This window comes from Luteibacter sp. TLI7-4A (genome assembly GCF_056754745.1).
In genome coordinates this window covers 3642088-3687500 of sequence record NZ_JBPGWO010000001.1, presented here as the reverse complement: position 1 = coordinate 3687500, position 45413 = coordinate 3642088, and the positions used below count along the sequence as shown (strand labels likewise).

42 protein-coding genes (2 of these 42 only partly in view) are annotated in these 45413 nt (G+C 65.8%); 23 read left to right on the top strand and 19 right to left on the bottom strand.

Annotated elements, in window-relative coordinates; translation table 11 throughout:
• Both ACR9Y6_RS16180 and ACR9Y6_RS16175 read left to right on the top strand, forming a co-directional pair.
• A protein-coding gene (locus ACR9Y6_RS16180) for an OapA family protein (RefSeq protein ID WP_481282215.1) crosses the window boundary here: on the top strand, window positions 1–1299 show its 3' portion. Its footprint begins 156 nt before the window's first position; 1299 of the gene's 1455 nt are visible here — the last part of the coding sequence; its start codon lies off the left edge, out of view; the stop codon is at window positions 1297–1299.
• Between the two features lie 15 nt (window positions 1300–1314).
• Window positions 1315–2421 carry an anhydro-N-acetylmuramic acid kinase gene (locus tag ACR9Y6_RS16175; protein WP_481282745.1) on the top strand — a complete coding sequence of 369 codons (1107 nt, stop codon included), beginning with the start codon at window positions 1315–1317 and terminating at the stop codon, window positions 2419–2421.
• Window positions 2422–2614: 193 nt separating this feature from the next.
• Here the strand turns inward: ACR9Y6_RS16175 and ACR9Y6_RS16170 are convergent, their stop codons facing one another.
• From ACR9Y6_RS16170 to ACR9Y6_RS16160, 3 genes are all read right to left on the bottom strand, one after another.
• Complete coding sequence (locus tag ACR9Y6_RS16170) at window positions 2615–2923, bottom strand: hypothetical protein (RefSeq protein ID WP_481282214.1); 309 nt, start codon at window positions 2921–2923, stop codon at window positions 2615–2617.
• A gap of 80 nt (window positions 2924–3003) precedes the next feature.
• Window positions 3004–4308 (bottom strand): AmpG family muropeptide MFS transporter, encoded by a 1305-nt coding sequence (locus tag ACR9Y6_RS16165; protein ID WP_481282213.1) that lies wholly within the window; start codon window positions 4306–4308, stop codon window positions 3004–3006.
• The gene (locus ACR9Y6_RS16160) at window positions 4305–5075 is read right to left on the bottom strand and encodes an exodeoxyribonuclease III (protein ID WP_481282212.1); all 771 of its coding nucleotides are present in this window, start codon (window positions 5073–5075) and stop codon (window positions 4305–4307) included. Before ACR9Y6_RS16160 ends, ACR9Y6_RS16165 begins: the two co-directional genes overlap by 4 nt.
• Before the next feature lie 45 nt (window positions 5076–5120).
• Between ACR9Y6_RS16160 and ACR9Y6_RS16155 the strand changes: the two genes are divergently transcribed.
• From ACR9Y6_RS16155 to ACR9Y6_RS16145, 3 genes are all read left to right on the top strand, one after another.
• Complete coding sequence (locus ACR9Y6_RS16155; RefSeq protein ID WP_481282211.1) at window positions 5121–5621, top strand: GNAT family N-acetyltransferase; 501 nt, start codon at window positions 5121–5123, stop codon at window positions 5619–5621.
• A gap of 9 nt (window positions 5622–5630) precedes the next feature.
• A complete protein-coding gene (gene pyrE, locus ACR9Y6_RS16150) occupies window positions 5631–6278 on the top strand; it encodes an orotate phosphoribosyltransferase (RefSeq protein WP_481282210.1) in 648 nt (215 codons plus the stop codon).
• A gap of 99 nt (window positions 6279–6377) precedes the next feature.
• Window positions 6378–7034 (top strand): DUF4124 domain-containing protein, encoded by a 657-nt coding sequence (locus ACR9Y6_RS16145; protein WP_481282209.1) that lies wholly within the window; start codon window positions 6378–6380, stop codon window positions 7032–7034.
• 16 nt (window positions 7035–7050) lie between these two features.
• On the opposite strand, the gene ACR9Y6_RS16140 is transcribed toward ACR9Y6_RS16145, so the two are convergent.
• From ACR9Y6_RS16140 to coaBC, 3 genes are read right to left on the bottom strand one after another with little or no spacing between them, the layout of a single operon-like run.
• On the bottom strand, window positions 7051–9369 hold the full coding sequence (locus ACR9Y6_RS16140; protein ID WP_481282208.1) for a phosphomannomutase/phosphoglucomutase: 2319 nt from the start codon (window positions 9367–9369) through the stop codon (window positions 7051–7053).
• A 27-nt stretch (window positions 9370–9396) separates the two neighbouring features.
• Window positions 9397–9852 (bottom strand): dUTP diphosphatase, encoded by a 456-nt coding sequence (gene dut, locus ACR9Y6_RS16135; protein WP_306848862.1) that lies wholly within the window; start codon window positions 9850–9852, stop codon window positions 9397–9399.
• Complete coding sequence (gene coaBC, locus ACR9Y6_RS16130) at window positions 9849–11060, bottom strand: bifunctional phosphopantothenoylcysteine decarboxylase/phosphopantothenate--cysteine ligase CoaBC (protein WP_481282207.1); 1212 nt, start codon at window positions 11058–11060, stop codon at window positions 9849–9851. Before coaBC ends, dut begins: the two co-directional genes overlap by 4 nt.
• Window positions 11061–11272: 212 nt before the next feature.
• On the opposite strand from coaBC, the gene radC reads away from it, so the two are divergent.
• The 3 genes from radC (at window position 11273) to ACR9Y6_RS16115 (ending at window position 15812) form a co-directional block, all read left to right on the top strand.
• On the top strand, window positions 11273–11959 hold the full coding sequence (radC, locus tag ACR9Y6_RS16125) for a RadC family protein (RefSeq protein WP_481282206.1): 687 nt from the start codon (window positions 11273–11275) through the stop codon (window positions 11957–11959).
• Window positions 11960–13371: 1412 nt separating this feature from the next.
• A complete protein-coding gene (argS, locus tag ACR9Y6_RS16120) occupies window positions 13372–15060 on the top strand; it encodes an arginine--tRNA ligase (RefSeq protein WP_481282205.1) in 1689 nt (562 codons plus the stop codon).
• Window positions 15060–15812, top strand: a complete 753-nt coding sequence (locus ACR9Y6_RS16115) for an SPOR domain-containing protein (RefSeq protein ID WP_481282204.1) — start codon at window positions 15060–15062, stop codon at window positions 15810–15812. Before argS ends, ACR9Y6_RS16115 begins: the two co-directional genes overlap by 1 nt.
• A 91-nt stretch (window positions 15813–15903) precedes the next feature.
• On the opposite strand, the gene ACR9Y6_RS16110 is transcribed toward ACR9Y6_RS16115, so the two are convergent.
• The 3 genes from ACR9Y6_RS16110 to speA form a co-directional block, all read right to left on the bottom strand.
• The gene (locus ACR9Y6_RS16110; RefSeq protein WP_481282203.1) at window positions 15904–16566 is read right to left on the bottom strand and encodes a hypothetical protein; all 663 of its coding nucleotides are present in this window, start codon (window positions 16564–16566) and stop codon (window positions 15904–15906) included.
• Window positions 16567–16659: 93 nt separating this feature from the next.
• Window positions 16660–17520 carry an NAD(P)-dependent oxidoreductase gene (locus ACR9Y6_RS16105; RefSeq protein WP_481282202.1) on the bottom strand — a complete coding sequence of 287 codons (861 nt, stop codon included), beginning with the start codon at window positions 17518–17520 and terminating at the stop codon, window positions 16660–16662.
• On the bottom strand, window positions 17517–19418 hold the full coding sequence (speA, locus tag ACR9Y6_RS16100; RefSeq protein ID WP_481282201.1) for an arginine decarboxylase: 1902 nt from the start codon (window positions 19416–19418) through the stop codon (window positions 17517–17519). The genes ACR9Y6_RS16105 and speA overlap by 4 nt, the downstream gene beginning before the upstream one ends.
• A 323-nt stretch (window positions 19419–19741) precedes the next feature.
• Between speA and speE the strand changes: the two genes are divergently transcribed.
• Window positions 19742–20599, top strand: coding sequence for a polyamine aminopropyltransferase (gene speE, locus ACR9Y6_RS16095; RefSeq protein WP_306848856.1), 858 nt, complete (start codon window positions 19742–19744; stop codon window positions 20597–20599).
• 440 nt (window positions 20600–21039) lie between these two features.
• Here the strand turns inward: speE and ACR9Y6_RS16090 are convergent, their stop codons facing one another.
• Window positions 21040–22074, bottom strand: a complete 1035-nt coding sequence (locus ACR9Y6_RS16090) for a hypothetical protein (protein WP_481282200.1) — start codon at window positions 22072–22074, stop codon at window positions 21040–21042.
• A 176-nt stretch (window positions 22075–22250) separates the two neighbouring features.
• Between ACR9Y6_RS16090 and ACR9Y6_RS16085 the strand changes: the two genes are divergently transcribed.
• From ACR9Y6_RS16085 to ACR9Y6_RS16065, 5 genes are all read left to right on the top strand, one after another.
• The gene (locus ACR9Y6_RS16085; RefSeq protein ID WP_426285972.1) at window positions 22251–22448 is read left to right on the top strand and encodes an antitermination protein NusB; all 198 of its coding nucleotides are present in this window, start codon (window positions 22251–22253) and stop codon (window positions 22446–22448) included.
• Window positions 22449–22522: 74 nt separating this feature from the next.
• Window positions 22523–23155, top strand: coding sequence for a ParA family protein (locus ACR9Y6_RS16080; protein ID WP_306848853.1), 633 nt, complete (start codon window positions 22523–22525; stop codon window positions 23153–23155).
• A 62-nt stretch (window positions 23156–23217) separates the two neighbouring features.
• The gene (locus tag ACR9Y6_RS16075; RefSeq protein ID WP_481282199.1) at window positions 23218–23682 is read left to right on the top strand and encodes a SixA phosphatase family protein; all 465 of its coding nucleotides are present in this window, start codon (window positions 23218–23220) and stop codon (window positions 23680–23682) included.
• Window positions 23683–23691: 9 nt separating this feature from the next.
• Window positions 23692–24246, top strand: coding sequence for a YceI family protein (locus ACR9Y6_RS16070; protein ID WP_481282198.1), 555 nt, complete (start codon window positions 23692–23694; stop codon window positions 24244–24246).
• A gap of 61 nt (window positions 24247–24307) precedes the next feature.
• A complete protein-coding gene (locus tag ACR9Y6_RS16065) occupies window positions 24308–26248 on the top strand; it encodes a phospholipase D family protein (RefSeq protein WP_481282197.1) in 1941 nt (646 codons plus the stop codon).
• A gap of 25 nt (window positions 26249–26273) precedes the next feature.
• Here the strand turns inward: ACR9Y6_RS16065 and ACR9Y6_RS16060 are convergent, their stop codons facing one another.
• Window positions 26274–26828 carry an energy transducer TonB gene (locus ACR9Y6_RS16060; protein WP_481282196.1) on the bottom strand — a complete coding sequence of 185 codons (555 nt, stop codon included), beginning with the start codon at window positions 26826–26828 and terminating at the stop codon, window positions 26274–26276.
• Between the two features lie 19 nt (window positions 26829–26847).
• Window positions 26848–28134 (bottom strand): acetyl-CoA C-acetyltransferase, encoded by a 1287-nt coding sequence (locus tag ACR9Y6_RS16055; protein WP_481282195.1) that lies wholly within the window; start codon window positions 28132–28134, stop codon window positions 26848–26850.
• 191 nt (window positions 28135–28325) lie between these two features.
• Here ACR9Y6_RS16055 and ACR9Y6_RS16050 point away from each other — a divergent pair, with 191 nt between their 5' ends.
• Both ACR9Y6_RS16050 and ACR9Y6_RS16045 read left to right on the top strand, forming a co-directional pair.
• The gene (locus tag ACR9Y6_RS16050; protein ID WP_481282194.1) at window positions 28326–29453 is read left to right on the top strand and encodes a hypothetical protein; all 1128 of its coding nucleotides are present in this window, start codon (window positions 28326–28328) and stop codon (window positions 29451–29453) included.
• 81 nt (window positions 29454–29534) lie between these two features.
• Entirely contained in the window at window positions 29535–32024 is a 2490-nt protein-coding gene (locus tag ACR9Y6_RS16045; RefSeq protein WP_481282193.1) for a sensor domain-containing protein, read from the top strand.
• A gap of 126 nt (window positions 32025–32150) precedes the next feature.
• On the opposite strand, the gene ACR9Y6_RS16040 is transcribed toward ACR9Y6_RS16045, so the two are convergent.
• The 3 genes from ACR9Y6_RS16040 to ACR9Y6_RS16030 are packed head-to-tail and all read right to left on the bottom strand — an operon-like array spanning window position 32151 to window position 35002.
• Window positions 32151–32606 carry an N-acetyltransferase family protein gene (locus ACR9Y6_RS16040; RefSeq protein WP_481282192.1) on the bottom strand — a complete coding sequence of 152 codons (456 nt, stop codon included), beginning with the start codon at window positions 32604–32606 and terminating at the stop codon, window positions 32151–32153.
• Between the two features lie 4 nt (window positions 32607–32610).
• Window positions 32611–33996, bottom strand: a complete 1386-nt coding sequence (gene ntrC, locus ACR9Y6_RS16035; RefSeq protein ID WP_448099212.1) for a nitrogen regulation protein NR(I) — start codon at window positions 33994–33996, stop codon at window positions 32611–32613.
• Window positions 33989–35002: a two-component system sensor histidine kinase NtrB gene (locus ACR9Y6_RS16030; protein WP_481282191.1), complete on the bottom strand. Its 1014-nt coding sequence runs from the start codon at window positions 35000–35002 to the stop codon at window positions 33989–33991. Before ACR9Y6_RS16030 ends, ntrC begins: the two co-directional genes overlap by 8 nt.
• A gap of 594 nt (window positions 35003–35596) precedes the next feature.
• Here ACR9Y6_RS16030 and ACR9Y6_RS16025 point away from each other — a divergent pair.
• Window positions 35597–36661 (top strand): GmrSD restriction endonuclease domain-containing protein, encoded by a 1065-nt coding sequence (locus tag ACR9Y6_RS16025; protein ID WP_481282190.1) that lies wholly within the window; start codon window positions 35597–35599, stop codon window positions 36659–36661.
• A gap of 3 nt (window positions 36662–36664) precedes the next feature.
• Window positions 36665–37348, top strand: coding sequence for an MAE_28990/MAE_18760 family HEPN-like nuclease (locus ACR9Y6_RS16020; protein ID WP_481282189.1), 684 nt, complete (start codon window positions 36665–36667; stop codon window positions 37346–37348).
• Window positions 37349–37498: 150 nt separating this feature from the next.
• Here ACR9Y6_RS16020 and ACR9Y6_RS16015 read toward each other — a convergent pair whose 3' ends face one another.
• Entirely contained in the window at window positions 37499–38185 is a 687-nt protein-coding gene (locus ACR9Y6_RS16015; protein ID WP_481282188.1) for a serine hydrolase domain-containing protein, read from the bottom strand.
• Between the two features lie 19 nt (window positions 38186–38204).
• Window positions 38205–38567, bottom strand: coding sequence for a winged helix-turn-helix transcriptional regulator (locus ACR9Y6_RS16010; protein WP_481282187.1), 363 nt, complete (start codon window positions 38565–38567; stop codon window positions 38205–38207).
• 111 nt (window positions 38568–38678) lie between these two features.
• On the opposite strand from ACR9Y6_RS16010, the gene ACR9Y6_RS16005 reads away from it, so the two are divergent.
• Both ACR9Y6_RS16005 and ACR9Y6_RS16000 read left to right on the top strand, forming a co-directional pair.
• Complete coding sequence (locus ACR9Y6_RS16005; RefSeq protein ID WP_481282186.1) at window positions 38679–39413, top strand: SDR family NAD(P)-dependent oxidoreductase; 735 nt, start codon at window positions 38679–38681, stop codon at window positions 39411–39413.
• A 72-nt stretch (window positions 39414–39485) separates the two neighbouring features.
• Complete coding sequence (locus ACR9Y6_RS16000; protein WP_481282185.1) at window positions 39486–40085, top strand: NADPH-dependent F420 reductase; 600 nt, start codon at window positions 39486–39488, stop codon at window positions 40083–40085.
• Between the two features lie 57 nt (window positions 40086–40142).
• Here the strand turns inward: ACR9Y6_RS16000 and ACR9Y6_RS15995 are convergent, their stop codons facing one another.
• Complete coding sequence (locus ACR9Y6_RS15995) at window positions 40143–40511, bottom strand: hypothetical protein (protein WP_481282184.1); 369 nt, start codon at window positions 40509–40511, stop codon at window positions 40143–40145.
• 179 nt (window positions 40512–40690) lie between these two features.
• Window positions 40691–41548: a LysR family transcriptional regulator gene (locus ACR9Y6_RS15990; protein ID WP_481282183.1), complete on the bottom strand. Its 858-nt coding sequence runs from the start codon at window positions 41546–41548 to the stop codon at window positions 40691–40693.
• Between the two features lie 104 nt (window positions 41549–41652).
• Between ACR9Y6_RS15990 and ACR9Y6_RS15985 the strand changes: the two genes are divergently transcribed.
• The 3 genes from ACR9Y6_RS15985 to ACR9Y6_RS15975 all read left to right on the top strand — a co-directional run.
• Window positions 41653–42165: a lipocalin-like domain-containing protein gene (locus ACR9Y6_RS15985; protein ID WP_481282182.1), complete on the top strand. Its 513-nt coding sequence runs from the start codon at window positions 41653–41655 to the stop codon at window positions 42163–42165.
• 378 nt (window positions 42166–42543) lie between these two features.
• Complete coding sequence (locus tag ACR9Y6_RS15980; protein ID WP_481282181.1) at window positions 42544–44931, top strand: TonB-dependent receptor; 2388 nt, start codon at window positions 42544–42546, stop codon at window positions 44929–44931.
• Between the two features lie 35 nt (window positions 44932–44966).
• A protein-coding gene (locus tag ACR9Y6_RS15975; RefSeq protein ID WP_481282180.1) for a TonB-dependent receptor crosses the window boundary here: on the top strand, window positions 44967–45413 show its start. 2550 nt of this gene lie beyond the right edge of the window; the window shows 447 of its 2997 coding nt (coding positions 1–447); its start codon is at window positions 44967–44969; its stop codon lies beyond the right edge, outside the window.

Sequence of the window (45413 nt, the reverse complement as noted above, 5' to 3'; positions counted from 1 at the left end):
ATCCTTGCCGGCACCGCCTTCCTCCTCGTCATCCTGTCGGCCCTGGTGATCCCTGCCTGGGCGGGCGCCATGAAGAAGCAGTCGCTCACCACCGCCATCCCGGCCGTGCATGCGGTGGTACCGCTCGCCGTGCCGAAGATCGATCCCGCCTCGATCAAGCCGGTCGTTCCCGAGGAAACCTGGCAGACCGTGCAGGTGCAGCCCGGCCAGACCCTCGCCGACATCTTCGTCGCCCAAGGTCTTTCGATGACCGACCTGCAGCACGTCATCGACGGAGCGGGTGGCACGAAGGTGTTTCACCAGATCAAGCCGGGCCAGGAATTCCAGTTCCTCGTCGATGGCGATCATGTCCTCAAGGGCGTGCGCTTCGACCAGGACGAAGCGACCATCGCCACGCTGCGACTGGATGGCGCTTCGCCCCAGCTCACCACGCAGAAGCGTGACGTGCAGCGCCGTGAGCACATCGCGCACGGGCTGATCGACAGCTCGCTGTTCGGTGCGGCGTCGAAGGCCGGCATGAGCAACGCGATGGTGCTCAAGCTCGCCGAGGTGTTCAAGTTCGACATCGACTTCGTGCAGGACCTGCGCGTGGGCGACAACTTCACCGTCATCTACGACGATGTCTACAGTGACGGAGCCTTTCTTCGCGAAGGCGATATCGTCGCGGCGGAATTCGTGAACCAGGGCAAGCGCTACACCGCCTACCGCTTCAAGAACAGCGACGGCAAGGTCAGCTACTTCAGCGAGGAAGGCCGTCCGCTCACTGGCTCCTTCCTGCGCATCCCCGTCGACTTCACCCGTATCTCCTCTCAGTTCAGCGCCGGTCGCATGCATCCGATCCTCGGCAAGATGCGCGCGCACAAGGGCGTGGATTACGCGGCGCCCTCGGGCACGCCCATCCACGCGGCGGGCGATGGCGTCGTGAAGTTCCGCGGCTGGATGAACGGCTACGGCAACTTCGTGGTCATCCAGCACAACGCCACGATCAGCACCGCCTACGGCCATATGTCGCGCTTCGCCAACCTGCGTGTCGGCCAGCGCGTGAGCCAGGGCAGCACCATCGGTTACGTCGGCATGACCGGCCTGGCCACCGGTCCGCACCTGCATTACGAATTCCGCGTCAACAACGTGCAGCGCGATCCGCAGACGGTCACACTGCCGAAGCCCGAGCCGCTGCCGGCGGCTCAGTTGGCGAAGTTCAAGAAGGAAGTGGTCGGCCCGCAGCTCGCCCGCCTCAACCAGGTGGACAGCAACGTGAAGCTCGCGCGTAACGACGCCGACCAGCACAGCGCGGACTGATCCGTGGCATCCACCATGGATGGCCTCTACCTCGGGCTCATCTCGGGCACCAGCGCGGATGGCATCGACGCCGCGCTGGTTCGCTTCACCGACGGCCACCCCAGTCTTCTCGCCGGATTGACCCACCCCTGGAACGATGCGCTGCGCACGCGCATCCTCGCCGTGGCGCAGGATGAACTTCGCCTCGACCTCGATGCCTACGGGCAACTCGATGTCGCCGTGGGCCATGCCTTCGCGGACGCGGCGCAAGCCGTCATCGGCGCGGCGGGCGTCGCCGCCGGCGACGTGCGCGCCATCGGCTCGCATGGCCAGACGATCCGACACCGGCCCGGCGGAGAGTTCCCTTTCACCTTGCAGATCGGTGATCCCTCGGTGATCGCCGAACGCACCGGCATCGACACTGTCGCGGACTTTCGCCGGGCCGACGTGGCCGCCGGTGGCCAGGGCGCACCCCTGGTTCCGGCCTTCCACGCCACCGTGCTGCGCCCGGAGCACGGTGCGCGCGTGGTGCTCAACCTCGGCGGCATCGCCAACGTCACCCGGTTGACCTCGACCGGCGAAGTCACCGGTTTCGACACCGGCCCCGCGAACGGCCTCATGGACGCGTGGACTCTTCGCCACCGCGGCGAATCCTTCGACCGTGGCGGCCTGTTCGCTGCGTCGGGACAGGTGGACGAGTCATTGCTCGCCGAACTTCTCGACGACGCCTATTTCGCCCTGCCGCCGCCCAAGAGCACGGGACGCGAACACTTCCACCTGGCCTGGCTGGACGCGCACCCGCGCGTCACCGAGTTGTCGCCCGAAGATGTTCAGGCCACCCTGCTTGCGCTCAGCGCGGTATCGGTGGCGGAGGCGATCGAACGCCACGCTGCCGACGCGGTGGACGTGGTGGCTTGCGGGGGCGGTGTGCACAACACCGCGTTGATGCACGCCATCGGTGCACGGCTGGAAGGACGGCCCTTGCTGGCGAGTTCGGCGTTCGGTATCGATCCCGACGTCATGGAAGCGATGGCGTTCGCATGGCTGGCATATCGGCGCGTGCGTGGCGAGCCGGGCAACCTGCCGGCCGTGACGGGGGCCCGGGGGCCGCGCCTGCTGGGGGCGTTGTACGCCGCTGCCTGATCGGCCGCCTTGCTGGTGGCTTTCTGTGGAGCCGCTTCTGTCTGTGGAGCCGCTACTGTGGGAGCCGCTTCAGCGGCGATAGGTGCTTGCCTCAGTCTGGCCCGCTGCCGCGGGATCGCCGACAAGGTCGGCTCCCACAAGGAACTCGGCCCAGGAAACCTGGTGGGCTTGCCAGAACGATCTGGAGGGTTTGCTAGAACGATTCGGTCGATTTCACCGAGCGCGACGCAGCGTCGGCCAGGGTCGACGGCGAGGCCTGGGCCAATGCCGAGAGGGCTTCCTGGAAGGCCGCCTGTTCTTCCGCGTCCCACGCGCCGGTCAGGTGCGCGATGTCGCCGGGTTCGAGCAACAGCTCGTTGAACACGTCGCCGGGACTCAAGCCGAGTCCATAGCGCAATGCGTGCAGGATCACCTCATTGATCGACCAGCGTCGTTCGCGCGCGAGCGTTTTGATGCGCTCGGCCATCTGCTCGTCGATGTGCCTCACAACGATATCTGGCACGTGCGTCACCTCCTCGCGCATGCCCCCTGTGGCGGCGATATTACACAGTTTTGCTCGCTTGCGAAGATAGGTCGTCCGGCTTATCCCGCCTCGGCGGGACGCGGCATGCGGCGCCACAAGAGGGCGAGCACGATCAGGGTCGGGACGATGGAAACGGTGCTGACCACGAACAGGGACGCATAGCCGGAGTCCTTCACCAGGAAGCCCGACAGCCCCCCGATCAGCTTGCCTGGGAGATTGGCCAGCGCGCTCAGCAAGGCGTACTGCGTGGCGGTGAAACTGCGGTTGACCAGGCCCGACATGAAGGCGACCAGCACCGGGCCCGCAAAACCTTGCGCGAAATTGTCTCCCGAGAGAGTCGCCACGAAGGCCCATGTCTGGCCCGGGTTGGCCGCCATGATCAGGTAGAGCATGTTCGAGAGCGCCACGCCGATGGCGGAGACGACCAACAGCCGGCGCATCTCGAAGCGCGTCACGGCCCAGCCGCCCAGCAAGGCGCCGACGATGCCCACGATCACCCCGTAGACCTTCGACACCTCCGCGATCTGCGTCTTGCTGAAACCCGCGTCGAGGTAGAACGGATACGCCATCACCCCGAGCATCTGGTCGGGGAGCCGGAACAGCGCGACGAAAAGCAGCAGTCCCAACGCCAGGCCCAGGCCGTAGCGGGAAAGGAAGTCGCGGAACGGCCCGATGAAACCCTCCTGCACGGCCACGCGCAACGGCACGCGCTCGCGCACGCGGTGCTCCGGTTCGCGTGCGACCAGGACCGTGATGAAAGGGATGACCAGCAGGGCGCAGATGGCGACATAGCCGCCTTGCCAGCCGAAGGCATCCGCCACCAACAGGATGCCGGCGCCGCCTGCGATCAGGCCGAAGCGATAGCCGAGGGTATACGTGGCCGCGAGGGCACCCTGCGCCTCCTGTGGCGCGATCTCCACGCGATAGGCATCCACGACGATGTCGATCGTCGCCCCCGCCAGTGCGGCGACGCCGGTCACGACCATGAAGCGCGGAAGCGACACGTCCGGCGGCATCGCCGCCATCCCGAGCAGGCCGGCCGCCAGCAGCAACAGGGCGAACATCAGCCAGCCGCGGCGCAGGCCGAGCCGGCCGAACAGCGGCAGGCGGAACTTGTCCACCAGCGGAGCCCACAGAAACTTGAAGTTGTAGGCGAAGGTGACGTAGCTGGCGATGCCGATGGCACCGTAATCCACGCCCGATTCCTTCAGCCAGGCCGACAACGTGTTACCGACCAGCAGGAACGGCAGCCCGGACGCGAGACCGAAGAACAGCATGGTCACCGCCCCCGGCTGGGCGAACGCGGCGGCTATGCCACGCAATCCCTTGTAACGGACCGCTCCGGTCCCGGCCGCTTCGCTCACTCCGCGTAGTCCACGATGTAGGGGGCATGGTCGGAGAAGCGCTCGTCACGATAGATCGAACAATCGCGCAGGCGTTCGCGCAGGCCCGGCGTAACGATCTGGTAGTCGATACGCCAACCCACGTTGTTCGCGCGGGCCTGTCCGCGGTTGGACCACCAGGTGTATTCCACCGCGTCGGGCTTGATGGCGCGGAAGCTGTCCACCCAGCCGATGTCCTTGAACAGCAGGTCGAGCCAGGCGCGCTCCTCGGGCAGGCAACCGGAATTCTTCTGGTTGGACGTCCAGTTCTTGATGTCGTTCTTCGTGTGCACGATGTTCCAGTCGCCGCACAGCACGTAGTCCCGCCCGCTCGCGGCCCATTCGCGCAGGATCGGCGTCAGCCACTCCATGATCCGGAACTTGTACTGCTGGCGTTCGTCGCCGGAGGACCCGGAGGGGATGTAGAACGAGACCACGCTGAGATTCCCGTAGCGGGCCTCGATATAGCGTCCCTCGCAATCGAAGTCTTCCCTGCCCAGCGAAACGCGCACCTCATCGGGCTCGCGCCGGGAGTAGATCGCCACGCCGCTGTATCCCTTCTTGCTGCGTGCATCGTGATAGAAACAATGATGGCCGTCCGGGCGGAACATCGGATCGGTGAGCTGCGATTCCTGCGCCTTGGTCTCCTGCAGGCAGACGACATCGGCATCCTGTTTGCGCAGCCACTCGAACACGCCCTTGGTGGCGGCGGAGCGGATACCGTTGGCGTTCAGCGAAATAATGCGCATGGGACCTTGATCGGGTGTTCGGCGATCCGTGCATCATAACCTCCTATGAATCCATCCATTCGCGTCCTTCCCGTCGACGAAACCCTGCGTGCCGCCGTGCTCGCGCTCGACGTCCATCCCGACCAGCGGCCCTTCGTCGGCCATACCCGTGACTCGCTCGCCGACGTGGCCGTGTGCCCCGGCAGCGAGGCGCTCGCCTTGCTCCACGGCGACGCGGTGGTCGGCTACGTCCGCATCGACCGGCGGGCCTCCGCGCTGGCGGATCATCCGCTGGCCCCCGGAGCGGTGGCACTGCGCAGCTTCCTCATCGATGCCCCGAGGCAGGGCCAGGGCCTGGGCCGCGCCGCCCTGGATGCGATCCACGCGTACGTCGCCGGTCGCCATCCGGATCGCGAGCGGATCCTCCTCACCGTGAACGTGCGCAATGAAGCGGCGCTACGTGCCTACCAGCGCGCCGGCTATCGCGACAGCGGCGGGTTGTACCATGGAGGCAGCGCGGGACCGCAGTACGTGCTGTGGTATCCGCTTGGCCCTTCGATCGACTGAGAGATTCCCGTGCACGACTACCAGCGCGAATTCATTGAACTCACCCTCGCCCGAGACGTGCTTCGCTTCGGCGACTTCACGCTGAAATCCGGCCGCAGCAGCCCCTACTTCTTCAACATGGGCCGGATCGACAGCGGCGCCGCGCTCGCCCGCCTCGGCCGCGCCTATGCCGCCGCCGCCGTGCGCTCGGGCGTGCCTTTCGACATGCTCTTCGGACCGGCCTACAAGGGCATCGCCCTGGCCGCCGCCACCGCGATCGCCCTGGCCGATACGCAGGACCGCGACCTGCCGTGGGCCTACAACCGCAAGGAAGCCAAGGACCACGGCGAAGGTGGCACGCTGGTCGGCGCCCCCTTGCGGGGACGCGTGCTGATCGTCGACGACGTGATGACCGCCGGCACCGCCGTGCGCGAGTCACTGGAGCTGATCCGGTCCCAGGGCGCCGAACCGGCCGGCGTGCTCATCGCGCTCGACCGGCAGGAGCGCGGCCAGGGCGAACGCTCGGCGGCCCAGGAAGTCGCCGCGCAGTTCGGCATCCCCGTCATCGCCATCGCCACGCTGGCCGATGTCCTCACCTACGCCGACGAGCGGCCGGAGCTGGCGGCGGAACATGGCCGCCTGCTCGCTTATCGGGAGCTCTACGGCGTGAAGGCGTGACCTGAAACAGCGACTGCGTCACGCGATCCGCGCGATGTGCCGGTCCCGCACAACCTGTGGCCGCCCGCTGGCTATACTCCGCGCACAGGAGGGGAACCCATGCGAGCAGCGCGTTACATCCTGGCGGGGGCGGCACTGTGCATCGGCACGGCCGCTTTCGCCCAGAAGAACACCGCCAACAACAACGCCTACCGCTATCGCTGGAAGGACGCCTCCGGGCAGTCGTACTTCAGCGACAGCCTCACGTCCGACGCGATGAAGGCCGGATACGACGTGGTGAACAGCCAGGGCATGGTCGTGCGTCACGTCGACCGCCAGCTCACGGCGGACGAACGCGCGGCGGCCCGCAAGGTCGCCGATGCGCAGGCGGCGGCCCAACAGGCGCAGCAGCAGCGGCAGCGTGAAGACGCGCAGATGCTGAACGCCTACCCGGACGAAGCCGCGTTCGCCGCCGCGAAGAACGCCGAGGTCGACAATTTCGAACAGGCCGCGCGCACCACGCGACTGAACCTGCAGGGCCAGGAGAAGGCCCTGGCCGACCTGCTCACTCGCGCGGGCGACCTGGAGCGGGCCAAGCAGCCGGTGCCGAAGTACCTCAGCGATCGCATCACCGAACAGCGCAACACGGTCGCCTCCCTCCGGGCCACGCTACAGCGCCAGCAGACGGCCAAGGACACCGCCAAGACGAACATGGAAGCGCAGCTTCGCCACTATCGCGAACTGAAGGCGGCGGACGCCGCGAACGGCGGCCGCTGACCGCGGCAGCCTCGCCTCAGAACGGCAGGGCCAGATGACGATCCACCGCCAGCAGTCGCAGGCGGAAAACCTGCTTGATGCGCTCCAGCGCCTTGCCGTTGTCGGCATCGAAGCGGAAGACCAGCGCGGGTGTCGTGTTGGACGCCCGCACGAGGCCCCAGCCATCGGGCCAATCGACACGGATGCCGTCGATCGTCGTCACGCGGGCGTCGTCGAAGGTCGCGGAGGCGCGGAACGCCTCCATGAAGCGGAACGGCGCACCCTCATCCATCGACAGCTTCAGCTCCGGCGTGGAGACGCTCTTGGGCAGGCTGTCGAAGAGCTCGGCGACGCTGCGCTCCTCCAGGTCGCCCGCGACGATTTCGAGCAGGCGTGCCGCCGCATAGATACCGTCGTCGAAACCATACCAGCGGTTGTTGTCGGCGAAGAAGAAGTGGCCACTCATCTCACCGGCCAGCGCCGCGCCGGTCTCGCGCATCTTCGCCTTGATCAGCGAATGCCCCGTGCGCCACATCAGCGGTACGCCCGCGGCCTCCTGGATCACCGGGCGAAGGTGCCCGGTGCATTTCACGTCGTAGATCACCGTGGCGCCCGGGTTTCGCGCCAGCACATCCTGGGCGAACAACATGAGTAACCGGTCGGGGTAGATGATTTCGCCAGCCTGGGTGACCACGCCGAGCCGGTCGCCGTCGCCATCGAAGGCAACGCCGAGATCGGCGCCCACGGTGTGCACCGCGGCGATCAGGTCGCCGAGATTGCGGGGATCGGATGGGTCGGGATGGTGATTCGGGAAGCGGCCGTCGACATCGCAGTACAAGGGAATCACCTCGCAGCCGATGTCCTCCAGGACCCGGGGCGCCACCAGTCCGGCCACCCCGTTCCCGGCATCGACCACGACCTTGAGCCGGCGCTCGGCGGCCACGTCGCCGGCGATGCGCGAAACGTAGGCCTCCACCACCGGTTGCTCGCGCCAGGTTCCGACGCCGTCCGACGGCAGCCGATTCTCCACGATGCGCCGGTGCAGGTCGGCGATGGCGTCCTCGGCGAGTGTCTCGCCGCCGATCACGATCTTGAATCCGTTGTGGTCGGGAGGATTGTGGCTGCCGGTCACGGATACGCCGCAGCCCGTGCCGAAATGATAGGCGGCGAAATAGACCAGGGGCGTCGGCACCATGCCCAGGTCGATCACGTCGATGCCGGCCGCGCGCAGGCCGTCCGACAGCGCACCCGCGAGTTCCGGCCCCGACAGCCTGCCGTCCCGGCCGATCACGATCTCACGCAGGTCGCGTTCGACCATCGACGCGCCGATCGCCTGGCCGATGCGGTGGGCCACACCGGAGGTCAGCGCGCCACCGGCGACGCCACGGATGTCATAGGCACGGAAGATGGAGGCATCCACTTCCTCCAGGGCACTCACCGCCAGGCGTGGCGGTGCCGTCGCGGTCGACGGCGCCGGTGGCAGGCGTGGCTTGCGTGCCACGTCGGCCACCAGCACGGGCTCTTCCGGCTCGGGTTCCTCGGCCACGACCGGCCGACGGCGCAGGGCCCAGAGGAGGAAGGCGCCGCCGCCGAACCCGACCAGGGCCAGCAGGACGGCGAGCGCCTCGGAGTGGGGAATGACGATGAAGGCGCGCGGCATCGCCGCGAACACGTATAGCGACGTACCCGCCACGCGTTGCCCCCCGGCCTCCAACTCGGCGGAACGGGAACCGTGCGAAAGCAGCGACAAGCTGTCGTGCCCGTCGCCCTGGCGCAGTTCGATACGCCCCGCCCCCGGCGAAGCGGCTTCGAACCGCGTCGCCACGTCGTCGAAGGGATATTCGAGCCAGATCCATGCGCGCACACCGCCGTCGGCGGCAACGGGTTCCACCATGGTCAACCGGCGCTCGTTGCCGTGCAGCGAGGTGGAAGCGGGTGGTGTCTCGCTGGCCCCCAGCGCGGCCATCAGCTGGGCGGCCTTGGCATAGCCGAATTCGCGGTAATTGGCGCGCACGACCTCGTCCAGCCCGCCGCTGTACACCTCGACCGCATGGACACCCTTCAGCTGCGCGCGCAGCCGTTCGGCCATCGCCACGCGATCGTCGGTCGCCCCGGCGAGGGCGAGCGAGCGCTGTACCTGCTGGCGCTTGCCGGCGATCAGGTCGTCCAGCGCCTTGACCGTCTGCCGCTGCGCCGCCCGCGTCCGCTCGGCCGCATCGCCTTCGTCGGCGATCAACCAGGCCTGCCATGCGGAGAACGCGCCGGCGACCAGCAATACCGTCGCGCCCACCAGGGGCAGCAGACGTCGCAGATCGATCCGGAGCGCATGCCCCGCCCCTCCCTCTTTCCGAGCCATGGTGCCCCTTGTGTCCGTCTCGACCGATCAGCCGATACCGGTGGAACCGAATCCTCCCTCGCCCCGCTGCGAGGGGGTGAATCCGTCGACGACGCGCAACCGCGCCCGTCCCACCGGTACCAGCAACAATTGCGCAATCCGGTCGCCTGGCGCGATGGTAAGGGTCGCGATCCCGCGGTTCCAGCAGGAAATCATCAGCGGCCCCTGGTAATCGGCGTCGATCACGCCCACCAGGTTGCCCATCACCAGGCCTTGCTTGTGTCCTAGCCCCGAACGCGGAACGATCAGAGCACACCATGCCGGATCGCCGATGTGAATGGCCATGCCGGTGGGCACCAGCAAGCTTTCGCCCGGCGCCAGCGTCACCGGTGCCTCCACCGCCGCACGCAGGTCCATGCCGGCGCTACCCAGCGTGGCGGGTTCGGGGAGGGGGATGGAGTCGCCCAGGCGGGCGTCGAGGATCTTCAGTTCGATGTCGATCAAGGCGGGGTTCCGGAGCCGGAGAGGAATCGTTCCGCGATACGCGCGACCAGGCGGCGGGCCAGTTCGGTCTTGGGCATCTCGGGCAAGGTGTCGTCGCCATCGCGCCAGTAGACGTGCAGGGCGTTGTCGGCCACTTCGAAACCCTTGCCGCCACCCACTTCATTGGCCGCGATCATGTCGATGCCCTTGCGCCGGAGTTTTTCCTGGGCATACGCGGCAAGCGCACTGGTTTCCGCCGCGAAACCAACCAGGAAAGGCCGCTTCGCCCGGGCCGCCAGCGCGGCGATGATGTCCGGGTTTTCGGTGAGTTCGAGCCGCAACGGCGCTCCGTCGGCCTTCTTCAGTTTGTGGGCCGAGGCTTCCAGCGGGCGGTAGTCGCCGACCGCGGCCGCGCCGATGTAGATGTCCGCGGCGGAGGCCTCCGTGAGCACCGCCTCGTGCATCTGCCGGGCACTGCGCACATCGATGCGGTGTACACCGTGCGGCGTCGGCAGGGAGACGGGACCCGCCACGAGGGTCACCGTCGCACCGGCATCGCGCGCGGCGGCGGCCACGGCAAAACCCATGCGACCGGAACTGCGATTGCCGATAAAGCGCACCGGATCGATGTCCTCGTAGGTCGGACCCGCGCTGACCACCACCGTGCGCCCGCGAAGCGGCTGCTCGCCGAACGAGGCGACCAGGATGTCGCGCAACTCGTGCGGTTCCAGCATCCGCCCGGAGCCGATATCGCCGCAGGCCTGGTCGCCGTCCGCCGGACCGAGCACGCCCACGCCACGCACGCGCAGCGTGCCCACGTTCGCCTGCACGGCCAGGTTGGCCCACATCTGCTGGTTCATCGCCGGGGCGACATAGACCGGCGCCGCCGTGGCCAGGACCACGGTGGAAAGGAGGTCGTCGGCGAAACCGTGCGCAAGCCGTGCCAGGGTGTCGGCGCTGGCCGGCGCGATCAGTACGCGCTCGGCCCAGCGCGCCAGTTCGATGTGGCCCATGGCGGCTTCGCCCTGCTCGTCCCACAGGCTCACCCGCACGGGTTGCCCGGAAAGCGCCTGGAAAGTGGTGGGCGTGACGAAATGCGTGGCGCCTTCGGTCATCACCACGCGCACCTCCGCCTCGAGGTCGCGCAGCCGGCGCACGAGTTCGCAGACCTTGTAGGCGGCGATACCGCCGGTAACGCCAATCAGGATGCGACGCTGGCGAAGAGTCATGACGAAACGACGCTGTTCGGAAGACACGTTAGCTTAACGGATTTCCGTCGTACGACCGGCGCACGATTTTTCAGAATCGTTCTATCGTCAGGCACCCGCCGCAACTCTATGTTGTAGGTCTCGCCGCGACTCCGTCGGCAAGACATCAAGGTAGACCGATGAAGCACGGGCCCGACCGTCCCTCCCCCGTCCGAGATGCGCCGATGGCGCCCGTGACCTTCCGGCCCCGGCCCATTCGCCAATGGGCTTCCCACGACCGGCCCCGGGAGCGGTTGCTCAGCCATGGCGCCGCCGCGCTATCCGACGCCGAACTGCTCGCCGTCCTGCTAGGTAACGGAAGCGCGGGCTGCGATGCCGTGGCGACCAGTCGCGCCCTCCTTTCCTCGGCGGGCAGCCTGGGCAAGCTGCTTGCCGATCCCGGCCATGTGGCGCCGGTGACCGGCGTGGGCCCGGTGAAGCGGGCACGCCTGATGGCGACGCTGGAGCTGGCGCGGCGCGCCCTGGGCGAGGGGCTCGTCGACCTGCCCCGCCTGGAAAGCCCGCGCGACAGCGCCCAGTACCTCCGGGCGAAGCTGTGCCACCTGCCGTACGAGGTGTTCGCCTGCCTGTTCCTCGACACCCGGCACCGCGTCCTCGCCTACGAGCAGTTGTTCCGCGGCACCATCGACGGCGCCAGCGTCTACCCCCGCGAGGTGGTCCGCGCGTGCCTCCGGCATCACGCCAGCGCCGTCATCCTGGCCCACAACCACCCTTCAGGCGTCGCCGAGCCCAGCCGGGCCGACCGCGACATCACCCGAACCCTCGTGGATGCGCTCGGCCTGATGGAAATCCGCGTGCTGGACCACATGATCATCGGCCAGGGCGAACCCGTCTCCATGGCCGAGCGCGGCATGCTGTGAGCAAAAAACGCTCGCCACATGCCGCACCCGGGTGGGAAACGGGCTGGCCCGCGAGCCAAAAAAAGTTCTTCACGTATTTCCGGGGTTCGCCTGGTGTGGGCTCGGCTTCGCCCTCGCATTCGCCGTGTGCGTGGCGGGGGAGCTGCCGGGCGCCACCCTCGGCGCGACGGTAGTCGCCGTCCCTTGGGCAAGGATGCCGCTGGCGCGGCCGTGTCTGATGGCTGGCGCCCCTTCGGGCTCGGACGGTCGGGCGGGGGTTTCCGATTCGCCCTCCTGGCTCAGCGGAAACGATCGGCCGTCCTGGCCGATCCCCTACGGGCCTTCTCCGCCCGCCCGTCCTCGGCTCCTAATGTCGCGCCGAGGGTGGCGCCCGGCAGCTCTCTCGACCCTGGGGTGGGTGGGAAGGAAAGAGCACCGCTCGTCGCGTGTCGCTTGCCGCCCCCGGGTGGGAAGCGGGCTGGCCCGCGAGTCCTCGATCCCTCCGCTGGCGAAGGAGGCGTTGCACTGATCGGGCGAGGCTTGTCACCGCTCGATTGGTTGCGATGCACGGCTTCATTCGCTCGAAACAGGGTGGCGCATCGCGGGCCAGCCCGCTTCCCACCCGCGTGAGGGTGTTTCACACGGAGACGGCATTCGTCCGGGAACGGCAGCTCCTCAGGTAAACGGCGTTGCTTTTGTCGCACGCCCCCTCCGTGCCTGGGAGAGCCGTCGGCCGTCACCCTCGTCGCGACGTGTGGAACCGAGGAGCGACGGGCGAAAAGGCCCGTCAGGGGGCCGGCCTGGATGGCCGGCCGTTTCCGCCGAGCCATGGAAGGCGAGTCGGAAACCCCGCCCGGCGCGACGGGCGCGACGGGGCGCCAGCCATAGAACATGGCCGCGCAGCGGCTTCCCTTCCCGAGCGACGGTGCAACCGGAGCGACGAGGGTGGCGGCCGACGGCTCTGCCTACCGCGCTCCCGGACTTCCGTGAAGAACCAAAAAAAACGGCGCGAGTGCCGCTCGCGCCGTTCTGGGTCACCTTTCGAGGGAGGGGTGGGTAACCCGCCGTGCCTTGGGCCGGGGAGACACCGGGCACGAAACGAATTGTGACGGGGGGCGATGACAGCTCCGTGACGCGTCGCTTCAACACCGATGACGGCCTTGCAAATTCCGACTTATGCACATTGGGCCAAATCCTCACTTGGCCGTCACAGCTGCTGCCAGCACGCAAGTGAATGCCTTAACCTCATGAATAACAACGGGATTAGTTATTACGAATCCATGTCATCATCCCTACCTCGCTGGGGGCCACCAAAAACCGTCGTATTGCCCACAGAGTTATCCACAGGCTGTGGATGATGCGAAACCCGCCACGACCGGCCGGCTCGCCCCTTCTGATAGGATTGCCGGTTCCATATCCGCGCCGCGTATTCCGTGAAACAAGAGCTGAAACAACTCGTCCTGCAGGCCATCGGTGCGCTGCGGGAGTCCGGCAAGCTGCCGTCCGACTTCGTCGCGCCCACCTTCGTCATCGAACGTACCCGTAGCCGCGAGCACGGCGACTTCGCGACCAACGCCGCGATGATGATGGCCAAGACCGCCGGGCGTAAGCCGCGGGACATCGCCACCGACCTGGTCGAGGCGATGCCGGCGTCCCCGTGGGTCGGCAAGGTCGAGATCGCCGGGCCCGGTTTCATCAATTTCTTCCTTGCGCCGGCCGCTTTCCACGCCGAGATCGTCCGCGCCCTCGGCGAAGGCGACCGCTATGGCCGCAACCGGGATGGCGCCGGCCGCACGGCGGGCGTCGAATTCGTCTCCGCCAACCCGACGGGCCCGCTGCATGTCGGCCACGGCCGCGCGGCCGCCATCGGCGACAGCCTCGCCCGCTTGCTGGACGCGGCAGGCTGGAAGGTATTCCGCGAGTTCTATTACAACGACGCCGGCGTCCAGATTGCGAACCTGGCCCTCTCGACTCAGGCACGGGCCAAGGGCATCGCCCCGGACGAGCCCGGCTGGCCGGAGTCCGGTTACCGGGGCGATTACATCGCCGAAGTGGCGCGGGCCTTCCTGGCAGGCGAATCCGTCGAGGCCGATGGCGAGACCGTGACCGCCAGCGGTGACGCCGACAACCTGGACGATGTGCGCCGCTTCGCCGTGGCCTACCTGCGCCACGAGCAGGACCTCGATCTCAAGGCCTTCGGCGTCGGCTTCGACGTCTATTACCTGGAGTCGTCGCTCTACACCGAGGGCAAGGTCGAGGAAACCGTGCGGGAGCTGGTCGCCCACGGCCACACTTACGAGGAAGGCGGTGCGCTCTGGCTGCGCTCCACGGATTTCGGTGACGACAAGGACCGCGTCATGCGCAAGTCCGACGGCACCTACACCTATTTCCTGCCGGACGTGGCCTACCACCGCACCAAGTGGCAACGCGGCTACGAGCGTGCGATCACCGAACTGGGCTCCGATCACCACGGCTCCCTGGCGCGCGTGAAGGCCGGCTTGCAGGCGCTCGACACGGGCATTCCGAAGAACTGGCCCGAGTACGTGCTGCACCAGATGGTCACCGTCATGCGCGGTGGCGAGGAGGTGAAGATCTCCAAGCGCGCGGGCTCGTACGTCACCTTGCGTGACCTGATCGACGAAGCCGGACGCGACGCCACGCGTTACTTCCTGATCGCGCGCAAGGCCGATTCGCAACTGGTGTTCGACATCGACCTGGCCCGTTCACAGAGCAACGACAACCCCGTGTACTACATCCAGTACGCCCACGCGCGCGCCTGCCGCGTGTTCCGCGAACTGGCCGACCGTGGCCTGTCCACCGACCGTGGCAACGGCCTGGCGAAGCTCGACCTGCTCGCGACGGAGCACGAATCGGCGTTGATGGTGCAGCTGTCGCGGTATCCGGAAATGGTCGAGGCCGCGGCGGCCAATCTGGAACCGCACCTGATCGCGCAGTACCTGCGTGAACTCGCGGGCGAGCTTCACAGCTACTATCACGAGCACAAGTGGATCGTCGATGACGCCGACCTGCGCGATGCCCGTCTCGCCCTGGTGGCGGCCACGCAGCAGGTGCTCAGGAACGGTCTGGATCTGCTGGGCATTTCCGCCCCGGAGAGCATGTAATGGCAACACGCAAGAAGGGCAAGGGCCGTCAGGCCGTCCGCAATGGTTCGAGCGGCATGCCGGGCTGGAGTTGGGCGCTGATCGGCATCCTCGCCGGCGCCCTGCTCATGGCTTTCGCGATGCGCGGTACCTGGATGCCGATGATGCACCAGCAGGATGGGCCCGCACCGAATCCACAGGCCACGGCGCAGAAGGGTAGCGACCCTGGCGTCGTCGACCAGCAAGCCGCCGAGCCGGAAAAACCGAAGAAGCCGTCCTACGATTTCTATTCGGTGCTGTCCGAGAAGGAAGTTCGGATCCCCGATGCGGAGATCCGCGCGCAGGCCAGCGCCGAGGCACAGCAGAAGCAGCAACAGGCCACGCAGCAGCAACAGCAGCAAGCCGCCGCCGCGCAACAGCAGGCGGCCGCGGCCCAGCAGGCCCAGGTCACTTCGGCGACCTCGAACCTGCCGAAGGCAACCACGCAGACGGTAACCGCGGCACCCCCGCAGCAGGCACCCGCGGCCACTTCCGCAGGTTCTGGTTATCTCCTGCAGGTCGGCGCGTTCCCGAGCGCGGCGGATGCCGAGGCGCTCAAAGCCAAGCTCGCCTTGCAGGGCTTCGTGGCCAACGTGCAGTCGGTCAAGGTCGGTGCGCAGACATACAACCGTGTACGCCTTGGCCCATTCAAGTCGGCGACGGAGCTGGAAGGCACCAAGCAGCGTTTGCAGTCGGCGGGCATCAGCGCCATCGCGCTGAAAGAAGGCGGTTGAACCAACGCCGCGCTTTCGACGAACACGAAAAGCCCGCCTGGCAAGGCGGGCTTCTTTTTTCAGGGTGCCTACCTACCCCCGGCTAGGGGATTCAGGCCTCTGGAACCGCGTTGTCCGGCAAATCCGTATAGGGCATCGAGAACGAACCCTTTCGGATGATGCGATCGCCGAGTTCCTCACCGGCCGCATCGAACTCGAAGGTGGCATCGACGCGGGTTCGATCGGCATTGAACTTGAGGTCGATCCATCCGCTGTCGGCGTTGAATACGGCGAAGCCGACAAAGGGCGGCGGTGCGTCTATGGGCTCGCCAAGGGCCATCTCCGGCTTGGGCCCCCCGGGTGGCGCCGTGGGCAGCCCGAATTCGTAATGACCGTCGCGCACGTGGGTATCCCCGTTTCTCACCGGAATCGAGAGGATCAAGGCGCGGCCCCTCTCCGTCGGGCCATGTTCGATGCCCAGATAACGCCGGCCATCCAGTTGAAAAACGGATTCGTAGGCGAACGCCTTCGTCGCGACGAACGGCGCACCATTGACCCTCGCCGTGATCAGGCCATCGGCAGTCGCTGCGCGGACGGCACGGTCTTCCTGGGCTTGTATGGCCGACAGCGGGACGGTTCCGGTGGAACCCACATGCACTCGTTCGGTCGCCACGGCATGGAGCGAGGCCGTCAAGAGCGACGCCGCAAGAATGGAACGGGTCAGACTGGGTCGATATTTCAAACGGTGGTCCTCACGATTGGGAGGACTCACCATATTTTCTGCTATCGCGAATCACCATCGGACTGCTCTGAAAATGCCGATCCATTTGCAGCAGGGATGGTGGGAGGCGGACTCGATCGCAATCGTTTATGACGGCCGTTTCAAGCGAATCAGCGCCGAGATATCGTCGTCACCGTAGCCCTGGGCCATCAGTTCACCGAAGTCCGCCAGCGACTGCTCGATGATGGTGCGGTCGGTGCCGGCGTCGGTGGCGATGCCGCGAACGATGCCGAGATCCTTGTGCAGCAGGGCCAGCTTGAAGCCCACCGAAAACTCGTTGCGCAACATGGTCGCGCCGCGCTTGTCGAGGAACCAGTTGCCCGCCGCGCCCGCTGCCAGCGTGGGGATGAGGCGATCCGCTTCGAGACCCAGCGCCTCGCCAAGGGCGAGCCCTTCCGTCACCGCATGGGCGATACCCGCCACCAGCACCTGGTTCACCGCCTTCGTCGCCTGGCCGCTGCCGATGGGGCCCATGTGCGTGATGCGCGCGCCATAGGCTTCCAGCACCGCACGCGCACGCTCCAGCACGGCCGCGTCGCCGCCCACCATGACCGAGAGCTTGCCGTTCTTCGCGCCTTCGACGCCACCGGACACCGGCGCATCGAGGAAATCCGCGCCGACGTCCGCGAGCATGCGCGCCGCCTTCGTGGCCGTCGCGGGCGCCACGGTCGAGTGGTCGACCACGATGGCGCCCTTCCTGAGCGACGGCGCCAGCGCTTCGACCACGCCGATGACATCGGCGTCGGCGCTGACGCAGAGCGCGATGACGTCGCAGGAGGCCGCGATATCCGCGAGGCTTGGCGCCTGGACGCCGAGTTCCTCCGCCAGCGCATCGGCCTTCGCCTGGCTGCGGTTGCCGACGGCGGCCAGCAGGCCCTTCGCGTGGAGATGGCCGGCCATGGGCGCGCCCATCGCGCCCAGTCCGATGAAAGCTGCCCTGAGAGTCATGGTCGTGCCTTGTGTCCTGCGGTTTCCGCGAGATACGTGTAGCCGGTGAGGCCCTTGTCGAGCGACGTCGCCAGCGTTTCCGCCTCGGCACCGGCAATGCCTGCCGCGGCGATGCGATCGGCATAGGCCTGGCGAAGCAACTTCAGGTCGTAGCCCACGTAGTCGAGCATCAGGTCGGTCGTGTCGCCATGGCGGATATGCGCGAACTCATAGCCGTCTTTCGTCGCACGCACGTTCACCGCGTCGGTGTCGCCGAACAGGTTGTGGATATCGCCCAGGGTCTCCTGGTACGCGCCCACCATGAAGATGCCGAGGCGATACGACTCGTCGTCCTTCAGCGGGTGCAGCGGCAGGCTCACGTCCACGCCTTCCGCGTCCACGTAGTGGTCGATGCGGCCGTCGGAATCGCAGGTGAGATCGGCGATGACACCGCGTCGCGTCGGCTCTTCATCCAGCCGGGAGATCGGCACGATCGGGAAGATCTGGTCGATCGCCCAGATGTCCGGCACCGATTCGAAGACGGAGAAGTTCACGAAGTACTTGTCGACCAGCTTCTCGTCCAGGTCGTCCAGGGCCTGCCGGTGGGCACGCTCCGCCGGAAGCAGGCGCGGCCGCACCGCGTTCGCGATGGCATAGAACAGGTCGTCGAGCCTCGCACGATCGCGCAGGTCGAGCTGGCCCAGCGCGTAGAGGGTCTGGCCCTCCGCAAAATGGTGTTGCGCCTCGTGGAAGAGCTCCAGCGGTGGCCGGTGGTCGAGTTCGGCGTGGGTCTCGCGCAGGTGTCGAAGCACCATCGGTTCGCCCTCGCGCGCCGCGGGAATGGCGCCCTGCGGGAGCGACTCCACTTCGCTGACGTTCACCACCATCACCGCGTGGTGCGCCGTCATGGCGCGCCCCGACTCGGTGAAGATCACCGGCGCCTTCATGCCGTGCTCGGCCACGGCCTCGGCCAGGGGCTGGACGATGCTGGCCGCGTACTGTTCGAGGCTGTAGTTGATCGAGTTGTAACTGCGCGAGCGCGTGCCTTCATAGTCCACGCCCAATCCACCACCGACGTCGACGATCTCAAGCGGCACGCCCAGTCGATGCAACTCGACGAAATAGCGGACGGCCTCGCGCATGCCCGCGGCGATGTCGCGGACGTTGGAGATCTGCGAGCCCATGTGGAAGTGCTGCAGCTTCAAGGTGTGCTTGAGCCCCGCGGCCTCCAGGCGCTGGATCAACTCCAGCACCTGGCCGGGGCTGAGGCCGAACTTGCCCTTGTCACCGCCCGTGTTCTGCCACTTGCCGGCGCCGATCGAGGACAGGCGCACGCGCACGCCGAGCAGTGGCTCGACATCCAGCGCCCGGGCCTCGGCGAAGACATGGTCCAGTTCGGACAGCTTCTCGATGACGATGTGCACGCGCAGGCCGAGCTTGAGGCCGATGAGCGCGAGGCGGACGTACTCACGGTCCTTGTAGCCGTTACAGACCACCATGCTGCCCGGCCGCGCGTGGGCGAGTACCGCCATCAGCTCCGGCTTCGAGCCGGCTTCGAGGCCGAAGCCCTGCTCGCCGGCGGCGACCAGTTCGCTGACCACGCCGCGCTGCTGGTTCACCTTGATCGGATAGATGGCCGTGTAGGAGCCCGCGTAGCCGGCGTCGTCGATCGCCTTGGCGAAGGCCTGCTGCAAGCGGGTCAGGCGGTCGGCGAGGATGTCGGGAAAACGCACGAGCAAGGGCAGGCGCAGGCCTTCGGCGGTCGCCTTGGCGACGATGGCGGGCAGGTCGAGCGCCGGGCCTTCGTCGCCGCGGGGGCGCATCAGCAGGTGGCCATCGTCGCCTACGTCGACGTAGCCATTGCTCCAGTGGGGGATCGCATAGGTCAGCTTCGCGCGATCGGTGGTCCAGTTCGTCATGGGTGTGACGATCTCCAAGTGATTGTGACGTGTCCCCGGAAGGGGGCGCGGAACAGTCGCAGCGGCGAACCTTGACCTGAAGCGGGCCTGGCGGCCGGGAGCCTCGCACGCCGCGGGGCCGACCAGACTTTCTTGCTGCGCGCGGCCCGGTGCGGGTACGGCAGGCCGCCTATTGTAGCGGCGCCTCGTGACATCCGGGTATCGGCCGGCCCCGTTGTAAGGCTTCGCTCACGTACCAGGCAGGGCAAGGACTTGGCCGCATTCTGGCCCGGAGCCGGTACAATCCGGGGTTTAGTCCCCTTACCCGTTTCCAGGAAAGCGTCATGTCGCAGCAGCAGCTCAGCTGGTTTACCGAGGCCCACCAGGCTTCGGGATCCTCCATCGGTTTCCGCGTCGAGCGCCTGTTGCACGCCGAGAAGACCCCGTTCCAGACGATCGAGATCTACCAGACCACCGACTGGGGCAACCTCATGGTGATCGACGGCTGCGTGATGCTCACCGGCCGCGACAATTTCCTCTACCACGAGATGATGACCCATCCGGCGCTGTTCACCCACGCCCGCGCCAAGCGCGTGGTGATCATCGGCGGCGGTGACTGCGGCACGCTGCGCGAGGTCCTCAAGCACGAGGAAGTCGAGACGGCCACCCAGGTGGAGATCGACGAGCGCGTCACCCGCCTCGCCGAGCAGTACTTCCCGGAACTGTGCGACGCCAACGACGACCCGCGCGCCGAACTCCTGTTCATCGACGGCATCAAGTACATGGCCGAGGCCGACCCGGAATCGATCGACCTCATCATCGTCGACTCCACCGACCCCGTCGGCCCGGCGGAAGGCCTGTTCAACGCCGCCTTCTACTCCAGCTGCTACAAGGCGCTGCGTCACGGCGGCATCCTGGTGCAGCAGTCGGAATCGCCGCTGGCCCACATCGAGTTGATCAAGGCCATGCGTTCGGCCATGCGTACGTCGGGCTTCAAGGCCGTGCGCACCCTTCCGTTCCCGCAGCCGTGCTACCCCACCGGCTGGTGGAGCTGCACCATGGCCCGCAAGGACGGCGACCTCTCGGGCTTCCGCGAGCGCGGCGCCATCAGCAAGAACTTCGCCACGAAGTACTACAACGCCGACATCCACAAGGGCGCCCTGGCCCAGCCGGAATTCATGCGCGAGGCGCTGGGCGAGTAAGCACCGAAGTGATGGTGGGAGCCGACCTTGTCGGCGATCCCGCGGTAGCGGGCCAGGTTGCGGCAAGCACCCATCGCCGCTGAAGCGGCTCCCACAACAGCCAATCGAGTAGACCGGTCAGGAAAGACCTGGTGGGAGATTGGGAACAGACCTGTGGGAGCCGACCTTGTCGGCGATCCCGCGGCAGCGGGCCAGGTTATGGCAAGCACCCATCGCCGCTGAAGCGGCTCCCACAACAGCCAATCGAGTAGACCGGGCAGGAAAGACCTGGTGGGAGCTTGGGAACAGACCTGTGGGAGCCGACCTTGTCGGCGATCCCGCGGCAGCGGGCCGGGTTATGGCAAGCACCCATCGCCGACAGGGTCGGCTCCCACCGACGGTCGGCTCTCACCGAATACGGGGTTGGCCCCCGACCGAAGCAGGGCCGGGTTCGGCCCTGCTTATTTCTCTACCTTGGCCGGCTCCCAGCCGGCGGGCGCCTCCGGCGGCATTCCGTAGGCGCGCAGTGAAGCCAGGATCACGCTCATCTCCGTGCCGCCACTGCGGGCCAGCGCCAGCAGCTTCTGCGCGGTGGCCTTGTCGCCCTGCGCCTGAATGTTGAGTTGGGCGAAACGCTGCATCTGCCAGACCAGGTTGAGCCGGGCGTTCTTCGCCGCCTGCTGGTCGGCCGCGTCGGGCGACAGCGTCTCGCGCAGGTGCAGGCCCAGCGAACGGCCGAGCGGGCTGCTGCCCCACTCCAGCACCTTGGCCAGCTTCAGGCAATCGCCCACCACGCCCGCGTCGGACTTGTTGTCCTCGCAGTACTTGGCCGTCGCCTGGAATCCGGGCAAGGGTTGCGCACTGGCGAGACCGAAGACGATCACCATCTGCACGCCGGCAGCCCCCGCGCCTTGCAGCGGGTTATAGGTATCGGCTGGCGGCGGGAGCTGGCTCACCGAATTGGCCAATGCCTTGAGGCTGGCGCCGAGGTAATCGTCGTAGAGCTTGGCGTTGGCGGCACGGGTGAGGTCGGCGCGCACGGCGTCGCCGGCACCCGCATGTTCATCCATGCCCAGTTTCAACAGCCAAACGGCCGCGTTGTCCGGCGCCTGTTTCTCCAACACGTCCAGCGCGTCGGTATTGGGGCAGGTACCGGCCTTCGCATCGCAGTCGGCCAGGCGGGCCCAGGCCACCTGCGGACCGGCGTCGGCATTGCGCGACGCGCGCTCGAGCAGGGCGTGGTAGGTCAATACCTCGGGGGGATTCGCCAGCGGACGGGCCAGCAGGGCGGCACCCAGCAACGGTTCGGCCTCGGTGCGCAGCGCAAGGACGCTGGCAAGGTCCTTCTGGAACTGCAACAACGCCTTGGTCTGGTCCTTCTGCACGACCGGCCCCTTGGCGGGACCCTTCGTTGCGCCGGGCCACGGCGTGGCCGCCACGACGGGCAGGGAAAGCAGGCCCGCTAGGGCCAGGGTCAGGACGCGGCATCCCCGCATGGGCCCATCTCCGTGAAATAAAACGTCAAGCATACGGCCCCACCATGAACGGAAGCTGCGCCCGGACGATGCCATTCGCGGCAAGGTTGTTACTATCGGAAACCGCGCGGGGGGAACGCCGGCCCTTGGTCCACGTGACTGCGCGACCCAATCCTGCGACAGAACAGGAGTTTAGAATGGATCAATTCGCCCTTTTCGCCAGCGAACGCGCTGGTTTCTTCGTCGGCTGGGGCACCCTGACGCTGATCAACGCCGGCCTTGCCCAGGGCAAGAACCGCAGCGGCTTGCTCTGGTGGGTGCTTTCCCTGTTCCTCGGCCCCCTGGCCACGCTGATCCTCGTGATCCTGCCGAAGGTACGCGCCAAGATGTTCTGAGGCGTACGGCCGCGCCTACCACCGGTGGCCCGGGATGTGTAGGCTAGGAGTCCTCCCAAGGCAGGTGCTCGCGGATGCTTACGACGCTCGTGGCAAGCAGCAAGGGTGGTTGCGGCAAGACGACGCTGGTCACCCAGCTCGCGACACACTGGGCCCAGACCGGAAAGCAGACGGCCGTCATCGACGCGGACCGTCAGCACTCCAGCTTGCGCTGGGTCGGTCGCCGTCCTGAGAACGCGCCAGGCATTACCGCCATCGAAGGCAGCCGCAGGGCTTTCGACCGCCTGCCGGGCGACGTGCAGCGGGTCATCGTGGACACCCCCGCCGGCGTGGGCGAAAAAGACCTCGAACCCTATCTCGAACGCGCCGATGTCATCATCGTGCCCGTCCTGCCCTCCCATTTCGACCTGGATGCGACCCTCGACTTCCTTACGATGCTGCGAGGCATCAACCGGGTGAAGCGTGGGAAATTGCCCGTCGGTCTCGTAGGCAATCGCCTGAAGCCGTGGACAAACGCCAGCCAGGCCGCCATCGCCGAACTGGGCGAACGTGCCCCCTTTCCTGTCGTCGCGGAACTTCGCGACTCCCAAGCGTACGTATTGCTCACGGCGCTCGGTAAGGGCATCTTCGACTACCACTCGGAAAATGTACGCGGGCATCAGGAAGACTGGGCGAAACTGCTACGCTGGATAAAGCGCAGCACCTGAGCCGACCGGGGCCGCGTCATCGATCACGCCACCTTGCGGTGGCACAGCGGAGGACGGTACCCATGCGAGAACTCATCCTGTTGCGTCACGCGGAAGCGGAACCCGGCGAAGGCAAGGACGACCGCGAGCGACGACTGACCGAACACGGCAAGAACGAAGCCCGCGCGGCGGGCGAATGGTTGTCGTCGCACCACATCAGCTACGACCGCATCCTCTGCTCACCCTCCGAGCGCACGAAGGAAACCGCGGCGCTGGCCCTGGGCCAGGTGGAACCCTCCTACGAACCAGCCATCTACGACGCCACCCCAGGCGACCTTTTCGACCTGCTCGACCAACACAAGGATGCGGAGCGGGTGGTCCTGGTCGGCCATAACCCCGGCATCGAACAACTCGTCGCCTTCCTCGTCGAAGGACGTTCCGAGGACTACCGCGGCATGCCGCCCGCCGGCATGGCTCGCCTTCGCTTCGACGGTTCCCTGGAACCGGGCAAGGCCAAGCTCGAGACATTCTGGTCACCTCCGAACTGAGCCTGTCGAATGCGCCACCTGTTGCCGGCGATCGCCATGCTCCTGTCGGCGGCGCCGTTATCCGCCGCCGACCTGCGCATCGACCCCATGCGTTCACGCGCCGAGTTCAGCGTCCGCCTGCTCTGGGTGAGCACCGTGTCGGGTAGCTTCGACGGCATCCGCGGCGATCTGGTCATCGATCGCGCGGCGCGGACCGCCGTGGTCAACGCCGATATCGACACCGAAAGCATCCGCATGGACTCGGCCCGCTTGCGGCGCTGGGTCCTTGCGCCGGAATTCTTCGATGCGAAGCACCATCCACGCATCCATTTCGAGTCGGAGCCCACCGCCCTGCAACTGCTGAGCGAGGGCGGCGACGTGCAAGGCAAGCTCACCATGCGCGGCGTAACCCAGCCGGTGACCTTCCGCCTGCAGGCCAATCGCTGTCCACCGGAGGCACTGGCCGGGTGCGTACTGCAACTCCAGGGCATCATCGACCGCACCGATTTCGACATGCGCGGGCGGCGCGGCGCGCTGTCGGACCGCGTGAACCTGGGCATGGCCATCGTATTGACGCCCCCATAGGCAAGGGGGCCGGGGCGGCCGGCTCACGTGGCGTTGTCGAGGCTCGCCTATGATCTGCGCCATGCGCCGCCTTCCCACGATCCTGCTCCTTGCCGCCGTCCTCGCCACGAGTGGCTGTTCCCTGTCGCGCGCGCGCATCCAGAAGGCCGACGCGGTGGTGACCCTCACCGTCGACCGGCAAGACAGCTGCGACCCGGCCGACACCACCCATTGCGCCACGCCCTCCCCACTCATCGATGCCGCCATCGAGGCGAACGCCGCCTCGACGCCTTCGCGTCCCGTGCACGTGGCGACACTTCTGGAAGATGGCGAGAGCGCCCTGGCGGCGCGCATCAACCTGATCCGCGCCGCACGGAAGTCGATCGACGTGCAGACCTACATCTGGGAGCAGGACGACGCGGGCAAGCTGGTCCTCGACGAGCTGGTCCAGGCCGCCCGCCGTGGCGTGCATGTGCGCATCCTGGCCGACCAGCTGTTCTCGTTCCGCGACCCCGGCCTGCTCGCGGGGCTGGCCCGCGCCAGCGACCGCCTGGAGATCCGCCTTTACAACCCGACCTTCCACAGCGCCCGCACGCCTCCGCTGGAGTTCGCGGCGGGCATCCTCTGCTGCTTCTACAAGTTCAACCAGCGCATGCACAACAAGCTGCTGGTGGTCGACGATCTCATCGGTATCACCGGTGGCCGGAACTACGAGGACCGCTACTTCGACTGGGACGAGACCTTCGACTACATCGACCGCGACGTCATGGTGGGCGGCCCCACCGCGAAGGCGATGGGCGCGAGCTTCGAACAGTTCTGGACGCACAAGCGTTCCGCGCAGCTGACCCACTTGCGCGACGTGAATCGCGAACTCCTGGCCGACACCGACGATCCCCGGCACTGGAACGTCCCCACCTACGAGCGCCCCGACCGCGTCGCGCAGATCGTCGCCGATGCCGAGGACCCCGCCTGGATCGAGGAACACCTCAGCCGGGCCTCCCTGCGCCTGAACCGCGTGGAGTATCTCTCCGACCTGCCGGGCAAGACCGACGAACCGAAGCGCCGCGAGGTGCGCGCGCTGACCCGCCACATCATGGGCCTGCTGCGCGGAGCCAAGAGCGAGATCGTGCTGCAGACGCCCTACCTGGTGATGAGCAAACCCGCGCAGAAGGTCTTCAGCGGACTACGCCAGCGGGAAGAGCCGCCGCGCGTCGTGGTCTCCACGAACTCGCTGGCCTCCACGGATGCCTTCGCCGTGTATGCGATGTCCTACAAGCATCGCAAGCGTTACCTGACTGACTACGGCTTCGAGATCTACGAACTCAAGCCGCACCCGGCGGACAGCGATATCGACGAACTGGAAGGCCGCTCGACCGAAGTGGCCACGCCGCCGCTGGCCGCACAGGCGACCGGCAAGAGCGGGCGTGGGCGCGGTTCGTCCCAAGGCGCCTCGGCCGGTCGACCGGGACCACCGTCGGAAGCGGCGGGCTTCCTCGGCTTCGGCAGCCGTTCGGGACGCGGCGCGCGCAGCCGCCCGGCGCCACTGCTGACGGCCGGCGTCCGCTTCGGCCTGCACGCAAAGTCGATCGTGGTCGACGACACCTTCGCCATGGTCGGCACGCACAACCTCGACCCACGCTCGGACCACTACAACACCGAGTCGGGTGTCATCGTCTACGACAAGCGCTTCGCCGACCGCCTGCGCGATTCGATCATGCAGGACACCCGGCCCGGCAACGCCTGGGTGATCGCGCCGCGGCAGAAGTCGATCCCGGTGTTGTCGTCGGTCAATGAATTCATCGGCGATGTTTCCGAGCGGTTGCCGTTCTTCGACCTCTGGCCGTTCCGCTACGCCACAAGCTACGAGCTCAAGCCCGGCTGCATCCCCATGCGCTGGAGCGATCCGCGATTCTTCGAATGCTACGAGCCGGTGGGCGACTTCCCGGAAGTGGATGTTTCGCTGAAGTTGATCTACACGCGAATGATCACGGCCTTCGGTTCGTCCGCGGCCGGCATCCTCTGAACGGCGAACCGCCGGCCACGTTCGCTCAATACGTCCGGGTCAGCTCGAAGTTGACCGGCAGGTCGGTGGTGTAGCGCGACGGACGGTCAGCGGCGGCGAAGCGCCAGCCGCGCACGGCGTCTTCGGCCGCACGGTCCAGCTCGATATCCCCGCTGGAATGCCCGACGGTGACGCTGGTGACGTCGCCTTCGGGCGTGACCGTGACGCTCAGCACCACCTTGCCTTCCCGCCCTGCGCGCAGGGCGGACATCGGGTAGCGCGGCGATGGCATATAGACGGGCACGAGGGGCTCCGTCGCGGGAATCGGGGCCGTCGTTTGCACGGGGGTCACCCGCGGCGCGGGAACCCGCGCGACGGCATGGCGCGAACGCAACGCCGCATCCGCCACCGCCGGCGACGGCGCGATACGGGACACCGTCTTCGAGACCAGGGCGGGCGCGGCCGTGGGCAGGGTCACCTCGGCCAGGCGGCGCGTCATGGGTGCGCGTTCGTAAGTCAGCGCCGTGAGCCAGCTGGTACCGGCGATACCCATGACGAGGGCCAGGGCACTGAGCGATGTACTGCTGCGTAGTGTGAGCATGAGTCTTGCGCGGAGGGCATCAGGGCCGTTCGAGGATGGCGGTGACGCCCATGCCACCGGCCGTGCAGATGGAGATCAGGCCGCGACCCGACCCCTTCTGCTCCAGCATCTTCGCCAGGGTCGCGACGATGCGCGCACCGGTCGCCGCGAACGGGTGACCGGCGGCGAGACTGGAACCGTTGACGTTGAGTTTCGCCGGGTCGATCGATCCCAGCGGAGCTTCCAGACCCAGCCGGTTCCGGCAATAGTCCTCGCTCTCCCATGCACGCAGCGTGCAGAGCACCTGCGCGGCGAAAGCCTCGTGGATTTCGTAGAAGTCGAAGTCCTGCAGCGTGAGTCCGGCCTGCTTGAGCATGCGCGGCACGGCCACGGTCGGCGCCATCAGCAGGCCTTCGCCGTGGACGAAATCCACGGCGGACACCTGGGCGTGCGTGAGGTAGGCCTGGATCCGCAGGCCGCGCGCGGCGGCCCATTCGTCGCTGGCCAGCAGCACGGCTGCCGCGCCGTCGGACAGGCCCGTGGAGTTACCCGCGGTGAGCGTGCCCTGGCCGCTGGTCTTGTCGAAGGCCGGCTTCAGCGAAGCGAGCTTCTCGAGCGTGGAATCGGCACGCAGGAAGCCATCGCGCTTCAAGCCCCGGAACGGCACCACCAGGTCGTCGAAGAAGCCCGCCTCGTACGCGGCGCCCAGCTTCTTGTGGCTGGCGAGGGCCAGTTCATCCTGCTCGACGCGGCCGATCTTCCACTCCTTGGCCATCAATTCGCAGTGGTCGCCCATCGACTTGCCGGTACGCGGCTCGGCCACGCCCGGAAACGACGGTTTCAGTTCCTTCAGGGAGAATCCGCGCGTGGCGACCTGGAACTTCTCCTTCAGCGTCTTCGCCCGGTTCAGTGCCAGCAGCCGCTTGCGCAATTTCTGGCCGTAGACGATCGGCACATCGCTGGTGGTGTCCGAGCCGCCGGCGATACCGGCGTCGATCTGGCCCGTGGCGATCTTGTTGGCGATGAGGATGGCATTGTCGAGCGAGGTGCCACAGGCGCGTGCCGTGGTGATGCCGGGCGTGGTGGGCGCCAGCCCCGACGACAGCAGGGCCTCGCGGGCCAGGTTCCAGTCCGAGGAGTGGCGGATGACCGCTCCCATCGCGACCTCGCCCAGTTCCACGCCGTGAAGGCCGAACTTCTCCACCAGGGAGCCCAGCACCTTGACCGACATCCCGAAGTTGCCGACATCGGCGTAGGCGGTGTTGTTGCGGCAGAAGGGAATGCGGACGCCGCCGACCACACCCACACGCTTTTGCGTCTTATCCATGCTTGAGAAACGATCCAGACCGATGGGGATGCCCACGGGGGCAAGCCGAAATGCGAAGACGAAGGGATCGCGGACGCCGACGATCGCCGACGAACGCGTATCGGCAAGGCTAACCCGCATCCCCGCCCGGCGAAAGCCCGACGTGCCCCGATGATAGAATCGCGTTCCTTTGCCGTTCGGAAAAACCCGCCGTGAACGAGTCGTTGATCGCCTGCCCCGCCGTCCTGGCGCTGGAACTGGCCGCGGGCGAAGTGCCCGCCCGGCTGGAACTGACCCGGGACGAGGCACAGGCGGTGGCGACCCTGGTGGCCGACGACCTGCGCACCCTGCTGCCCGGCGTGGAAGCCTCGCGCTTCGCCCTGGCCGGCGCCCTGTTCGACGGCGTCGAACTGCTCAGGCCCGGTTTCCCCGTGTTCGCCACGCTGGAAGAACTGGCCCGGCGCATTCCCCGCGTGACCACCGCGGGCGGCGTGGTGGCCTTCGGCACCCATGAGGGACACATGCCGGCCCAGCCGCTGGTGCCTGATACCCGCTATGCCGGCGGGCCGATGCGCCTGGTGCCATGGATGCTGCTGGCGCCGGAAGACCTGGCCGCGGAACTCACGGCGCGCATGGAAGTGGAACTGGTCGGGCGCGGCGAAGCCGGCGCGGCGACCGCCGACTTCCTCATGCGCACGTTGGGCATGCGCCTCGAACACGCGCGCTACCTCAGCCGCGACGACCTGCTGGCGCTCACCTGCGTGCAATACGAACACGTGAACCTGGCCCCGTTGTGGACGATGCTCGAAGCCGCCCTGCTCACCCCCTACAAGGAAGAGACCGCGCTGGGCTCGCGCGGTCTTCCGCTGCATTACGCCGAGGGCCGGGTCGGCATTCCCGGTCCGGCCGCCTGGTTCGCCCGCGCCGGGGCCCAGCGGGAAAACCCCGCTCACGAGTTCGCCGGCACCCTGTTCGAACTTCGCCAATACGCCGCGCTGCTCGCGGCGCACCACGTGCCCCTGCACCTCCAGGGCCAGCCCGCGCAGACCGCCGGCTACCTGGTCGAGCCGGTCGCCGAGGCCGATCCCGCCCTGCCTTCGCCCGCGATCTACGCGCACGAGGCACCCGGCCTGGGCATGGCCGCGCTCACGGTGGCCCAGCCGGCGGCAGGCAGGGCACGCATCCTGGCCCACGGCTACCCGCTGGCGCCCGATGCGCTGGCGCCGCTGCTGGACACCCTGGCCGGACGCTATGCCACGGAGCACGAGGTCCATGCCCTCGGCCGCGTGCTCCTCGACGCGAATGGCGCGCTGTCGGCACCCTCGCCGAGCCTGCACTGAAACCCGCGTTTTCCCGAATCGTTCGATATACGCGGGCCAGGGTGACGGATTAGAGTGGGTCGACGTCCTGACGGCGACCGCATGCCTGCTTCCGCCCTTCCCGCGAACGCTTCACCCTCGGACTGGTCCGCGTACCTGCTGGAACGCGCGCCGGCGATGATCGCCTACGTCGATACATCCCGGTGCTACCGCTATGCCAGCCCCGCCTACCTCGCCTGGATGAACATCCAGGAAGACGACGTGGTCGGCCGGCGCATCGACGAACTGATCTCGCCCGATCTCCACGCAAGCATCGAACCGGACCTGTGCGCGGCCCTCGCCGGGGCACCCATCGTGGCCGATCGCGCCATCGCCCACGAGGATGGCAGCCGCCATGCCCAGGCCACCTTCTCGCCCGACATCGACGCGCTGGGCAAGGTGCGTGGCGTGGCCATCCTGCTTGCCGACATCTCCAGCCGTCGCGAACTCGAGGCGCGGCTGAAGGAAAGCGAGCGGCGCTTTTTCCAGGCGTTCCGCTACGCCGCCATCGGCATGGCGCTGGTACTTCCCGACGGGCGCTGGTTGCAGGTGAACGACGCGCTGTGCGACATGCTGGGCTACGACGAAGACGAGCTGATGACGCGCTCGTTCCAGGAGCTCACCCATCCCGACGACCTCGCCGCCGATCTCGCGCTGGTCGGGAAGCTGCTCGCGGGCGAGAGCCTGTCGTACCACATGGAGAAGCGCTACCTGCATCGCGACGGACACGTCGTGCATGCGCAACTCAGCGTGTCCCTCGTGCGCGACGAGCATGGCGAGGCGCTGTACTTCATCTCGCAAGTGCAGGACATCAGCGAGCGCAAGGCCTTCGAGGAAGCCCTGTTCCGCGAACGCGAGCTGGCCGAGGTCACGCTGAAATCGATCGGCGACGCGGTGATCACCACCGACCCGAACCTGGTCGTCACCTCGCTCAATCCCATCGCCGAGGCGATGACCGGATGGTCCAGCCACGAAGCCGTGGGCCGGCCGATGGACGACATCTTCCAGCTGCGCGACCCCCTCACCCGGCGGCCGATACCCAACCCGCTGATCATGGCGGTGGACAAGAACAGCATCGTCGGGCTCACCACCGATGCGATCCTGGTTCATCGCAACGGCTTCGACAGCCCCATCGAGGATTCCGCCGCCCCGATCCACGACCACGCCGGTAACGTCATCGGTGGCGTGGTGGTGTTCCATGACGTGAGCGAGACCCGCGCGCTCGCGCTGAAGATGGCCCACCTCGCCCACCACGACACCCTCACCGGTCTGCCCAACCGCGCCCTCCTCACCTCGCGCATGGAGTTCGCCGTGACCGTGGCGGCACGGCGCCACCAGCGCGCCGCGCTGCTCTTCGTCGATGTAGACCACTTCAAGCAGATCAACGACACGATGGGCCACGCCGCGGGCGATGTCCTGCTCCAGGAGATCGCCCGGCGCATCCGCGCCTCCGTGCGCACCGACGACACCGTGAGCCGCCTGGGCGGCGACGAATTCGTGGTGCTGCTGCCGCAAATCGAAGGTCCCTCCGATGCGAGCGCCGTGGCGGAAAAGGTGCTGGCCGCCTGCAGCCAGGCCGTCGGCGTGAACACCTCCGCGTTGACGATCAGTTTCAGCATCGGCATCAGCGTGTACCCCGACGACGCGATCGACGCCGAGTCGCTCCTGCGCAACGCCGACACCGCGATGTACGAGGCGAAGATGCAAGGCCGCAACGGCTACCGCTTCTTCAATCCGCGCATGAACGAGCGCAACAGCGCGCGCGTGCGCATCGAGGTGGAGCTGCGCAAGGCGCTGGCGCGGAACGAACTCAGCCTCTACTACCAGCCCAAGGTCGATGTCGGCCTCGGCACGATCGTCGGCGCGGAGGCGCTGTTGCGTTGGCAGGTGGACGGCGAGGATGTCTATACGCCGGAACAGTTCATCCCGGTGGCCGAAGACTGCGGCCTGATCGTTCCCATCGGTGAATGGGCGCTGCGCGAGGCATGCGGCCAGGCCGAAACATGGACGCGCCTGTACCGCCCCCTGTCGGTATCCGTGAATGTCTCCGCTTTGCAGTTCCAGCACACGCGCTTCTTCGAATCCCTGCGCGGCATCCTCACGGAAACCGGCCTGCATCCCACGCTGCTGGAGTTGGAACTGACGGAGCGCACGGTAATGGAAGGTGGCGACCACATCGCCGACCTGCTACGCAAGATCAAGTCGCTGGGTGTCTCGTTGAGCCTGGACGATTTCGGCACGGGCTATTGCAGCCTGTCCTACCTGAAGCATTTCCCGATCGACACGCTGAAGATCGACCGCGCCTTCATCCGCGATGTCGCCTGGGACAACGACAGCGCCGCCATCGTGAGCGCGATCGTCACCATGGGCAAGGGCATGAACAAACAGGTGCTCGCCGAGGGCGTGGAGAGCATGGAACAGGCCAGCTTCCTCGACTCGGTCGGCTGCTCGCAGATGCAGGGCTTCCTGTTCGGCAAGGCGATGACGGTGCGCGATTTCGAGGAGCGCATCTCGGCCGTGGATACGGGCGATCCACGCGTGCCTGTGGATTGAGGGGCATCGCCGCTGAAGCGGCTCCCACAAAGGCTTGCGTGCCGTGGCGGGCGGAGCGGCTCTGGTGGGAGCCGACCCTGTCGGCGATTCAAGGCCCCAGCGCCGCGTCATACATGCGGCACTACCTCAAGCCCCCAGCGCCGCCTCATACATGAAGTAATGACAACGCTCCATTCCCAACCCCGCATACGTCGCCTGCGCCCGTTCGTTCTCCAGTTCCACGTACAACCGAAGCCCGACCGCACCCGCGCCCTCGGCCATCGCCTTCACATGCGCGTACATCCCGCGGAACACCCCGGCGCGCCGCGCCTCGGGCGCCACGTAGACACTCTGCACCCACCAGAAATCGCCACACCGCCAGTCGCTCCACTCATAGGTGACGAGCAGGCAGCCCACGGCGACGCCGTCCAGTTCGGCAATCAGGTAAAACCCCCGCCGCGGCTCATCGAACACCGCCCGCACGCCACGGCCGATGGTCTCGGGATCGAGGCGCTTCTCCTCCGTTTCCCACGCCATGGCGATGTTCCAACGGGCGATGGCGTCGGCGTCGTCCGGCGAGGCACGGCGAATTTCGAGGGTCATGGGGTTATCCGTTCGAAGGACGGCGCTTGCGCGACGCACCGAGTTTGCGTGTAAGGGTGTTGCGGCCGACGCCAAGCGCCGCCGCCGCATGTTGCCGGTGGCCATCGTTGGCGATCAGCGCCACTTGCAGCAAGGTCTTGTCCAGGGCGTCGCGCGCGCGCGCATGCACGTCCACCTCGCCCTGCGCCAGCGCATCCTGTGCCCAGATGCGCAAGGCATCCGTCCACTCCGCGCTGCGCGTTTCGCGCGCGGGCAGTCCGCCGAGATCGCCCGCCTGGATTTCCGGACCCGGGGCGATCACCGCGAGTCTCCGGCAAAGATTCTCCAGTTCGCGCACGTTGCCCGGGTAATCGCGCTGCTCGATCAGCTTCATGGCGCCACGCGAGAAACGCTTCGGCGGAAGCTTCAACTCCGCCGAGGCCTGCGCGAGGAAATGCCGCGCCAGCAGAGGGATGTCGCCGCGCCGCTGGCGCAACGACGGCAAGGCGATGCGCACCACGTCGAGACGATGTTTCAGGTCCGCACGGAAGAGACCGGCGGCGACGCGCGCCTCCAGGTCCTGATGCGTGGCCGCGATGATGCGCACGTTGCCGTGCATCAACTCGCGTCCGCCGACGCGGTAGAACTCGCCACCCGCCAGGACGCGCAACAACCGCGTCTGCAAGGCCAACGGCATGTCGCCGATCTCGTCGAGGAACAAGGTGCCGCCATCGGCCTGCTCGAAGCGGCCGGCGTGACGGCGCGTCGCCCCCGTGAAGGCGCCGGCCTCATGACCGAACAGTTCGCTCTCCAGGAGTTCGGCCGGGATGGCCGCCGTGTTCAAGGCCACGTAGGGCTTGCCGCGCCGCGCGCTTTCCTCGTGTAGCGCACGCGCCACCAGTTCCTTGCCCGTGCCCGTTTCGCCGGTGATCAATACGTTGAGGTCGCTCGCCGCCACGCGGCCGATCAGGCGGAACACCTCGCGCATCGCCGGGCTTTCGCCCATCAAGGCATGCGCATTCCCGCTTGGCACCGGCACGATCACTTCCTCGTGCGCGATGGCCAGCGTGCGCTCCACCGCTTCGACCGCGCGGTCGAGGTCGAAGGGCTTGGCGAGATAGTCTGCCGCGCCTGCACGGTACGCCGCGGCCGTCGTCGCCACGTCGGTATAGGCGCTCATCACGATCACCGGACCGATGTTGCGCCGGGTGAGGTCTTCGAGCAGGCGCAGGCCATCTTCGCCCGGCATGCGCACGTCGGTGACCAGCAGGCCCGGCTTGCCCTCGGCCAGCGCCGCGCGCACCGCGTCGCCGGCACTGAATTCGCGCACGGTGTGCCCGGCGTCGCGCAAGGCTTCGGCGAGCACGAAGCGCACGCCACGGTCGTCGTCGGCGATCCAGATTTCAGTCATGCGGCCGCTCCATCGGAAGGTACAGCGAGAAGACCGTCTCGCCGGGACGGCTGGTGTAGCGCAGGTCGCCGCCGTGTTCGAGGGCGATTTCGCGCGAGAGCGCGAGGCCAAGGCCCGTGCCGTCCGGTCGTCCCGACACGAGGGGCTGGAAGAGTGAATCGCGCAACTCGTCCGGCACGCCGCGACCGTCGTCGACCACGTCGACACGCAAGGCCGCGCGCACCGTCCGCTCGCCCAGGCGCGCGCCATGTTCCACGCGCGTGCGCAGCGTGATCGTCTCCGCGCCGGCTTCCCCTGCGTTGCGGGTCAGGTTGAGCAGTACCTGCAGCAGGCGGTCGGTATCGCCGAGGCTATCCGGCAAGCTGGGGTCGTAGTCGTGGCGAAGACGCGGGGCATCCGCTTCGGCGCCGACGAGGCCTTCGAGCCGTTCGAGTAACTCGTGCACGTTCACCGGGCCGATTCGCGCGGCGCCGCGATGGCGCAGCAACCCGTCGGCGAGCGCCGCCAGCCGGTCGGCTTCGCCGATCACCATGCTGGCGAGTTGGCGCAGGTCGTCCTCCACCACACGGCGTTCGAGCAGTTGGGCGGCGCCTCGCAAGCCCGCGAGGGGGTTCTTCACCTCATGGGCGAAGCCGCGCAGGGTTGCCGAGAGGGGCGTGCCGCCCGGGGTCAGGTCGGGAGCGAGGGCGTGAACCTCGACCAGGATCCGGTCCTCGTCGATCGGCTGCATGGTCAGGTCGGCGGTGACCTCGCGGCCCCGCGCCACGCCGAAGGTGACACCGCGAAGGTTGAAGGCGCGGCGTTCGGAGAGGGTGCGGGTGAGTTGCGAGGCGAGGCCGGGCTCGCGCATCAGGGCGGTTAGTTCCTGGCCTACGGCGGTTCTCGGGCCCACGTCCAGGACCTCGCCGAGAGCCGGGTTGAGCCACTGGACGCGACCGTCCGAGCCTACGATGGCTAGGCCGGTGGACAGCAGGGTCAGCAGTTCCGCCTGGTTGGGTGCATGCATTGCACCAATGTAGGGAGTTAGGCGGGCGGGGGCAATGGGAAGGATTCCCGTAGTTGTGAACAGACGGGCATAGTTTGGTGCAGCCATCTGCGCCGTTCACGGCACCTATCAGTGGCAAGTCACATTGAAACATCACGAGCTCGACTGTCGCCTGCCGCGCGTCAGCGACGGTCGACGAATCATGGCACCAGTTTTAACTCCTGACGGCCTCATCCGCACGCCGCTAAGGGGCGCATATTGCTAGCCAAGACTTAGAATTGTCCGGAATGACAAGATAGAGCCCTTCAATCACTACAACATATAGTTCCAAACCGCGTTGTTTTGCCTGCGAGCGGCAGCACGCCGCTGACGGCAGCGTACAGTTGCGGTTAGCTGAACATCGATTCTCTGCAACAGTCGTAGCCCTTCAGATGCGGTGTTTAGGGCCGTCTGATCGGCGGCGGTCGCGCCGTCGGCCGATGGGCAGCCACTCGATGATTTCCTACGGAACGGTAGGAACGGGGTTGGCCCACTTCTTGCTCTGTTCCACCATAATGTAGGGAACAACCAAAATGCTGATCGCCGTGCGGCGACAGCCTGGAAAAGGGAAAGACCATGGCAGTCAAGAAATCTCAAGGCGATCAGTCGCCTACGCTTCAGCAACAGCTCGATGCTGAACGGCGCTTGGTGTCCTTTGATAGCTACGATCTGAGCGTGCGCCAACTCCTTGACATGTTCGAGGGCGGCGAAATCGAAGTCCCCCCTGAATACCAGCGTCAATTCATTTGGGACGAGGCTCGTGAATCCCAGCTCATCGAGTCGGTTCTCCTCGGAATACCCGTTCCCAGCCTTTTCATGGCAACAAACAGCGACGCAACATGGGAGATCGTCGATGGTGTCCAGCGACTAGGGACGCTTGCTCACTTCCTTGGCACACCAAAGCTATTGGCAAAGGTAAAGAAAACTCGCCCGCTTGTAATCGAAGAGCTTGAAAAACTTTCAGCTCTGAATGGCGGGAATCTTGAGGCGCTTCCAAAGTCAGTACAGTTGATGTTTTCAACCCGGCCTATGCGAGTTACGGTCCTGAACGACAAGAGCGATCTTAGCGTTCGCTTCGACTTGTTCGAGAGACTGAACACTGGCGGAGTGTCTTTAACTAACCAAGAAATTCGAAACTGCGTGTTTCGAGGTCCCTTTAATGATGATCTCAAGCACTTGTCCGAAAACAGTGACTTCAATGCAGTAGTGCGGCTGAAGCCAGGCGACGCTAAGAATGGCACTGCAGAGGAGTTTGTACTTCGCTTCTTTGCATTTCTAGACAGCTACAGAAAGTTCGACCACAGCGTAAAGGACTTCCTAAACGAATACATGGAGAAAAGTGCACTACGCAGGCTCACTACCGCACAGAGCGATCTGTTTAAGGCTACATTTGCCACGCTCAAGAAGAACCTACCCAATGGGATCGTTCGAGGTAACCGTGGCGTCACACCGGTGAACTTGTTCGAAGGCATATCCGTTGGCACCGCGCTTGCAATCGAGAGCGGAAAATCTTTTCGCCGATCTGCACTTCCCACACTGCTCGACGACACCACGCTGAGATCTGTCACAACAGGAGCCACAAATTCCAAGAAGGCCGTAGTCACTCGAATAGAGTATGTCCGCGACCATCTGGTCAAATGACATATGCTTACGGCCGTTCGATCTGAGGTTACAGCGCGCCTGTCGGAGGTTCTTCAGCTACTTGATCAGGTGAAGGACCGAGAGGCCCTCCCTCCTCTTATTGATCCGCCTGAGGCCAAGATTCTGCGTGGACTGTTCTTTGTTCATCTCTACTCAGCGCTTGAGTTCACGGTCACCAAAGCAGTCGAAACTTTCTTAACGCACGCTCAGTCGATGAGCATCTCGCCAGAACACATGCATCCACGCTTCTATAGCGTTGCGCTTGATCCGAGTTTCGCATCCTTGAAAAACGTAGGAGAGAAAAAACGCTGGTCGGGAAGAGTGAAGCTTATCGACCTCCAGAGTCATAGCAACCCGCAGACTATTAATACTCATGTTTTCGGCTTGTATCTTCAAAATGTATGGATTGAAAAGATCGAGGTGCTTTTTAGTTGTCTAGCGATTGATCAACCGCCGGTTCCAGATCCTTCGTTCCGTCTTTATGTCGACGAGCTCGTCGAACGTAGAAATGCGGTTGCTCACGGGCGCGAGAGTGCTCTCGACGCGGGGACTGCCCGCAGGTCACCTGAGCTCTTAATCAGATACCGTGCAATAAGCGCCACATGCACTCATATCCTCGATTGCCTTGAAAGCCAGCATGCGACTAAGGGAATTGTGCTGCCGATACATAGAAGCAACTACACCTAATCTAGATCTTTCTCAGATTTCATGGGCTTCGGCCTGACAGAAAAGGGGGCTGAGGTTATTGCGGCTTGCTGCATCGTTCAGCCGCCCTTTTCTAGATCGTGTTCTATGGTCCGAGGCTGCGAGCGGGAACAAACGTGTCGTCAACATCGACTACCGAGGGAAGCCTTCCTGCAGCACGAGGGTGGTGGCTTCCGGCACGCCCCTCTTGCGCAACACATCGGGCGCGGCGGGATCGTAATCGAAGTGACGATAGGCGGGGTCGATCCACCAGAGCAGCCCCATGGCGGCATGGGCCTGTGGTTGACCCAAGGCGTCCACGACGTTCACGGGCAATAGCTGCTTCCCGTGCCACTGGCCCTTGTCCAGCATCAGCTGGCCAATCTTGCCGAGATCGGCCGCCGTGAGTGGTAGTCCGGCCATGCCATAAGGATGACCTGCTTTATCCTTCTCCCAAGGGCCGGGACTGATATCCATGGATTTGAACAAGCCGTCGCGGAAAAAGACGTCCATCGGTTTGCCCGATGCCTTCTCTATAATGCCGGCAAGCAGGTTCACGGCCTTATTGTTGTAGTTGGGGTCCGTGCCCGGGTTGCTGACAAGCTCTGCCGCAAGCGCGAGCTGGATGGCGTCGGGCGAGGGATAGATTTCAATGGTGGTATTCGCGACGTTTTGCATGCCGGATGTGTGGTTCATCCGCATGCGAATGGTGATGTTCTTCTTTCGACCCTGGTGCCATTCCGGATGGAAATCCGCCAACGGTCGGTCGAATGACTTGATCTTGCCTTCGGCCACCAGCTGCGCGACACCTGGCGCCACGACCGACCTGGTCACCGACATCAACTCGATGGGGGCCTGGTCATGGCAAAGCATCCTGCTTGGCGAAGATACGCGCCATTTCCGCCGCATTCTCGGTTCCCCAGGTGCACAACGGAACGATCGCCTCGGCCAGGCTACGACCGAGCGGAGTCAGCGCGTAATCCACCCGTGGTGGTACTTCCTTGTAGTCGGTGCGCACCAGCACCTGGTCGGCCTCCAGATCCTTCAATTGCTGGATCAGCACCTTGTCGCTGACGCCCTGGATCAGCCGCTTGAGTTCGCCGTAGCGCTTCGGGCCGTCGCGCAGGAAAAACAGAGCCAGCGGCTTCCACTTCCCCGAGAGGATGCGAAGCGTGGCGTTGAGCCCGCAGCCGGTGTCGCAGATTTCCGAAGGCGTCGTCATTTTGATACTTACCAAAAAGTGCATACTTGTCGTCAGGTTATCAGGCCTGCATCTTTTGTCTCAAGCAAGCAGTTCCCTGCTTCCCCAGACACCCAATGAAGGATGCACCTCATGACCCGACTGAAAGGAAAGACCGCCGTGATCACCGGCGGCGCTACAGGCATCGGCCGCGCCGCGGCAAAGCGCTTCATCGAAGAAGGCGCCTTCGTCTTCATCTTCGGCCGCCGGCAGGAAGCGCTCGACGCGGCCGTGGCCGATCTCGGGCCCAACGCCCGCGCGGTCATGGGCTCGGTCTCCGACCTTGCCGATCTCGACCGACTCTACGCGGCGGTGAAGGCCGAGCGCGGAACCCTCGACATCGTCGTCGCCAATGCCGGGGCGGGGAGCCAGCTTCCGCTGGGCAAGATCACCGCCGAGCACATCGATGAAACCTTCGACACCAACGTGAAGGGCACGATCTTCACGGTCCAGAAGGCGCTGCCGCTGATGGGCGAGGGAGGTTCGATCATCCTGACCGGATCGAGTGCCGGCACCACGGGCGCGCCGGGCATGAGCGCCTACAGTGCGAGCAAGGCGGCTGTGCGCAACCTCGCGCGGACCTGGGCGGAAGACCTCAAGGGCACCGGCATACGGGTCAACGTGCTGTCGCCCGGAGCGACGGCGACCGACCTCGCGAAGGAAGCGCTGGGCGAGGAGGGCCAGAAAGTCTTCGCCTCGATGACTCCGCTGCAACGCATGGCCGATCCAGCGGAGATCGGCGCGGTGGCCGCGTTTCTCGCGTCATCGGACAGCAGCTTCATGACCGCCAGCGAGGTCGCCGTCGACGGCGGCCTGGCGCAACTCTGACGTGCGACGCCCGGCCGGACACTCCGCTCGACATCTGGAGTCCGCCGGGCGTGCTAAACCAAGGGAAACCATATGAGCTACGCAATTATCGGCTTCGGCAAGATCGGCCAGGCTCTTGCCAAGGCGTTTGCCCGTAACGGCATCGACGTATCCGTTGCAACCACGCGCGATCCCAAAAGCTTCGCGGCCGATGCGGCCGCGATCGGGCCGACGATCATTCCCAAGAAGCTGTCGGAAGCGGTCGAGGCGGACATTGTCTTCTTGGCCGTTCGTTTCGAGGCGCACCAGGATGTCGCAAAAGCGCTGCCCAAATGGCAGGGGAAGACCATCGTCGATGTGACCAATGCCTACGGCGTGCCACCCGAGGAACTCGGAGGACAGCCTTCTTCCAAGTTCGTCGCACAGGCTTTCACTGGTGGAAGACTGGTCAAGGGCTTCAATCATCTGGGCGCCGCCGTCCTTGCCCAAGATCCAGCCGTACATGGTGGGAGAAGAGTCGTGTTCCTGGCGAGCGACGATGACGGTGCAGCAGCCGAGATCGCTGCGCTGGCGGAAAACCTCGGTTTCTCGCCGATCAAACTTGGTGGGCTTTCGGAAGGTGGCCTGCTTGTGCAGGCGCGCGGAAACAGCTGGAGTCAACTGATCTTCAAGGACTTGGTCAAGTTCGACTGATGGGTCGCGATCGCTGGTTTGCTAAGGCCTGCTGGCTAAGTCAGGTCCTGTGATCAGCTACGCCGCCATCTGCCGGTTCCGCGCCAGGTAGCGAAGCCCGATCGAAAGCGCCATCTCGTACCCGGCGGCGGGATTACCCGGTGTGGTGACACTCACCAGGGACGGATGAGCCGGGGAGATCGTCGCCAGGTCGCCGGCGCGGCTATCGGCGTGGATCTCGATCAACGGCACGCTCAACGCGTCGAGCGCGCGGCGTAACGGAGCCACCTGTCCCTCGGGTATCGCATCCGCGTCGACGTCCAGGAGGACCAGGTCCACCGAACCAGCCTCCTGGCCGGCCAGGCAATCGGTCACCTGCTCGATGTCGGCGCACGCCCGCCAAACCAGGTCTTCCCCTTGCGCTTGCGCGCGGTCCCATAAACCCATCAACGCGTCATCGGCGACCGCCTCCGTTCCTGGGGGATGAATCGGAGCGACAAGCAACAGAATCGACATCGAGAAACTCAGCAGTGGAAACGGGACCAGTATCTGCCAGCCCGCCGTAAATTCTCTCGGTCGAGCAGAGCGTCGAGCCGTAAAAATCGCGTCAAGTTACATCCAAGTGACTAACCCGCCTTGGACAGATTCTTGAACGCCATCCCCAGCGTATGCAGCGCACTGCGCGACCGACTGTCATGCAACGCCGAATACAGCACCACCTCATGCGTGGGTAGCGGCGGCAATGAAAGCGCTTGGCCGATATCGATGGTGCCGGACGGTGCGGCACGCCTCGGCAATACGGCGACCGCCAAGCCGATCGTGGCCGCGGCCCCCACCACGGCAGCACCCTTGCCGATGAACACTTCCGTCCAGGCGATACCGGCATTATCCAGCGCACGGACCGCTGCCGCGCGGATGCTGCATGTTTCGCCCTGGGTCGACAGCGGGAGCGGTTGACCTGGGCGCGGTTGCCAGTGCGGAGCGGCTATCCACGCGAACGATTCCGCAAACAGCACTTCACCATGGCGACGGCGATCTTCCGGCTGCAACACCAGCGCGGCATCCAGCACGCCATCGTCGTAGGCCTTGAGTACTTCGTTCGAGCCGGCTACGCGCAATTCGATCACCAGATGGGGATCGTGCTCGTTCATCCAGAGCAACAAGCCAGGCAATTCGCTGCCCACCAACTGATGGCTGACGCCGATGACAAGTCGCCGCTGCTTCACGTCAAACGACGCGATGGCGCGTTCGTGCGCACCGACCAACTCACGAGCGGCCTCCATGAACGCGGCTCCCTCGGCGGACAACCTCACCTGGCGCGGCGTTCGCTCCAGCAGTCGTCGACCCAGCTGGTCTTCCAGCCGGCGCAACTTCAGGCTGATCGCCGACTGCGTGCTGTTCAGTGCATCGGCGGCGCGAGTGAAGCTCTGCAACTCAGCGGTCAGGACGAAGGCTTTGACGGCATCGAGGTCGAGGGCTTTCATGGCTTATCCATTTCATTTTTTAATGACTGAAACGCGAATTCATATATGTTCTAAATGAATGGTAGCGCACTAAACTGCGCCGCACATCGGCAGGAAATCCCGTCATGAAACCCTCGAAGACGCTTCTATTCGCCCTTCTGGCCCTGCTCCCGATCCGTACAGTCACGGCCTCGGAGCCCGGCAAGACGAACGCGGTCGGCCCCATCGAAGGCACCTGGACACTCGCCTTCGCCGACGTTCAACATCCGGATGGAACGCGAACACATGACTACGGCGATGCCCCGAAGGGCATGCTGCAGATCGATCGCACGGGTCACTATTCGCTGTTTATCTTCAACAGTTCCCGGCCCAGGTTTGCCGCCAACGACAAGAACGCGGGGACACCGGATGAATTCCGATCGGCCACACTGGGAACGAGTTCTCACTTTGGAACGGTCGACGCCGATCCCGTGAAGCGAACGCTCACGTTCCACATCGAGGGGGCGACGTATCCGAACTGGGAGGGGACGACCCAGGTGCGCAGCTATGAACTGAGCGGCGACATGCTGAGCTACAAGCTTCCGCCGCGGCCCAACGGCGATATTCCACTTACCGGATGGAAGAGAATTTCCCACTGATCCAGGCAAAGGACACCCGCTCGCGTGAGCGTCCCGCGAGCGGAATCCACCCAGAACGTCCTACCCACCTCCTCGCGGGTAGTTGACAACCGCACGTTCCTGCACCAGCATGGATTTCCCATTCGGACTTCTAAACGCCCAGACATCTGGTCGTACTCCGGAGTAGAACCGCCATGATCATGCAGCCCACGACCAACACGCGCCATCCGATCGTCTCCACGATCGGTGCGTGTTGCTGTTGTCCTGCCTGATCCCTCCGGCGCACCTGCGCCCCTCCGCCTGACGGGCGGATAGAAACACCTCCCCCATCCCCCCTGCGCCACGCGCGGCTCCCTGCCGCGTGTCGTACCGCTGCCCGCACCATCCAGGAATCCGTTCATGAGGCATGCCCTACCCGCGCGCTTGTCGCTGTCCGTCCTTTTCGCCGCCAGCCTGTATGGCCCCGTCACCCGCGCCGAGGACACCGATAAGGCCGAGGACGCCACCAAATTGCAGACAGTGGTCGTCACCGGCACCCGCTCCGTCAATCGCAGCCAAAGCAGTTCGTTGTCACCGATCGACGTGGTCACGTCGCAGGACTTGCAATCGTTCGGCGACACCCAGCTAGGCGCCGTGCTATCGCGGCTCACCCCTTCGCTCAACTTCCCGCGTGCCCCGGGCAACGACGGCTCGGGTATCGTGCGCCCGGCCGCGCTGCGCGGCCTGTCGCCCGACGAGACACTCGTCCTGGTCAACGGCAAGCGCTGGCACACCAGCGCGCTGCTCAACTTGCAGGGGGCGCTCGGCCGCGGCTCCGCGCCCGCCGACCTCAACTCGATCCCGATCTCGGCCATCGACCACATCGAGGTGCTGCGCGACGGTGCCTCGGCCCAGTACGGCTCGGACGCGATCGCGGGCGTGATCAACATCGTACTCAAGGGAGCCGCCGGTGCCGGGACCAATGAAGCGAGCATCACGGCCGGACGCTACAGCGCGGGTGACGGCAAGCAATGGCAGGGCGAAGCCAGCCTCGGCGTTCCGCTCGGCGGGGACAAGGGCTGGGCACGCCTGAGCCTCGTCCAGGGCCATGCGGATGCGACCAACCGCGGCGGACGCGACTACCGCGATCCGTCGTCGCCCGTTTACGGCCAGCGGACGCAGCGCATCGGCGAGCCGGACATCAGCAACCACCAGGCCCTGCTCAACGTCCAGTACGCGCTGGCCTCGAACGTGGACTTCTACGCCTTCGCCAGCACCAGCAGCCGCGAGGGCACGTCGCCCGCCCTGTTCCGCACGTACGACAGCGCGCGTAACGTGCCATCGATCTACCCGAACGGCTACCTTCCCCTCAACGACGTGCGCTCGATCGACAGCGCCGTGGTCGCCGGCGTGCGCGGCACCACCGCGAGCGGTTGGCGCTGGGACATCAGCGGCAACTACGGACGCGATCGGGTCAGCATCGATCCCACGCATACGCTCAACGTCGACCTCGGCGCGGCGAGCCCTACCCGTTTCAACGCCGGGCGCCTGATCGCCACGCAGAAGGCGTTCGATGTCGACGTGGCCCGCGATCTCGACGTGGGTTGGCTGACCAACCCGTTGATCCTCGCTTTCGGCATCGAGTACCTGCACCAGCAGTACGAGATCGAAGCCGGCGATCCGTCGTCGTATTTCGGCACGGGGTCGCAGGGCTTTCCCGGGTTCACGCCAGGGGACGCGGGGCGCCACAGCCGTCACGACGTCGCCGAGTACATCAGCCTGGAAAACCAGATCACCGACAAGCTGAGCGGTTCGCTGGCGATCCGCCACGAGGATTACAGCGACTTCGGCAACACCACATCGGGCACGTTGTCGGCGCGTTACGACTTCACCGACAGCTTCGCGCTGCGTGGCACGGCGGCGACGGGCTTCCGCGCACCATCGCTGCCGCAGCAGTACTACACGACCACGTCGACCAATGTCATCGGCGGCGTGCCGACGCAGATCCGCAATTTCGCGGTGAGCGATCCGGTCGCCCGCGCGCTTGGCGCGGAACCGCTCAAGCCCGAGAAATCACATAACTACACCCTCGGCGCCGTATACGCGCCCGGCGCCTGGACGCTGTCGCTCGACCTGTACCAGATCACGATCGGCAATCGCATCGTTCCCTCGGAGAACCTGGTCGGCGAGGACGTGCAGGCGTACCTGCAAAGCCAGGGCTTCGCCAACATCCAGGGCGGCAGTTACTTCACCAATGCCCTGAAGACGCGCACACGCGGCGTCGATCTCAGCGGCGGCTACCGCCTCGATTTCGGAGACGCAGGCAAACTCCAGCTCACGGCCGCCTACAACCGCAACCACACGTCGATCCTCTCGGTGGCACCCAACCCCGCGACGCTTGCCGAGAGCGGGCTGGAACTGGTGCGTGTGGGGCACATCGCGCAGGGCTACATCACCAACGGTGCGCCGCGCGACAAGATCGCCTTCGGTGCCGACTACGGCATTCGCGACTGGAGCGTGCATGCGGCGCTGACACGCTACGGCCAGTTCACGGTCAACCAGGACCCGGTCGGCAACCCCGGTTTCGACCAGGTCTTTCCCGCACGGTGGTTGCTCGACCTGTCCACCAGCTACGCGGTCCACGGCTGGACCTTCACGGCAGGCGTCGACAACCTCACCAATGTCTACCCGCAGAAGTACAAGACCGGAAGCGACGGGGCCGTCGGCGGCACCTGGCCTTATCCCGATTACTCGCCGTTCGGCTACAGCGGACGGTATCTCTACACGCGCGTCGCCTACCGCTGGTGAACGCGCTTTTCCCACGACCATCCAGGGGCTACAACGTGCCTTCCACGCTACCGATTCGCCGCCGTCTGCTGGCCGCGACACTTCTTTCCGCGCTCGGCACACAAGCTGCCTTCGCCCAGTCGACCACCGGCGCCATCTCGGGCCAGGTCGGCGATGCGCAGGGCGCCACCATCGTCGTACAAGGCGGCAACGGCCTGACCCGCGAAGTCACGGTCGATGCCAAGGGGCGCTACAGCGCAAGCCAGCTTCCGCTCGGCACCTATACCGTCACCCTCCGGCGCAACGGCGTCGACGTCGACAGCCGCAAGGACGTGGGGCTCAGGGTGGGCGCGTCGACCGACGTCTCCTTCGTCGCCAGCGCGGCCAATCTCGAAGGTGTCAGCGTCAGCGCCTCGCGCCTGCCCGATATCGACGTGACATCGGTGGACTCCCGCTCGGTGATCACCGCCGACCAGCTGGCCAAGTTGCCACTCACACGCAAC

Coding starts and splice junctions, on each gene's coding strand:
- ACR9Y6_RS16030 (WP_481282191.1), bottom strand. CDS start 35,002: ATGCATGCACCCAACCAGGCGGAACTGCTGACCCTGCTGTCCACCGGC.
- ACR9Y6_RS16020 (WP_481282189.1), top strand. CDS start 36,665: ATGCTTACGGCCGTTCGATCTGAGGTTACAGCGCGCCTGTCGGAGGTT.
- ACR9Y6_RS16015 (WP_481282188.1), bottom strand. CDS start 38,185: ATGTCGGTGACCAGGTCGGTCGTGGCGCCAGGTGTCGCGCAGCTGGTG.
- ACR9Y6_RS16055 (WP_481282195.1), bottom strand. CDS start 28,134: ATGGATAAGACGCAAAAGCGTGTGGGTGTGGTCGGCGGCGTCCGCATT.
- ACR9Y6_RS15980 (WP_481282181.1), top strand. CDS start 42,544: ATGAGGCATGCCCTACCCGCGCGCTTGTCGCTGTCCGTCCTTTTCGCC.
- ACR9Y6_RS16080 (WP_306848853.1), top strand. CDS start 22,523: ATGCTTACGACGCTCGTGGCAAGCAGCAAGGGTGGTTGCGGCAAGACG.
- ntrC (WP_448099212.1), bottom strand. CDS start 33,996: ATGACTGAAATCTGGATCGCCGACGACGACCGTGGCGTGCGCTTCGTG.
- ACR9Y6_RS16160 (WP_481282212.1), bottom strand. CDS start 5,075: ATGCGCATTATTTCGCTGAACGCCAACGGTATCCGCTCCGCCGCCACC.
- ACR9Y6_RS16105 (WP_481282202.1), bottom strand. CDS start 17,520: ATGACTCTCAGGGCAGCTTTCATCGGACTGGGCGCGATGGGCGCGCCC.
- ACR9Y6_RS16010 (WP_481282187.1), bottom strand. CDS start 38,567: ATGACGACGCCTTCGGAAATCTGCGACACCGGCTGCGGGCTCAACGCC.
- ACR9Y6_RS16075 (WP_481282199.1), top strand. CDS start 23,218: ATGCGAGAACTCATCCTGTTGCGTCACGCGGAAGCGGAACCCGGCGAA.
- ACR9Y6_RS15995 (WP_481282184.1), bottom strand. CDS start 40,511: ATGGGTTTATGGGACCGCGCGCAAGCGCAAGGGGAAGACCTGGTTTGG.
- ACR9Y6_RS16070 (WP_481282198.1), top strand. CDS start 23,692: ATGCGCCACCTGTTGCCGGCGATCGCCATGCTCCTGTCGGCGGCGCCG.
- ACR9Y6_RS16155 (WP_481282211.1), top strand. CDS start 5,121: ATGAATCCATCCATTCGCGTCCTTCCCGTCGACGAAACCCTGCGTGCC.
- ACR9Y6_RS16175 (WP_481282745.1), top strand. CDS start 1,315: ATGGATGGCCTCTACCTCGGGCTCATCTCGGGCACCAGCGCGGATGGC.
- ACR9Y6_RS16005 (WP_481282186.1), top strand. CDS start 38,679: ATGACCCGACTGAAAGGAAAGACCGCCGTGATCACCGGCGGCGCTACA.
- coaBC (WP_481282207.1), bottom strand. CDS start 11,060: ATGACTCTTCGCCAGCGTCGCATCCTGATTGGCGTTACCGGCGGTATC.
- ACR9Y6_RS15985 (WP_481282182.1), top strand. CDS start 41,653: ATGAAACCCTCGAAGACGCTTCTATTCGCCCTTCTGGCCCTGCTCCCG.
- ACR9Y6_RS16045 (WP_481282193.1), top strand. CDS start 29,535: ATGCCTGCTTCCGCCCTTCCCGCGAACGCTTCACCCTCGGACTGGTCC.
- ACR9Y6_RS15990 (WP_481282183.1), bottom strand. CDS start 41,548: ATGAAAGCCCTCGACCTCGATGCCGTCAAAGCCTTCGTCCTGACCGCT.
- ACR9Y6_RS16065 (WP_481282197.1), top strand. CDS start 24,308: ATGCGCCGCCTTCCCACGATCCTGCTCCTTGCCGCCGTCCTCGCCACG.
- ACR9Y6_RS16140 (WP_481282208.1), bottom strand. CDS start 9,369: ATGGCTCGGAAAGAGGGAGGGGCGGGGCATGCGCTCCGGATCGATCTG.
- ACR9Y6_RS16060 (WP_481282196.1), bottom strand. CDS start 26,828: ATGCTCACACTACGCAGCAGTACATCGCTCAGTGCCCTGGCCCTCGTC.
- ACR9Y6_RS16145 (WP_481282209.1), top strand. CDS start 6,378: ATGCGAGCAGCGCGTTACATCCTGGCGGGGGCGGCACTGTGCATCGGC.
- ACR9Y6_RS16090 (WP_481282200.1), bottom strand. CDS start 22,074: ATGCGGGGATGCCGCGTCCTGACCCTGGCCCTAGCGGGCCTGCTTTCC.
- ACR9Y6_RS16025 (WP_481282190.1), top strand. CDS start 35,597: ATGGCAGTCAAGAAATCTCAAGGCGATCAGTCGCCTACGCTTCAGCAA.
- ACR9Y6_RS16115 (WP_481282204.1), top strand. CDS start 15,060: ATGGCAACACGCAAGAAGGGCAAGGGCCGTCAGGCCGTCCGCAATGGT.
- ACR9Y6_RS16085 (WP_426285972.1), top strand. CDS start 22,251: ATGGATCAATTCGCCCTTTTCGCCAGCGAACGCGCTGGTTTCTTCGTC.
- speA (WP_481282201.1), bottom strand. CDS start 19,418: ATGACGAACTGGACCACCGATCGCGCGAAGCTGACCTATGCGATCCCC.
- ACR9Y6_RS16110 (WP_481282203.1), bottom strand. CDS start 16,566: ATGGTGAGTCCTCCCAATCGTGAGGACCACCGTTTGAAATATCGACCC.
- speE (WP_306848856.1), top strand. CDS start 19,742: ATGTCGCAGCAGCAGCTCAGCTGGTTTACCGAGGCCCACCAGGCTTCG.
- ACR9Y6_RS16000 (WP_481282185.1), top strand. CDS start 39,486: ATGAGCTACGCAATTATCGGCTTCGGCAAGATCGGCCAGGCTCTTGCC.
- ACR9Y6_RS16040 (WP_481282192.1), bottom strand. CDS start 32,606: ATGACCCTCGAAATTCGCCGTGCCTCGCCGGACGACGCCGACGCCATC.